The organism is Streptomyces sp. DSM 15324 (genome assembly GCF_001514285.1).
Taxonomy (GTDB): domain Bacteria; phylum Actinomycetota; class Actinomycetes; order Streptomycetales; family Streptomycetaceae; genus Streptomyces.
On the sequence record NZ_KQ949037.1, the window covers coordinates 113769 to 169502 of the forward strand.

The 55734-nt window shown below is 73.4% G+C and carries 56 protein-coding genes and 1 pseudogene (2 of these 57 running past the window's edge); 36 read left to right on the plus strand and 21 right to left on the minus strand.

All coding sequences use genetic code 11. From position 1 onward, the window contains the following. Positions 1–228 carry the 3' end of an acyl-CoA synthetase gene (locus tag AQJ58_RS35690; RefSeq protein WP_067257941.1) on the plus strand. Its footprint begins 1269 nt before the window's first position, so the window shows 228 of its 1497 coding nt (coding positions 1270–1497); its start codon lies off the left edge, out of view; the stop codon is at positions 226–228. A gap of 51 nt (positions 229–279) precedes the next feature. Here AQJ58_RS35690 and paaK read toward each other — a convergent pair whose 3' ends face one another. Further along, on the minus strand, positions 280–1578 hold the full coding sequence (gene paaK / locus AQJ58_RS35695) for a phenylacetate--CoA ligase PaaK (RefSeq protein ID WP_067257943.1): 1299 nt from the start codon (positions 1576–1578) through the stop codon (positions 280–282). Between the two features lie 158 nt (positions 1579–1736). Beyond that, positions 1737–3341 carry an acyl-CoA synthetase gene (locus AQJ58_RS35700; RefSeq protein WP_067257945.1) on the minus strand — a complete coding sequence of 535 codons (1605 nt, stop codon included), beginning with the start codon at positions 3339–3341 and terminating at the stop codon, positions 1737–1739. Between the two features lie 176 nt (positions 3342–3517). Here AQJ58_RS35700 and AQJ58_RS35705 point away from each other — a divergent pair, with 176 nt between their 5' ends. The 8 genes from AQJ58_RS35705 (at position 3518) to AQJ58_RS35735 (ending at position 9936) form a co-directional block, all read left to right on the plus strand. Further along, positions 3518–4318 (plus strand): crotonase/enoyl-CoA hydratase family protein, encoded by an 801-nt coding sequence (locus AQJ58_RS35705; RefSeq protein ID WP_067257948.1) that lies wholly within the window; start codon positions 3518–3520, stop codon positions 4316–4318. 10 nt (positions 4319–4328) lie between these two features. Further along, the gene (locus AQJ58_RS35710; RefSeq protein WP_067257951.1) at positions 4329–5270 is read left to right on the plus strand and encodes a Zn-ribbon domain-containing OB-fold protein; all 942 of its coding nucleotides are present in this window, start codon (positions 4329–4331) and stop codon (positions 5268–5270) included. A 187-nt stretch (positions 5271–5457) separates the two neighbouring features. Continuing rightward, a complete protein-coding gene (locus AQJ58_RS35715) occupies positions 5458–6501 on the plus strand; it encodes a thiolase domain-containing protein (RefSeq protein WP_067257953.1) in 1044 nt (347 codons plus the stop codon). Then, positions 6498–7664 carry a thiolase domain-containing protein gene (locus tag AQJ58_RS35720; protein WP_067257955.1) on the plus strand — a complete coding sequence of 389 codons (1167 nt, stop codon included), beginning with the start codon at positions 6498–6500 and terminating at the stop codon, positions 7662–7664. Before AQJ58_RS35715 ends, AQJ58_RS35720 begins: the two co-directional genes overlap by 4 nt. Positions 7665–7747: 83 nt before the next feature. After that, positions 7748–7990, plus strand: a complete 243-nt coding sequence (locus AQJ58_RS35725; protein ID WP_067257958.1) for a DUF397 domain-containing protein — start codon at positions 7748–7750, stop codon at positions 7988–7990. A gap of 114 nt (positions 7991–8104) precedes the next feature. Then, positions 8105–9013: a universal stress protein gene (locus AQJ58_RS35730; RefSeq protein WP_067257961.1), complete on the plus strand. Its 909-nt coding sequence runs from the start codon at positions 8105–8107 to the stop codon at positions 9011–9013. 24 nt (positions 9014–9037) lie between these two features. Then, positions 9038–9328, plus strand: coding sequence for a hypothetical protein (locus tag AQJ58_RS43590; RefSeq protein ID WP_159056371.1), 291 nt, complete (start codon positions 9038–9040; stop codon positions 9326–9328). Between the two features lie 110 nt (positions 9329–9438). After that, positions 9439–9936 carry a hypothetical protein gene (locus tag AQJ58_RS35735; protein ID WP_067257963.1) on the plus strand — a complete coding sequence of 166 codons (498 nt, stop codon included), beginning with the start codon at positions 9439–9441 and terminating at the stop codon, positions 9934–9936. A gap of 4 nt (positions 9937–9940) precedes the next feature. On the opposite strand, the gene AQJ58_RS35740 is transcribed toward AQJ58_RS35735, so the two are convergent. Together AQJ58_RS35740 and AQJ58_RS35745 are read right to left on the minus strand one after the other, a co-directional pair. Then, positions 9941–11875 carry an N-acetylmuramoyl-L-alanine amidase gene (locus AQJ58_RS35740; RefSeq protein WP_067257966.1) on the minus strand — a complete coding sequence of 645 codons (1935 nt, stop codon included), beginning with the start codon at positions 11873–11875 and terminating at the stop codon, positions 9941–9943. A 196-nt stretch (positions 11876–12071) separates the two neighbouring features. Next, complete coding sequence (locus AQJ58_RS35745) at positions 12072–13208, minus strand: aminoglycoside phosphotransferase family protein (protein WP_067257967.1); 1137 nt, start codon at positions 13206–13208, stop codon at positions 12072–12074. 231 nt (positions 13209–13439) lie between these two features. Here AQJ58_RS35745 and AQJ58_RS35750 point away from each other — a divergent pair, with 231 nt between their 5' ends. Continuing rightward, positions 13440–14942 (plus strand): DNA-binding protein NsdB, encoded by a 1503-nt coding sequence (locus AQJ58_RS35750; protein ID WP_067257970.1) that lies wholly within the window; start codon positions 13440–13442, stop codon positions 14940–14942. 33 nt (positions 14943–14975) lie between these two features. Here AQJ58_RS35750 and AQJ58_RS35755 read toward each other — a convergent pair whose 3' ends face one another. Then, the gene (locus AQJ58_RS35755; RefSeq protein WP_067257973.1) at positions 14976–16358 is read right to left on the minus strand and encodes a PP2C family protein-serine/threonine phosphatase; all 1383 of its coding nucleotides are present in this window, start codon (positions 16356–16358) and stop codon (positions 14976–14978) included. Between the two features lie 349 nt (positions 16359–16707). On the opposite strand from AQJ58_RS35755, the gene AQJ58_RS35760 reads away from it, so the two are divergent. After that, positions 16708–17121 carry an SsgA family sporulation/cell division regulator gene (locus tag AQJ58_RS35760; RefSeq protein ID WP_067257976.1) on the plus strand — a complete coding sequence of 138 codons (414 nt, stop codon included), beginning with the start codon at positions 16708–16710 and terminating at the stop codon, positions 17119–17121. A 12-nt stretch (positions 17122–17133) separates the two neighbouring features. Here the strand turns inward: AQJ58_RS35760 and AQJ58_RS35765 are convergent, their stop codons facing one another. Beyond that, entirely contained in the window at positions 17134–18159 is a 1026-nt protein-coding gene (locus AQJ58_RS35765; protein WP_067257980.1) for a Gfo/Idh/MocA family protein, read from the minus strand. 128 nt (positions 18160–18287) lie between these two features. Then, positions 18288–19382, minus strand: coding sequence for a baeRF3 domain-containing protein (locus AQJ58_RS35770; RefSeq protein ID WP_067257983.1), 1095 nt, complete (start codon positions 19380–19382; stop codon positions 18288–18290). Between the two features lie 211 nt (positions 19383–19593). On the opposite strand from AQJ58_RS35770, the gene AQJ58_RS35775 reads away from it, so the two are divergent. Next, positions 19594–20364: an alpha/beta fold hydrolase gene (locus tag AQJ58_RS35775; protein WP_067257986.1), complete on the plus strand. Its 771-nt coding sequence runs from the start codon at positions 19594–19596 to the stop codon at positions 20362–20364. A gap of 35 nt (positions 20365–20399) precedes the next feature. On the opposite strand, the gene AQJ58_RS35780 is transcribed toward AQJ58_RS35775, so the two are convergent. After that, entirely contained in the window at positions 20400–21863 is a 1464-nt protein-coding gene (locus AQJ58_RS35780) for an FMN-binding glutamate synthase family protein (RefSeq protein ID WP_067257989.1), read from the minus strand. Beyond that, entirely contained in the window at positions 21864–23531 is a 1668-nt protein-coding gene (locus AQJ58_RS35785; RefSeq protein ID WP_067257994.1) for an alpha/beta hydrolase, read from the minus strand. Positions 23532–23797: 266 nt separating this feature from the next. Here AQJ58_RS35785 and AQJ58_RS45755 point away from each other — a divergent pair, with 266 nt between their 5' ends. After that, positions 23798–24508 carry a chaplin family protein gene (locus AQJ58_RS45755; protein ID WP_199844762.1) on the plus strand — a complete coding sequence of 237 codons (711 nt, stop codon included), beginning with the start codon at positions 23798–23800 and terminating at the stop codon, positions 24506–24508. 551 nt (positions 24509–25059) lie between these two features. On the opposite strand, the pseudogene AQJ58_RS35795 reads toward AQJ58_RS45755, so the two are convergent. Beyond that, a pseudogene (locus tag AQJ58_RS35795) lies at positions 25060–25566 on the minus strand (nucleoside deaminase). A gap of 120 nt (positions 25567–25686) precedes the next feature. Here AQJ58_RS35795 and AQJ58_RS35800 point away from each other — a divergent pair. Further along, positions 25687–26463, plus strand: coding sequence for a GNAT family N-acetyltransferase (locus tag AQJ58_RS35800; protein ID WP_067257999.1), 777 nt, complete (start codon positions 25687–25689; stop codon positions 26461–26463). A gap of 114 nt (positions 26464–26577) precedes the next feature. Here AQJ58_RS35800 and AQJ58_RS35805 read toward each other — a convergent pair whose 3' ends face one another. Next, positions 26578–26841 (minus strand): GlsB/YeaQ/YmgE family stress response membrane protein, encoded by a 264-nt coding sequence (locus AQJ58_RS35805; RefSeq protein ID WP_067258003.1) that lies wholly within the window; start codon positions 26839–26841, stop codon positions 26578–26580. A 250-nt stretch (positions 26842–27091) separates the two neighbouring features. On the opposite strand from AQJ58_RS35805, the gene AQJ58_RS35810 reads away from it, so the two are divergent. Further along, positions 27092–28534 carry a M6 family metallopeptidase gene (locus AQJ58_RS35810; protein ID WP_067258006.1) on the plus strand — a complete coding sequence of 481 codons (1443 nt, stop codon included), beginning with the start codon at positions 27092–27094 and terminating at the stop codon, positions 28532–28534. A gap of 83 nt (positions 28535–28617) precedes the next feature. Here AQJ58_RS35810 and AQJ58_RS35815 read toward each other — a convergent pair whose 3' ends face one another. Together AQJ58_RS35815 and AQJ58_RS35820 are read right to left on the minus strand one after the other, a co-directional pair. Next, complete coding sequence (locus AQJ58_RS35815; RefSeq protein WP_067258008.1) at positions 28618–29061, minus strand: SPW repeat protein; 444 nt, start codon at positions 29059–29061, stop codon at positions 28618–28620. Between the two features lie 368 nt (positions 29062–29429). After that, positions 29430–30029 carry a sigma-70 family RNA polymerase sigma factor gene (locus AQJ58_RS35820; RefSeq protein ID WP_067258011.1) on the minus strand — a complete coding sequence of 200 codons (600 nt, stop codon included), beginning with the start codon at positions 30027–30029 and terminating at the stop codon, positions 29430–29432. Between the two features lie 145 nt (positions 30030–30174). Here AQJ58_RS35820 and AQJ58_RS35825 point away from each other — a divergent pair, with 145 nt between their 5' ends. Then, the gene (locus AQJ58_RS35825; protein ID WP_067258014.1) at positions 30175–31137 is read left to right on the plus strand and encodes a MerR family transcriptional regulator; all 963 of its coding nucleotides are present in this window, start codon (positions 30175–30177) and stop codon (positions 31135–31137) included. A 179-nt stretch (positions 31138–31316) separates the two neighbouring features. Here AQJ58_RS35825 and AQJ58_RS35830 read toward each other — a convergent pair whose 3' ends face one another. The 3 genes from AQJ58_RS35830 to AQJ58_RS35840 form a co-directional block, all read right to left on the minus strand. Next, positions 31317–32012 (minus strand): type 1 glutamine amidotransferase domain-containing protein, encoded by a 696-nt coding sequence (locus AQJ58_RS35830; protein ID WP_067258018.1) that lies wholly within the window; start codon positions 32010–32012, stop codon positions 31317–31319. Positions 32013–32099: 87 nt separating this feature from the next. Beyond that, positions 32100–33473, minus strand: a complete 1374-nt coding sequence (locus tag AQJ58_RS35835) for a cryptochrome/photolyase family protein (protein ID WP_067258020.1) — start codon at positions 33471–33473, stop codon at positions 32100–32102. 144 nt (positions 33474–33617) lie between these two features. Further along, on the minus strand, positions 33618–35153 hold the full coding sequence (locus AQJ58_RS35840; RefSeq protein ID WP_067258024.1) for an SDR family oxidoreductase: 1536 nt from the start codon (positions 35151–35153) through the stop codon (positions 33618–33620). A gap of 223 nt (positions 35154–35376) precedes the next feature. Between AQJ58_RS35840 and AQJ58_RS44045 the strand changes: the two genes are divergently transcribed. From AQJ58_RS44045 to AQJ58_RS35850, 4 genes are all read left to right on the plus strand, one after another. Further along, positions 35377–35544 carry a hypothetical protein gene (locus AQJ58_RS44045; RefSeq protein ID WP_199844763.1) on the plus strand — a complete coding sequence of 56 codons (168 nt, stop codon included), beginning with the start codon at positions 35377–35379 and terminating at the stop codon, positions 35542–35544. 151 nt (positions 35545–35695) lie between these two features. Then, positions 35696–35773: a putative leader peptide gene (locus tag AQJ58_RS46065; protein ID WP_350786652.1), complete on the plus strand. Its 78-nt coding sequence runs from the start codon at positions 35696–35698 to the stop codon at positions 35771–35773. Between the two features lie 295 nt (positions 35774–36068). Further along, complete coding sequence (gene ssuE, locus AQJ58_RS35845; RefSeq protein ID WP_067258027.1) at positions 36069–36623, plus strand: NADPH-dependent FMN reductase; 555 nt, start codon at positions 36069–36071, stop codon at positions 36621–36623. 132 nt (positions 36624–36755) lie between these two features. After that, entirely contained in the window at positions 36756–37892 is a 1137-nt protein-coding gene (locus AQJ58_RS35850; protein ID WP_067258030.1) for an LLM class flavin-dependent oxidoreductase, read from the plus strand. Positions 37893–37956: 64 nt separating this feature from the next. Here the strand turns inward: AQJ58_RS35850 and AQJ58_RS35855 are convergent, their stop codons facing one another. Continuing rightward, on the minus strand, positions 37957–39009 hold the full coding sequence (locus AQJ58_RS35855) for an acyl-CoA dehydrogenase family protein (RefSeq protein ID WP_067258032.1): 1053 nt from the start codon (positions 39007–39009) through the stop codon (positions 37957–37959). Between the two features lie 101 nt (positions 39010–39110). Between AQJ58_RS35855 and AQJ58_RS35860 the strand changes: the two genes are divergently transcribed. Together AQJ58_RS35860 and AQJ58_RS35865 are read left to right on the plus strand one after the other, a co-directional pair. Next, positions 39111–39461 carry a YciI family protein gene (locus AQJ58_RS35860; protein WP_067258035.1) on the plus strand — a complete coding sequence of 117 codons (351 nt, stop codon included), beginning with the start codon at positions 39111–39113 and terminating at the stop codon, positions 39459–39461. 9 nt (positions 39462–39470) lie between these two features. Continuing rightward, positions 39471–40667, plus strand: coding sequence for an RNA polymerase sigma factor (locus tag AQJ58_RS35865; protein ID WP_067258037.1), 1197 nt, complete (start codon positions 39471–39473; stop codon positions 40665–40667). A gap of 285 nt (positions 40668–40952) precedes the next feature. On the opposite strand, the gene AQJ58_RS35870 is transcribed toward AQJ58_RS35865, so the two are convergent. After that, complete coding sequence (locus tag AQJ58_RS35870) at positions 40953–41564, minus strand: TetR/AcrR family transcriptional regulator (RefSeq protein WP_067258039.1); 612 nt, start codon at positions 41562–41564, stop codon at positions 40953–40955. A gap of 101 nt (positions 41565–41665) precedes the next feature. Between AQJ58_RS35870 and AQJ58_RS35875 the strand changes: the two genes are divergently transcribed. The 7 genes from AQJ58_RS35875 (at position 41666) to AQJ58_RS35895 (ending at position 46683) form a co-directional block, all read left to right on the plus strand. Beyond that, positions 41666–42481 (plus strand): oxidoreductase, encoded by an 816-nt coding sequence (locus AQJ58_RS35875; protein ID WP_067258042.1) that lies wholly within the window; start codon positions 41666–41668, stop codon positions 42479–42481. Between the two features lie 364 nt (positions 42482–42845). Beyond that, positions 42846–42980, plus strand: a complete 135-nt coding sequence (locus AQJ58_RS41965) for an RICIN domain-containing protein (protein ID WP_234360398.1) — start codon at positions 42846–42848, stop codon at positions 42978–42980. Between the two features lie 254 nt (positions 42981–43234). Continuing rightward, positions 43235–43399 carry a hypothetical protein gene (locus AQJ58_RS43595; RefSeq protein ID WP_159056372.1) on the plus strand — a complete coding sequence of 55 codons (165 nt, stop codon included), beginning with the start codon at positions 43235–43237 and terminating at the stop codon, positions 43397–43399. Next, positions 43396–43962 carry an RNA polymerase sigma factor gene (locus tag AQJ58_RS35880; RefSeq protein WP_234360399.1) on the plus strand — a complete coding sequence of 189 codons (567 nt, stop codon included), beginning with the start codon at positions 43396–43398 and terminating at the stop codon, positions 43960–43962. Before AQJ58_RS43595 ends, AQJ58_RS35880 begins: the two co-directional genes overlap by 4 nt. After that, a complete protein-coding gene (locus AQJ58_RS35885; RefSeq protein WP_067258045.1) occupies positions 43959–44825 on the plus strand; it encodes a hypothetical protein in 867 nt (288 codons plus the stop codon). The genes AQJ58_RS35880 and AQJ58_RS35885 overlap by 4 nt, the downstream gene beginning before the upstream one ends. Positions 44826–45173: 348 nt before the next feature. Further along, positions 45174–45566: a VOC family protein gene (locus AQJ58_RS35890; protein WP_067258048.1), complete on the plus strand. Its 393-nt coding sequence runs from the start codon at positions 45174–45176 to the stop codon at positions 45564–45566. Positions 45567–45612: 46 nt separating this feature from the next. Then, entirely contained in the window at positions 45613–46683 is a 1071-nt protein-coding gene (locus AQJ58_RS35895) for an adenosine deaminase (protein ID WP_067258050.1), read from the plus strand. Here AQJ58_RS35895 and AQJ58_RS35900 read toward each other — a convergent pair. Beyond that, positions 46665–47186, minus strand: coding sequence for a mycothiol transferase (locus AQJ58_RS35900; protein ID WP_067258052.1), 522 nt, complete (start codon positions 47184–47186; stop codon positions 46665–46667). The genes AQJ58_RS35895 and AQJ58_RS35900 overlap by 19 nt on opposite strands. 208 nt (positions 47187–47394) lie before the next feature. On the opposite strand from AQJ58_RS35900, the gene AQJ58_RS35905 reads away from it, so the two are divergent. Continuing rightward, positions 47395–47679: a hypothetical protein gene (locus AQJ58_RS35905; protein WP_067258056.1), complete on the plus strand. Its 285-nt coding sequence runs from the start codon at positions 47395–47397 to the stop codon at positions 47677–47679. 5 nt (positions 47680–47684) lie between these two features. On the opposite strand, the gene AQJ58_RS35910 is transcribed toward AQJ58_RS35905, so the two are convergent. Then, a complete protein-coding gene (locus AQJ58_RS35910) occupies positions 47685–48569 on the minus strand; it encodes a LysR family transcriptional regulator (RefSeq protein WP_067258059.1) in 885 nt (294 codons plus the stop codon). 111 nt (positions 48570–48680) lie between these two features. Between AQJ58_RS35910 and mgrA the strand changes: the two genes are divergently transcribed. The 5 genes from mgrA to AQJ58_RS35935 all read left to right on the plus strand — a co-directional run bounded on the left by mgrA (position 48681) and on the right by AQJ58_RS35935 (position 54255). Further along, the gene (mgrA, locus tag AQJ58_RS35915) at positions 48681–49673 is read left to right on the plus strand and encodes an L-glyceraldehyde 3-phosphate reductase (RefSeq protein ID WP_067258062.1); all 993 of its coding nucleotides are present in this window, start codon (positions 48681–48683) and stop codon (positions 49671–49673) included. 276 nt (positions 49674–49949) lie between these two features. Beyond that, positions 49950–50360 carry a hypothetical protein gene (locus AQJ58_RS35920; protein ID WP_067258064.1) on the plus strand — a complete coding sequence of 137 codons (411 nt, stop codon included), beginning with the start codon at positions 49950–49952 and terminating at the stop codon, positions 50358–50360. A gap of 61 nt (positions 50361–50421) precedes the next feature. Beyond that, on the plus strand, positions 50422–52761 hold the full coding sequence (locus tag AQJ58_RS35925; RefSeq protein WP_067258066.1) for an ABC transporter ATP-binding protein/permease: 2340 nt from the start codon (positions 50422–50424) through the stop codon (positions 52759–52761). 7 nt (positions 52762–52768) lie between these two features. Then, positions 52769–53281: a hypothetical protein gene (locus tag AQJ58_RS35930; RefSeq protein ID WP_067258069.1), complete on the plus strand. Its 513-nt coding sequence runs from the start codon at positions 52769–52771 to the stop codon at positions 53279–53281. Further along, positions 53281–54255 (plus strand): serine/threonine-protein kinase, encoded by a 975-nt coding sequence (locus AQJ58_RS35935; RefSeq protein WP_067258071.1) that lies wholly within the window; start codon positions 53281–53283, stop codon positions 54253–54255. The genes AQJ58_RS35930 and AQJ58_RS35935 overlap by 1 nt, the downstream gene beginning before the upstream one ends. On the opposite strand, the gene AQJ58_RS35940 is transcribed toward AQJ58_RS35935, so the two are convergent. Continuing rightward, the gene (locus AQJ58_RS35940; protein WP_067258074.1) at positions 54246–55550 is read right to left on the minus strand and encodes a streptophobe family protein; all 1305 of its coding nucleotides are present in this window, start codon (positions 55548–55550) and stop codon (positions 54246–54248) included. The genes AQJ58_RS35935 and AQJ58_RS35940 overlap by 10 nt on opposite strands. A gap of 169 nt (positions 55551–55719) precedes the next feature. Here AQJ58_RS35940 and AQJ58_RS35945 point away from each other — a divergent pair, with 169 nt between their 5' ends. Beyond that, positions 55720–55734, plus strand: partial view of a DUF6777 domain-containing protein gene (locus AQJ58_RS35945; protein ID WP_067258077.1) — the 5' portion only. It continues 1380 nt past the right edge of the window; only the first 15 of its 1395 coding nucleotides appear in the window; it begins with the start codon at positions 55720–55722; its stop codon lies beyond the right edge, outside the window.

Consider the following 55734-nt stretch of genomic DNA (forward strand, 5'->3'; position numbering starts at 1 on the left):
GTCGCCGAGGTCGCGGTGATCGGCCTGCCCCACGAGCAGTGGATCGAGGCGGTCACCGCGGTGGTCGTCCCGCGCGGCGAGGTCACTGAGGACGAACTCCTCGCGCACGCCCGTGAGAAGCTCGCCTCCTTCAAGGCCCCGAAGCGGGTGGTGTTCGTGGACGAACTGCCGCGCAACGCCAGCGGGAAGATCCTCAAGCGGGAGCTGCGGGACCGGTTCGGAGCGTGACCCCGGCGGGCTGTCCGGTGGGGGCCGGCGAGCGGCCCCGGTGGGCGGGAGCTACTCCTTGGGGCGCTCGTCCACGATCCGCCGGATCTTGCCCACCGACCGTTCCAGCGACTCCGGTTCGACGATCTCCACGGTCACCGACACCCCGATGCCGTCCTTCACGGCCGCCGCGATGGCGTGCGCGGCGCGGTCGCGGTCCGCGGGCCCGGCGCCCGGCCGGGCCTCCGCACGGACCGTCAGCGCGTCGAGACGGCCCTCACGCGTCAGCCGGAGCTGGAAGTGGGGCGCGACCCCCGGAGTGCGCAGCACGATCTCCTCGATCTGCGTCGGGAACAGGTTCACCCCGCGCAGGATGACCATGTCGTCGCTGCGGCCGGTGACCTTCTCCATCCGCCGGAACACCCGGGCCGTGCCCGGCAGCAGCCGGGACAGGTCCCGGGTCCGATAGCGGATCACCGGCATCGCCTCCTTGGTGAGGGAGGTGAACACCAGCTCGCCCTCCTCGCCCTCCGGCAGGACCTCACCCGTGATCGGGTCGACGATCTCCGGGAAGAAGTGGTCCTCCCAGACGTGCAGCCCGTCCTTGGTCTCCAGGCACTCCTGCGCCACCCCCGGACCGATCACCTCCGACAGTCCGTAGAGGTCGACGGCGTCGATCGCGAACCGCTCCTCGATCTCCCGCCGCATCCCCTCCGTCCAGGGCTCGGCGCCGAAGATCCCCACCCGCAGCGAGGTGGACCGCGGGTCGACGCCCTGCCGCTCGAACTCGTCCAGCAGGGTCAGCATGTACGACGGGGTCACCATGATGATCCGGGGCTCCAGGTCCTGGATGAGCCGGACCTGACGGGAGGTCATCCCGCCGGACGCGGGGATCACCGTACAGCCGAGGCGTTCGGCGCCGTAGTGCGCGCCGAGTCCGCCGGTGAACAGGCCGTAGCCGTACGCCACATGCACCGTGTCGCCCGGACGGCCGCCCGCGGCGCGGATCGAACGGGCCACCAGGTCCGACCAGAGGGACAGGTCGCCGTCGGTGTACCCGACCACCGTGGGACGGCCCGTCGTGCCGCTGGAGGCGTGGATGCGGCGGACGCGCTCGCGCGGGACGGCGAACATCCCGTACGGGTACTGGGCCCGCAGGTCCGCCTTCACGGTGAACGGGAAGCGGGCCAGATCGGCGAGGCTCCGGCAGTCGTCGGGGTGGACGCCCGCCTTGTCGAAGGACTCCCGGTAGAAGGGCACCCGCGTGTAGGCGTGCCGCAGGGTGGCCCGCAGGCGCTCCAGCTGCACCGCCCGCAGGCCGGCCTCGTCGAGACGCTCGCCCTCGTCCAGCAGGTCCCTCGTGTCCGTCATGGGAGCCCTCCCTCGCCCAACCGCCTCAACCCTACCAATTCGGGCGACCGATCATTCGGTCGAGCCGCTGTGGATCAGTAATCCAGGTCGAGGCGCGTCAGGCAAGGGGGCGAGGGGGGATTTCCGCCGGGTACGGCGGGTTCACCGTGCCGGAGTGCTCAGGGGCTCTCCGCCACCGCGACCTCCCGGGCCCAGCGGTAGTCCGCCTTTCCGCTCGGGGAGCGCCGGATGGTGTCGGCGATCACCAGCTGGCGGGGGATCTTGTAGCCCGCGAGGCGGGTCCGGCAGTGGGTCTGGATCTCCTCCAGGGAGGGGTACGGCGCCCCGGCGCGCACCTGCACCACCGCCGCCACATGGTTGCCCCAGGTCGCGTCCGGCACCCCGGCCACCAGGGCGTCGTACACGTCCGGGTGGGCCTTCAGCGCCTGCTCGACCTCCTCGGGGTACACCTTCTCGCCGCCGGTGTTGATGCACTGCGAGCCGCGGCCCAGGACGACGACCACGCCGTTGTCGTCGACGGTGGCCATGTCGCCCAGCAGCACCCAGCGTTCGCCGTCCTTCTCGAAGAACGTCTCGGCGGTCTTCACCGGGTCGTTGTAGTAGCCGAGCGGGACGTGACCGCGCTGGGCGACCCGGCCGACCTCGCCGGGGGCGATCGGCCCGAGCGTCACCGGATCAACCACCTGGGTACGGGAGTTGACCCGGATGCGGAAGCCGCGCTCCGGACCTGAGTCCTCGGTCGCGGTGCCGTTGAAGCCGGACTCCGAGGATCCGAAGTTGTTCAGGAGCATCGCGTTCGGCAGGAGCGCCCGGAACTGGGCGCGGACGGTGTCCGACATGATCGCGCCGGAGGAGGAGACGCTGAACACCGAGGAGCAGTCGGTGCCCTTCATCGGCCCCTCCAGAGCGTCGATCAGCGGCCGCAGCATGGCGTCCCCGACCAGGGAGATCGCGTTGACCCGCTCCTTGGCGACGGTCCGCAGCACCTCCTCGGGCGCGAACTTGCGGTGCAGGACCACCCGTTGGCCGAAGTTGAAGCCGATGAAGGCGGTGAGGGTGGAGGTGCCGTGCATCAGCGGGGGAGTGGGGAAGAAGGTGATCCCCGAGCCGCCCGCGGCGACCCGCTCGGCGAGCTCCTCCGGCTTCTTCACCGCCTCCCCGGTCGGCGCCCCGCCGCCCAACCCCGAGAAGAACAGGTCCTCCTGACGCCACATCACGCCCTTCGGCATGCCCGTGGTGCCGCCGGTGTAGATGATGAACTGGTCGTCGCCCGAGCGGTCCGGGAAGCCGCGCTCCGGTGATCCGGCCGCCTCGGCGTCCGTGAAGGCGGTGACCCCCTCGCCCGCCGGGCCGACGCGGATCAGGTGCCGCAGCGCCGGGGCCTGCGGCAGCGCGGCCGCCACCCGCTCCGTGAACTCCGCGTCGAAGACCAGCCCGACCAGGTCGGCGTCCCGGTAGAGATACACCAACTCATCTTCGACGTAACGGTAGTTGACGTTCACCGGGACGATCCGGGCTTTCAGGCAACCCAGCGCCGTCTGGAGGTACTCGACCCCGTTGTACAGGTGCAGGCCCACGTGTTCCCCGGGGCGGATCCCGCTGTCCAGGAGGTGGTGGCCGATCCGGTTGGCCGCCGCGTCCAGCTCCGCGTACGTCAGCCGGCGCTCGGCGCCGGTGCCCGGATGGTCGACGTACACGAGCGCCTCGCGGTCCGCCGCCACGTCGACCACCGACTCGAACAGGTCGGCAAGGTTGTACTCCACCGCTCCTCCTGACCCCGGACGCCCGGCTCCTGCAACGGTTCGCCGGTCATCAGAGCAAAGGGCGCCACAAGTGGGAAGGGCCCTCACCAAGAAATCTGACTGAGTGTCAGAAAACTCTTGAAGTGCCTTCCCGCCTCCTGCAACCTGTTCTCGTTCTTTCCGAGGGGAGATGTGCGATGGGCGGAACCGAACACCTCACCGTGCGACGCGAAGGCGCCACACTCGTGCTCACGCTCAACCGGCCGGAAGCCAGGAACGCGCTCTCGATCGGCATGCTCGTCGGTCTGTACGACGGCTGGCTCGAGGCCGACGAGGACGACTCGGTCCGCTCGGTCGTCCTCACCGGGGCGGGCGGCAGCTTCTGCGCCGGCATGGACCTCAAGGCCCTGGCCGGGCAGGGCATGGCGGGGGAACAGCACCGCGACCGGCTCAAGGCCGACCCCGACCTGCACTGGAAGGCCATGCTGCGCCACCACCGGCCGCGCAAACCGGTGATCGCCGCCGTCGAGGGGTACTGCGTGGCGGGCGGCACCGAGATGCTCCAGGGCACCGACATCCGCGTCGCGGGCGCGTCCGCCACCTTCGGTCTCTTCGAGGTCAGACGCGGTCTGTTCCCCATCGGCGGCTCCACCGTCCGCCTGCCGCGGCAGATCCCGCGCACCCACGCCCTGGAGATGCTGCTCACGGGCCGGCCGTACACCGCCCGGGAGGCGGCGAACGTGGGCCTGATCGGCCATGTGGTCCCGGACGGCCAAGCCCTCGGCAAGGCCCTGGAGATCGCCGAACGGGTCAACGCCTGCGGGCCGCTCGCCGTGGAGGCCGTGAAGGCGTCCGTGTACGAGTCCGCCGAGCTGACGGAGACCGACGGTCTCGCCGCCGAACTCAAGCGCGGCTGGCCGGTGTTCGACACCGCCGACGCCAAGGAAGGCGCCCGCGCCTTCGCGCAGAAGCGACCGCCCGTCTACAAGCGCGCCTGAGGAGCCCCCCGTGCCCGAAGTCCTCCAAGCCCCCCTCGTCGTCGAGTTCCCCTTCACCCGCTCCCTGGGGCCCGTGCAGAGCGCCTTCCTCACCGGGCTGCGCGAACGGGTCGTCCTCGGGATCGCCACCACCGACGGGCGCACCCTCGTGCCCCCCGTCGAGTACGACCCCGTCACCGCCGAGGAGCTCCGGGACCTCGTCGAGGTCGCGCCCACCGGTACCGTCACCACCTGGGCCTTCAACCACGAGCCGCGCCGCGGACAGCCCCTCGCCACCCCGTTCGCCTGGGTCCTGGTCCGGCTCGACGGCGCCGACACCGCCCTGCTGCACGCCCTCGACGTCCCCGGCCCCGACGCGGTCCGCACCGGCATGCGGGTGCGGATCCGCTGGGCGCAGGAGCGCACCGGCGCCATCACCGACATCGCCTGCTTCGAGCCGTACGACGGGGAACCGGTCTCCCCGGGCGGCGCCGACGGCACGTTCGAGGACCGGGTCACCGGGATCGTCGCCCACGCCCGTCTCGACTACACGTACTCGCCCGGCCGGGCCCAGTCCGCCTACATCGCCGCCCTCTCCGGCCGGCGGACCGTCGGCGAGCGCTGCCCCTCCTGCCGCAAGGTCTACGTCCCCCCGCGCGGCGCCTGCCCCACCTGCGGCGTCGCCACCGCCGAACAGGTCGAGGTCGGCCCGGCCGGCACCGTCACCACCTTCTGCATCGTCAACATCAAGGCGAAGAACCTCGACATCGAGGTCCCCTACGTCTACGCCCACATCGCCCTCGACGGCGCCGACCTCGCACTGCACGGGCGCATCGGCGGCATCCCGTACGACCAGGTGCGGATGGGCCTGCGGGTGAAGCCGGTGTGGACGGAAGGGGGCCGGTATCCCGACCATTACCGTCCCACCGGCGAACCCGATGCTCAGTACGAGACGTACAAGGAGCTGCTTTGAATCCTCCCCCTCGCGAACGACGGGGATTCCTGGCTCACGCTGCTCGATCGCTCAGCGAACGATCGAGTCTCACGCGGTCAGCACCAGCCGGGTTGAAACCAGCCCGGGGCTACGAAGCTTTGGAAGGAACTGCCATGCGGGCTTGGTTCTCGCTCCGCAGTCGACGAATCTACCGCCTGGAGCCCCAGTGACGCGTGAGATTGCAGTAATCGCCTTCGCCCAGTCCGACACCCTGCGCACCAGCGAGGAGATGTCCGAGGTCGAGATGCTCATGCCGGTGCTGCACGATGTCCTCGCGCGGACCGGCCTCAAGACTGCCGACATCGGCTTCACCTGCTCCGGCTCCAGCGACTACCTCGCCGGCCGCGCCTTCTCCTTCACCCTCGCCCTCGACGGCGTCGGCGCCTGGCCGCCGATCTCCGAGTCCCACGTGGAGATGGACGGCGCCTGGGCGCTCTACGAGGCGTGGACCAAGCTGCTGACCGGGGACGCCGACACCGCGCTGGTGTACGCCTACGGCAAGTCCTCGCCCGGCCCGGTGCGGGACGTCCTCACCCGGCAGCTCGACCCCTACTACCTCGCCCCCCTGTGGCCCGACTCCGTCGCCCTCGCCGCCCTCCAGGCACAGGCGCTGATCGACGCGGGCGACACCGACGAGCCCGCCCTCGCCGGGATCGCCGCCCGCAGCCGCGCCACCGGCAACCCGCACGCCCAGCTGCGCGGACCGGTCCCGCACGGCGACTACCTCGTCCGGCCGCTGCGCACCGGCGACTGCCCGCCGATCGGCGACGGCGCCGCCGCCGTGGTCCTCGCCGCCGGCGAACGCGCCCGTGAGCTGTGCCAACGCCCCGCCTGGATCCGCGGCATCGACCATCGCATCGAGGCCCACGCGCTCGGTGTACGCGACCTGACCGACTCGCCCTCCACCCGGCTGGCCGCCGAGAAGGCCGGCGCCTTCGCACGGCCCGTCGACACCGCCGAACTGCACGCGCCCTTCACCTCGCAGGAGGTGGTCCTGCGCAAGGCGCTCCGGCTCGGCGACGACGTCCGCGTCAACCCGTCCGGGGGCGCCCTCGCCGCCAACCCGATCATGGCCGCCGGACTCGTCCGCATTGGCGAGGCCGCCGCCGCCGTCCACCGCGGCGCGTCCGACCGGGCCCTCGCCCACGCCACCTCCGGCCCGTGTCTGCAACAGAACCTGGTCGCCGTACTCGAAGGGGATCCGCGATGAGCAAGGAACCCGTGGCCGTCGTCGGCGTCGGCCAGACCAAGCACGTGGCGGCCCGCCGGGACGTCTCCATCGCCGGACTGGTCCGCGAGGCCGCCCGGCGCGCCCTCGACGACGCCGAGCTGACCTGGGCGGACATCGACGCCGTGGTCATCGGCAAGGCGCCCGACTTCTTCGAGGGCGTGATGATGCCCGAGCTGTACCTCGCCGACGCGCTCGGCGCGGTGGGCAAACCCATGCTGCGGGTCCACACGGCCGGCAGCGTCGGCGGCTCCACGGCACTGGTCGCCGCGGGCCTGGTCGCGGCCCGGGTCCACGGCACCGTCCTCACCCTCGCCTTCGAGAAACAGTCCGAGTCCAACGCCATGTGGGGCCTGTCCCTGCCGATCCCCTTCCAGCAGCCCCTGCTGGCCGGGGCCGGCGGCTTCTTCGCCCCGCACGTCCGCGCCTACATGCGGCGCAGCGGCGCGCCCGACACGGTCGGCTCGCTGGTGGCGTACAAGGACCGGCGCAACGCGCTGAAGAACCCGTACGCGCATCTGCACGAGCACGACATCACCCTGGAGAAGGTCCAGGCCTCGCCGATGCTGTGGGACCCGATCCGCTACTCCGAGACCTGCCCCTCCTCCGACGGCGCCTGCGCGATGGTCCTCACCGACCGTGCGGGCGCGGCCCGTTCGCCCCGGCCGCCCGCGTGGATGCTGGGCGGCGCGATGCGCAGCGAACCGACCCTCTTCGCGGGCAAGGACGCCGTCTCCCCACGGGCGGGCAGGGACTGCGCAGCCGACGTCTACCGACAGGCCGGCATCGGTGACCCGCGCCGGGACATCGACGCCGTCGAGATGTACGTGCCGTTCTCCTGGTACGAGCCGATGTGGCTGGAGAACCTCGGCTTCGCCGCCGAGGGCGAGGGCTGGAAGCTCACCGAGTCCGGGGTCACCGAACTCGACGGTGACCTGCCCGTCAACATGTCGGGCGGGGTCCTGTCCACCAACCCGATCGGCGCCTCCGGCATGATCCGCTTCGCCGAGGCCGCGCTCCAGGTGCGGGGCCAGGCCGGGGAACACCAGCTGGAGCGGGCCCGCAAGGTGCTGGGACACGCCTACGGCGGCGGTTCGCAGTTCTTCTCGATGTGGCTCGTGGGAGCGCGGCCACCGGAGTCCTGAAAGGCACCCTTCACGTGCTCTGTCGGCACCCGGGACCGATCGCTAGGCTGGCCCGCGGACGACGAACCGGGAGGAGCACGGACGTGGCCGAGAGCACCATCCAGCAGCCGCCGCTCAAGGGCTGGGACAAGCCTGAGCTGGACCTCAGCAACGCCGAGTGGCAGTCCAGCAGCCGGGGGCGGGGGGATGTCCAGATCGCCTTCGTCGAGGGGTTCATCGCGATGCGCAACAGCGACCGTCCCGAGAGTCCCTCGCTGATCTTCACGCCCGCGGAGTGGGGCGCGTTCGTCTCAGGCGCCCGGGAGGGGGAGTTCGACCTGACCTGACCGGGGGCGTTCGGTCCGTTTTTCCGGACACGCGACCCGATACGTCCCGCCCGGGCCCCGGCTGAGCGAGGCTGGCCCCAGCAGGACGAAGGTCGTCCTCCGGAGGTGAGGACCATGAGCACCCTGCCGGTCGTCGCGGCGGTCGACGGCTCCGACGACAGCCTGCGCGCCCTCGACTGGGCCGCCGACGCCGCCCGCCGCCGGGGGGCGCCGCTGCGCGTGGCGCACGTCCGGCACCACTCCGCCTGGACGCCGCCCGGCGCCCAGGTTCCCGCGCCCCCGCCGCCGGAGGGCGACCCCGTCCTCGCCGACGCCCGGGCCCGGCTCTCGGGGGAGGGCGCGTCCGGGGTCGTGGACGTGGAGTACGCCGGCCTCGACGGCGCCCCCGGCGCCCTGCTGCCCGCGCTCGGTGCCGAGGCCGGGCTGCTGGTGCTCGGCTCCCGCGGCCGCGGCGGCTTCGCCAGCCTGCTGCTCGGCTCCAACGGACTGAGCGCGGCCCGGGACGCCGAATGCCCCGTCGTGATCGTGCCCCGTCCGGACCGCACGGTCGACATCACCCTGCCCGTGGAGCCCGGCCCCCGCGTGGTGGTCGGCCTCAAGACCGACGGGCCCGACGACGCCGCCCTCGCCCTCGCCTTCACCGAGGCGGCCCTGCGCGAGGCACGCGTGCACGTGGTCGCCGCCTACCCGTGGCCGATCCAGAGCTGGGTCGCCCCCGGCGACCTGCCCGTCACGGTCTACGACCAGGATGCCGTCGAGCACGAGACCCGCACCCTCGCCGACGGCTTCCTCGCCCCGCACCGGGCCCGGCACCCCGGCGTACGGGTGGACACCGTCCCCACCCCCGGCGACGCGGCCGGGCTCCTCGTCGCCGCCTCCCGCGACGCCGAACTGGTCGTGGTCGGCCGCCACCGCCGCAGACTGCTCGCCCCCGCCCGCATGCTCGGTTCCGTCACCCACGCGGTCCTGCTCCACGCGGCAAGCCCGATCGCCGTGGTGCCACCGGCCCCGACGGAGGAGTGACGAGCGGCGCGGGGCCGTCACCGCTTGCGTCTGCCGCTGTGCTGGTGGTCTCAGCGGCAGACCGGGCGCGCCCAGCGGCAGGGTGCGCCGGACGGCCGCAATCGCGCCCGCAGACTGCGCACCCCCGCTCGTCACGACGCCCCCTCCCGGCGGCCCGCACCGCTCATGGTGGCGGTCGGCCGCGGTGCCCGTGCTGTCTGGCTCGTCGCGGCTGTGCCGCTCATGCTGCCGGGCCTGCTGACGGGGCCGGGCGGCCGGGCGGGCTCGGCGCGGTCGGCCCGGCACGCGGAACGCCACAAGAAGATCGCGAACTGATAACCAACGGGACGCTGTCCGACTCCAGGGCCGTGGGGAACCGCGCGATCAGCCCCAAACCACCCGCCCACGGAACCCGGCCGGCACCGACGGGGCCGTACGATGGCGGCATGTCGTTCCTCCGCCGCCGCAGCGCCACCCCCGCCGGCCCCGATTTCGACGTGCTGGCCATGGACCCGGGCGACTGGCCCGGCAACCTCGGTGCCGGCCTGCTGCCCGCCCCCGACGGCAGCTGCCAGGGCGTCTTCCTGCGTTACGACCTGTTCGGCGGCCGCGGCCCCGCGATGATCATCGGTAACCTCCCCGAGGGCTCCCCGGCCCGCGAGGTCGCCGACGGCGAGGTCCCCTTCGAGGTCGCCCAGCTGCTCCTCGCGCTGGAGAACGACGAGGAGGTGACCGTCGTCGGCACCGAGGACATGCCGGTGATGCAGGGCGACAACCTGCTCATCGTGCGGCGGCTGAAGCTCTCCGAGGGTCGGATCTCCTGCGTCCAGTTCGACCGCAGCGACAACGTCCTGGTGACGATCGCCGCCTGGGACCGCCCCATCACCGACGACCTGTACGCCCTGCTGAAGCCGCTCCCGGCGGAGCTGTTCCAGCAGGGCTGAGGCGTCAGGACGCCGGCACGACCGTCACGTCCGCCGCGCGGACGAACGCCACCCGGTGGCCGTACTGGATCTCGTAGTACAGGTCCTTGCCCTCGACCACCCGGTGCGTGCTGGGGTCGAAGGAGCCCGCGTAGAGGTACTCGCCCGGCACCCTGTCCCCGGCCACGTACCGCTGGCCCTTCGGCAGGGTGTACGGCAGCGCCGAGACCGGCTGCACCGGGATCCCCGCGGGGTAGGCCGAGGCCTCCGGGTAGGCACGCCCGTACACCGGAACACTGTCAAGGCCCGCCCTGGGTGTGATCAGCACCCCCTGGGAGGGCACCGCCGTCGGCTTGGACGACGGGTTCCGGAACCAGGCCTTGCGGCCCAGGTACCAGACGGCGGTCCAGTCGCCCCAGGTGGCCGCGACCGCGAACTGCTGGCCGGTGGAGACCCGTGACGACAGGTCGTTCACCCCGGTCGTCGGGGTGCCCAGACCGGGGTCGGAGATCAGCGCCGACTTCTCGTCGTGGTCGGCGTACAGCCGCACCGCACTGGAGCCGTGCGCCGCGCACGCCTTGCCCTTGCCGCCGCAGTCCACGTACGCGGGCCGGTTGGTCGCGTAGTCCGGCCGGATCGTCACCACCGCGCTGCCCGCGCGCGCCGTGGGCTCCAGCGGCCGGCCCAGCAGCTCGAAGTAGTGCCGCCAGTCCCAGTACGGGCCCGGGTCGGTGTGCATACCGCCCACGTTCGCCGCGGTCGGGCCGGGCACGGTGTCATGGCCGAGGATGTGCTGCCGGTCCAGCGGAATGCCGTAGCGCGCGGCGAGGAACGCCACCAGCCGCGCCGAGGACTTGTACATCGCCTCCGTGTACCAGGAGTCCGGCTGGGCGAGGAAGCCCTCGTGCTCCAGGCCGATCGAGTTGGCGTTGACGTACCAGTTGCCCGCGTGCCAGGCCACGTCCTTCACCCGTACGTGCTGGGCGATATGACCGTCGGTGGAGCGCAGCGAGTAGTGCCAGGACACGTAGGTGGGGTCCTGGACGAGGTTGATGACCCCCTCCCAGCCGCCCTCGGTGTCATGGAGGACGATGTACCGGATCGGCGAGGACGCGGGCCGGTCGGCCTCGTCGTGATTGCCGTAGTCGTCGGTGCCGAACGCCTCGTACGGTGCCGGGATCCGTTCGCAGGACACCCCCGGCGGGCACTCGGTGCCCTCGGCCGAGCCCTGGCGCAGACCGGCCCGGTCGAGCTGGGTGATGCGGGGGTCCAGGTTCGGTTGGGCGGTCAGCGCGACCAGGTCGCCGCTGTCGGTGACGCGCCGCTCGCCGGTGCGCATCACCTCGTACACGTCGTTGGCGTAGGCGGCGGCGGTCTCGCTGTCGTCCGCGCCCGAGAACCGGGCCACCGCGCCGTACCAGTCCGCGGGGTCCTCGCTCAGCGGTTCGCCCAGGTACTCCTGGGCGTCGGCGAGCAGCGCGGCGCCGCCCGCCACATTGGCCGCCGGGTCCTTGCGCAGCTTCGCCGCGCTCAGCCCGGTCAGCTTCGCGGCCCGGGGCAGGGTGCGCAGCCGGGCCGGGATCTCGTCGCCCTCGGGGAGCCGCACCTGCGGGTGCCGGGCCCGGCGGGCGTCGTCGCCCCGGGCGTCCTCCGTGGCCTCGCTGTGGTGCGGGGTTCCGGCCAGCGCGGTACGGGCGTCCGTGAGGTGCATCGGGCCGTAGCCGCCGGTCACGCTGGGGGCCCCGGCGTGGGTGTCCCAGCGGGACTGGAGGTAGGAGACGCCCAGCAGCACGCTCTGCGGCACGTGGTAGCGGGCGGACGCCGAGGCGAACGCCCGCTGGAGACCGGACGGCCCGGTCCCGGCGGCCGACGGAGCCGCGCCGAGCAGGGGCAGCAGCAGAGCCGCCGAGGCGAGGGCCCCGGCGGCTCTTCGGGCGTGGACGGATGGTCGGGCGAGCACGGGTGGTCGGGCGTGGACGGATGGCCGGGGGTGGGTGACGGGTCCTGGCAAAGCGGCCTCCTCGATCTGCCGATAGCCCGTCAATCATGACCGCATAAGGGACATTTACGGCGGTAGCCACGCACGGTCAGCGACGCACGGAGGGCCGCGGTGCGTCCCCCTTCCGGCGCACCGCGGCCCTCCGCCCTCGGTCCCCTCAGCGCGTGCCGACCGCCGCGCGCACGGCCCGGCGGGCCAGCTGGCAGTCGTCGTGCAGCCGCCGCAGCAGCAGCCGCTGTTCCTCGCCGGACGGCACGGCACCCGCGGGGGCCGTCCCCGCGGCCGTCGGGGCCGTGTCCTGCATCGAACGCTGCACGGCCGTCTCGTAGGTGCGGATCTCCCGGGTCAGCACCAGCATCAGGTTCACCAGGAAGGCGTCCCGGGAGGCCGGCCCCGCCGACTGGGCGATCTGGCTGATCTGACGGCGCGCCACCGGCGCGTCACCGAGGACCGACCACAGCGTCGCCAGGTCGTAGCCCGGCAGGTACCAGCCCGCGTGCTCCCAGTCCACCAGCACTGGACCGGCCGGTGAGACGAGGATGTTCGACAGGAGGGCGTCGCCGTGGCAGAACTGGCCCATGCCCTGCCGGCCCGCGGAGGCCGCGATGCCGTGCAGCAGCTTCTGCAGGTCGCCCAGGTCCCGGTCGGTGAGCAGCCCCAGCTCGTGGTAGCGGGAGATCCGGGCCGCGTAGTCCAGGGGCGCGTCGAAGGTGCCCGCCGGTGGCCGCCAGGCGTTCAGCCGGCAGATCGCGCCGAGTGCCGCCCTGATGTCCGCCCGCGGCGGAGCCTCGGTGGGGTGCCGCTGGAGGGCCGCCACCCGCCCCGGCATCCGCTCGATCACCAGGGTGCAGTTGTCCGGGTCCGCCGCGATCAGTCTCGGCACCCGCACCGGGGGGCGCTGCCGGACGAACGTGCGGTACGACGCTATTTCGTGCCGGATCCGATCGGCCCAGCCGGGCGAGTGGTCCAGTAAACACTTCGCGACGGCCGTACTGCGGCCCGTCGTGCCGACCAGCAGTACCGAGCGTCCGCTCCGGCGCAGCACCTGCACCGGGGCGAACTCCGGACAGATCCGGTGCACCGAGGCGATCGCGGTGCGCAACTGGGTGCCCTGCGGGCCGGACAGGTCGAGCCTGCCGCTGAGCGGCTGGGTGCCGAGCCCCGCTGGACGGCGGACGCCGCCCGCGCCGAGCGCGGGGGCCACCGTCCGCGCGGGGGCGAGATAGGGGCCGCCGCCCGGGCGGGGGTGCAGCGGCCGGGGCGGGGCGGACACGGAGGACGATGCTGCGTACATGGGCGGAACAGATCCCTTCGTGTGCCTGCGAGTCAAAGCGCTGCCCCGACCGACCACCCGGGTGCACCCTGGGGAATGTCCCTAGGCGACCGGGTCGGGGTGGCGCGTTCCTACCTGACACCCGTCGCCCAGTGGCACACCATCTGGCGGACCATGGCGAACCCTGGCGAATAGTCGCTCGGCAACTTTCACCGGGCTACTGTCAACTCAGCCGAGAACCTGGGGGCTTACGTGAGCGGACAACCCAACACCCGCCTGGCGGACCTGTTCGGCCTGGCCGGCTGGTCCAAGGGTGAACTCGCGAGGCTGGTCAACCGGCAGGCGGCGGCCATGGGCCACCCCCAGCTGTCGACCGACACCTCCCGGGTGCGGCGGTGGATCGACACGGGAGAGATCCCGCGCGATCCCGTGCCGCGGGTGCTGGCGGCCCTGTTCACCGAGCGTCTCGGCCGTGTCGTGACCATTGAGGACCTCGGTCTGGTCCGGCACGGGCGTACGGGGAAACGGCCGGGCGGCGGGAGCGCAGAACATCCCGACGGCTTGCCGTGGGCGCCCGAACGGACTGCCGCGGTCCTCACCGAATTCACGGGAATGGACCTCATGCTCAACCGACGCGGCTTGGTGGGCGCGGGTGCCGCGCTCGCCGCGGGATCAGCACTCAGCAGCGCCATGTACGAATGGCTGCACACCGACCCCACTCTCTCCGCCGACGCTCCCGTCCTCGACAACCCGCTCCTCCCGCAGGCCGACCCCGCCGGGTTCGACCGCTACGAGGCCGCTCCCATCGGGACGGAGGAGATCGAGGAACTGGAGCGCTCGGTCGAGGTGTTCCGAGCCTGGGACGCGGCCCGCGGAGGCGGGCTGCAACGCAAGGCCGTCGTGGGACAGCTCAACGAGGTGGGCGGCATGCTCGCCTACCACCATCCTGCCCATCTCCAGCGGCGCCTGTGGGGCGTCGCCGCCAACCTCGCCGTCCTCGCCGGCTGGATGTCGCACGACGTCGGCCTCGAACCCACCGCCCAGAAGTACTTCGTCATCGCCGCCCATGCCGCACGGGAGGGCGGCGACCGGCCGCGGGCGGGGGAGGCGCTCTCCCGCGCGGCCCGCCAGATGGTCCATCTCGGGCGGCCCGACGAGGCCCTGGACCTGATGAAGCTGGCCCAGTCCGGCTCCGGCAGCCAGGTGCTGCCCCGGACCCGGGCGATGTTCCACACCATCGAGGCCTGGGCGCAGGCGTCGATGGGCAAGGGCCAGGCCATGCGCCGCACCCTGGGCCAGGCGGAGGACCTCTTCGTCTCCGACCGGGCCGACGTGGAACCGCCGTCCTGGATGCAGACCTTCAGGGACGAGGATCTGTACGGCATGCAGGCCCTGGCCTACCGCACCCTGGCCGAGTTCGAGCCGCAGGCGGCCGTCCACGCCCAGTACTACGCGGAGAAGGCCCTGGCGCTCCGGGTCGACGGACGGGAGCGGTCGAAGATCTTCGACCATCTGTCCATGGCCTCGGCCTGCTTCATCGCCGACGACCCGGAACAGGCGGACCGTTACGCACGGCTGGCCCTGATGTCGATGGGCTCGAACTCCTCCCGTCGCACGTGGGACCGGCTGCGCGAGATGTACCGGCTCACCGCGGAGTACGCCGGCTATCCGAGCATCAGTGAACTGCGGGAGCAGATCAGGCAGGCGCTGCCCAGGCCGAGGGGAGGTCGGGGCGGCAACACCGCCCAGGCGTGAGGACGTCGTCGGTAAGCATTGATGATCAGTTGATCACCGGGTGACCCGGGCGACGAGCACGCAGGCCTCGTCGTCGCGCCCGCTCTCGCCGCACACCTCCATCACCGTCCGCAGGCAGTCCTCGGCGGTGCGCGCCTCGTGGAAGCGGGGGGCGAGATCGAGCAGTCGGTGCGTCCGGTCGCCGGGCACCAGTGCGGCGGTGTGCAGCACCAGCAGGTCGCCCGTCGCGAGGGTCGCTTCGGCCTGTCCGTAGACGGCGCCCGTGGTGGCGCCCAGGAGAACACCTTCGGGTGTGTCGAGCCGGCACCCCGTTCCGTCGCGGAACAGCAGCGGGGCGGGGTGTCCGGCCTGCGCCCAGGTGAGGGTGCGGTCGTCGGGCCGGTAGCGGCAGCACAGGGCGCCGGCCAGCACCGGTTGCGCGGTGGCGTCGAGTAACTGGTTGAGCCAGCCCATCAGTTGGGCGGGTGCCGTACCGGCCATGCCCATGCCGCGCAGGGCGCCCAGCAGCATCGCCGTGTCGGTGGCGACGGACGGGCCGTGGCCGGTGAGGTCGCCGACACTCAGCAGGGTGCGGCCGTCGGGCAGTTCGAGGGCGTCGTACCAGTCCCCGCCGAGGCGTGAGCCGGTCGCGGCGGGCAGCCGGGCGGCGGCGAGGTCCAGGGTGCCGGTGCTCGGCTGCGGCAGCCGCTGGGCACCGGGTCCGAACGGGGGCACGGCCTCGTGCGGTTCGACCGCCGGCCGGCGCTCGCTCTGGGCGCGCTGCCGGTGGCGTCGCAGCGAGTCCCGGGTCCTGCGCACCTCGCTCTGGCTGCGGCGCAGTTCGCTGACGTCCCGCAGCACGGCCCACATCGAGGCGGTGCCGCCGTCGGAGTCGAGCACGGGCTCGCCCATCATGTGCACGGTCCGCACCCCGCCGTCGGGGCGTACGACGCGGAACTCGCCGTCGATGGGCCGGGCGTCCACCAGACAGTCCGTGACCATCGCGGTGAGCTTCGGGCGGTCCTCCTCCAGGACGAGGGAGGGCAGTTCGTCGAGGGTGAGTGCGGGGGTGGCCGGGTCGCGGCCGAGGATGCCGTAGAGCTCGGCGGACCAGAGCGCGTCGTCCGCCAGCAAGTTCCACTCCGCGCTGCCGACCCGGCTGAGCAGTGAGTCCCGGGGGGCGGCGGCGGGAGCCGGCGGCGGACCGTCCCGGAGCTGGGCCAGGTGGGCGTCGAGGTCCTCCAGCTGATGCAGCGCCAGGTCGTACAGCGCGCGCTGCCAGCGGCCCTGCGGGTCCCCGGTGTCGATGTCCCGGGCGTCCCTGCGTACGGCGTCGACGTCGACCTTGAGCCGTCGCGTCTGCGAGATCAGCGCGTCGACCGAGCCGCGTCCCGGCGGCTGGGCGGCGGGATGGTCCGCAGGCAGATGGGACGGCATGACGTACTCCGATGCGGGGACGGTGCGACGAACGGGGACGGAAGGGCCGTTACGACTGTTGCACAGCCCGCGACGGCGTGTAAGGGATTTGGCAACACACGATTCGGTGGTGCCTCTGGCATATGCCTCCGTCCCCGAGGCGGGCTCGCGGCGGTGCTGGTCATATGCCCGGAGGCAGGTCAAGTCGTAGGTGAACTACGTGACTTGAGGGACCGGAGGGGGCTACGGGAAGACCGTCGGCCGCCTGTTCGGCGGCCGTATGTTCAGGTCATCGATGCCGTGACGCAGATCACACCAAGTGGCACCCGCTTTCCCGTAATGCGAGCGGCGCCCGCGGGGTCCTACAAGCATGGACATCACCCTCGAACAGCCCGTCCGCGCGCGCCTGATCACCGCCGAGGACCAGGAACTGCCCGTCGCCGCGACGCTCCGCTACGCCGCCGCCGACCCGTTCGCCGTGCACCTCGACTTCCCGGCGGAGATCTCCCTCGCCGAGGAGGCCGCGACCTGGACCTTCGGCCGCACCCTGCTGCAGGAGGGCCTGAGCGGCCCCGCCGGCACCGGTGACGTGCACATCTGGCCCTGCGGACCGTCCCGGACGGTGGTGGAGCTGCACTCGCCGTTCGGCATGGCCCTGCTCCGGTTCGACACCTTCGCCCTGCGCCGCTTCCTGCTGCGCAGCTACGCCGTGGTCCCCGCGGGACGCGAGGACGTGGGGGCAGCCGTCGACGAGGGGCTGCAATCCCTGTTCGGCAATGTCTGAGGCGGGGCGGCGTCAGTCGTCGTGCCCGGCGTACAACGCGGGACGCCCGGCGAGGGCGATGCCGACGCGCCCGCCGCTCTCCAGTGCCCGTACGCCGGCCTCCGCGACGGCGGAGGCCGCGTAACCGTCCCAGGCCGTCGGGCCGGTGACCCGCCCCCGCCGGGCGGCGTCGACCCAGGCCTGCACCTCGCGGTCGTAGGCCGCCGCGAAGCGGACCAGGTAGTCCTGCGGCACCTCGGTCGCCGCGTCGCCGCGCGAGGTCACCAGCATCCCGTGGTCGTCGCCGATGCGCGCGCTGCCCGCCTCGCACACGGCCTCGCAGCGCACCTGGTACCCGAAGCCGCAGTTGACGAAGACCTCCACGTCCACCAGGACGCCCCCGTCGGTCTCGAACACCACGAACTGCGGGTCGAGCAGCCCGTGCGGAGCGCCGAAGGAGGGGCGCGGCCGCAGCACGGAGACCGCCGTCAGTTCCTGGCCGAGCAGCCAGCGGGCCGCGTCGATCTCGTGCGAGACCGAACTGTCGATCAGCATGGCGCTGGTGAAGTCCGGCGGCGAGGAGACGTTGCGGTGCACGCAGTGCAGCATCAGGGGCCGCCCGAGCCGTCCGCCGTCCAGCAGCGCCTTGAGCCGCCGGTACTCGCCGTCGTGACGGCGCATGAACCCGACCTGGGTCAGCCGCCGGCCGAGCCGCGCCTCCGCCTCGACGACGCGCAGGGCCCCGGCCGGGTCCGGCACCATCGGCTTCTCGCACAGCACGGGAAGCCCCCGGGCGAGCGCCGCGAGCAGGGCCTCCTCGTGCGCGGGGCCGGGCGAGGCGATCAGCACGGCCTCCACCCCGGGGGCGTCCAGCGCGGCCTCGGTCTCGGTGTGCACCAGGACCCCGTCGATCCCGGCGACGGCCTCCTTCGCCCGCGCCCGGTCGGGATCGGCCACGGCGGCGACCCTGGCCCCGCTCACCACCCGGTCGAGGCGCCGTACGTGGTCCGCCCCCATGTGCCCGGCCCCCAGCACCGCCACACCCAGCAGGTCACCCACGCGCGCTCCCTCTCCCCGCCGACGATCGTCCCGTAGCGTACGCGGGGCGGGTGGCGGGGCGGCAGGGGCGGCGCCGCCCACGGGAAGCGGGAGCGGCCGGTACCGCAGGGCTCAGAACCGCAGGGCGGTCAGTACCGCAGGACTCCCGCGATCCCGGCCTCGTTCCCCAGTGTGCCGTCCGGGACGAAGCGCACGTCGGCGCCCGTCTCCAGGCACTGCTCCACGATCTCGTCCACGATGTCCTCGCGGGCGTCGAGGTCGCCGCTCGCGGCGGGGATCAGATGGTCTCCGTCGTCGCGCACGGTCACCCGGTAGTTCTCCTCGACGGCGAGCAGCCGGACCCGGCCCTCGCGGGCGTTCTGCCACACCTCGTCCACCCCGGCCGCGAACTCCTTGCGGCCGAGGGCCGACTCGAGCGCACGGCTGACCGTGTCCACGCTGCGGCGGGCCTCGGCGGCGACCATCGGCCGCACCGCCTGCCACACCGACTCCGGGGTGCCGTGCGACAGCCCGCCGTGCGGGACGTGCACCGCGGCGCGGGTGACCGTGCCGAGCTCGTCCAGGGCCGAGAGGGCCGCCTGCGCACCGGTGACGTACAGCGGCCGCGCGGCCAGCCGCAGCAGCCGGTTCATCGCGAGGTCGGCCTCGCGCAGGAAGTGACGGGTGTCCTCGTCGCGGAAGGTGCTCGGTGTGTCGCCGATCTGCTCCCGGCGCTCGGCGTCGAAGTTCTCCTGGCGGCGGACCATCGGAAAACCGCCCAGGTGCTCCTCCGTGACCCGCTCGGGCCCGCCGTTCCACAGGGTGACCCGGTCGGCGGAGACCGACAGCACCCAGTACGGCCGCTCGGCCGCCTGCGCGGAGACCAGGTTGCGGGTCAGGAAGGTGTCCGAGAGCACGACCCGCTCCGGCACCGGACGGCCCAGCGACCACACCTGGTGCTCCCCGGGCGCGGCGAAGATCACCAGCCCGTCCTCGGTGTACGTCAGGTCGACCTCGGCCAGCGCCCGGTCGAGCTGGTGGGCGACGTCGGCGCGCCGCTCGCGGGTGACGCCCGGGTCGGATTCGAGCTGTTTCTTCGCCTCGGCCACGACATTGCGCAGCCGGACCCGGTCCTGGGCGTTGTCCGGCTCCCGGCGATGTGTGGGGGTCAGCACGGAGACCGCGGGATAGGGGCGCGGGCGGCGCAGTTCGGAGAGGGTCGCGGGGCTGAGTGCGTGCTCCATATGAGCACCATAGGACCGATTCACCCATGGGGCATTCGGGGTAATGCGCGCACAACCGGTCGACGGGCGGCCGCGTTGGCCGAGGCCGACCGGGGTGCCGACCGGGGTGCTCGCGGAAGTCCCGGAATTCCTCGGCGTACGACCGTGACGACGCCCCCGGCCGCCGGTTACCGTACGCGTCAGTAACCGGGACGCACCGCAGGAGGCACCCATGCCGCAGCTCGAAGTCGACGGCGCACCGCTGGCGTACGACGACGAGGGACCGCGCGACGGCGGCGGGACGCCGCTGGTCTTCGTGCACGGCTGGACGGCGAACCGGCACCGCTGGGACCACCAGGTCGCCCACTTCGCCGCGACCCGCCGGGTGGTCCGCCTCGACCTGCGCGGGCACGGCGAGAGCGGCGGCGCAGGGGTGAGGACGGTGGCCGAGCTGGCGAAGGACCTCCTCGCCCTCCTCGACCACCTCGGCATCGAGCGCTGCGTCCTGGTCGGCCACTCGATGGGCGGCATGATCTCCCAGACCGTCGCCCTCTCCCACCCGGGCCGGGTGGAGCGCATGGTCCTGGTGAACTCCATCGCCCGGATGACGTACAGCCGCGGCCGGGGCCTGCTGATGGCGGCCTCCACCCTGCTCCCCTTCAAGCTGTTCGTGGCCGCCAACATCCAGCGGGCCTTCGCGCCGGGCTTCCCCCGGGAAGAGATCCGCCGGTACGTGGGCTCCTCCGCCGGCACCCCGCGCGAGGTGGTCATGACGCTGTACGGAGCCATGCGGGCCTTCGACGTCCTGGACCGGGTCGGGGAGATCAAGGCCCCCACTCTCATGATCCACGGGTACCACGACATCCAGCTGCCGGTGCGGCAGATGCTCCGGATGGCCAAGGCGTACCCGGACGCCACTGTCCGCATCCTGGACGCCGGCCATGAACTCCCCGTGGAGAAGCCGGCCGAGCTGACGGCGGCGATCGCCGCGTTCGTGGGCTGAACCGGCGCCCGGGCGCCCCGGCGCGTTCCGGCGGGTCAGCCGAAGGCGTCCGGGTCCGCGGCCGCCCAGTCGGCCGCCCAGCCTGCGGGCGGTCCGGCGGTGAGGGCTCCCGGCTCCAGCCACTCGTACAGCTCGGCGTAGGAACGGACCGTCCCCGCGTCCGTACGGCGCAGCAGATGTGCGGGGGTGAGCCCGCCCGGATCGCGTACGCCCAGCGCCGCCATGATCCGGACGGCGCCGCGGACCGTCGCCCGCTGGTAGTGCCGCACCCGCCGGGCCTTGTCGCCGACGTGCAGCGCCCACACCCGCCACGGGTCCTGGGTGGCGACGCCGACCGGACAGGCGCCGGTGGGGCAGCGGCCGGCGCCGACACAGCCGACGGCGGTCATCATCGCGCGGGCCGCGTTGGTGTAGTCGGCGCCCTGGGCGAGCCGCCGGACGATGTCCGCGCCGGTGGTGATCCCGCCGCTCGCGCCGATCCGGATCCGGTCCCTGAGACCGGTGCCCACCAGCGCGTTGTGCACGGTCATCAGCCCCTCGGTGAGCGGCATCCCCGGCCGTTCGGCGGGGTCCGGCGGCCCGGCGCCCGTCCCGCCCTCCGCCCCGTCCACCACGACGAAGTCGGGTGTGACGCCTTCCGCGAGCATCGCCTTGCACACCGCGAGGAACTGCCGCCGCGACCGCACGCACAGTTTGAACCCGGTCGGCTTGCCGCCCGCCAGCTCCCGCATCCGGGCCACGAAGAGCACCAGTTCACGCGGCGTCGAGAACACCCGGTGACCCGGCGGCGAGACCACCGTCACGCCCTGGACCACGCGCCGCTCCCGTGCGATCTCCGCGCTCACCTTGGCCGCCGGCAGCACCCCGCCGCCGCCCGGAGCGGCCCCCTGCGACAGCTTCAGCGACACGCACTTCACCTCGGGCAGCGCCGCACGGTCCGCGAACTCCCGCTCCTCGAAGCCCCCGTCGGGCGTACGGCAGCCGAAGTAGCCCGACCCGATCTCCCAGACGAGGTCGCCGCCCCCGCGCAGATGATGGTCCGACAGCCCGCCCTCGCCGGTGTCCTGCGCGAAACGGCCCAGCGCCGCGCCCCGGCCGAGGGCCAGGACCGCGCGGCCGGACAGCGCCCCGAAGCTCAGCGCCGACACGTTCAGCAGGGCCATGTCGTACGGCAGCGCGCAGTCGGGCCCGCCCACGCGCACCCTCGGCTCCTCCTCGGGCGGGGGGACCGGGCCCGCCGAGGCCGCGAAGAACTCCCGCCCGCCGTGCGGGACGGGAGCGGGGGGCGCGACGTCCCGCACCGGGTAACCGAGACGGCCCACCAGGGGATGGTTGCGCAGCAGCGCGCGGCGGCGCTGGAGCAGGTCCCAGGTGCCGAGCAGGGCCAGGACGAGCAGGGGGCCGGCCGCCGACCACCACCTGGCCGACACCGTCCAGGACGCGGTCAGCGCCCCGGCCGCGCACAGGACGACGAGCAGCCACGGCGCGAACCGGCGCACTCAGCCGCCGTCCTCGTCGGGCAGGCAGGAACTGCCGGTGGGGGGCAGGGAGCCGTACAGCAGGAAGTCGTCGACCTTGCGGTGCACGCACTTGGACGAGCCGTACCCGGTGTGGCCCTCACCGCGGTTGTCGAGCACCACGGCCGCGTCGCCCAGCCGCTCGGCCGTCTCCACGGTCCAGCGGTACGGCGTCGCCGGGTCCCCGCGGGTGCCGACGAGAAGCATCTTCGGCGTGTCGAGGTCCTTCACCTTCTCCCGGATGACGTCGGTGCCGCGGGGCCGGCCGTAGCAGAGCAGGACCTCGGACAGGCGGTACCGGCCGAACACCGGTGACGCCTTGTCGTAGTCGGCGCGCAGCCGTCGCAGGTCGGCGGTGATCCGCTCGGCGGTGGGGCGGTCGGGGTCGTCGGCGCAGTTGATCGCCATCAGCGCGGCCGGGAGGTTGTCGAGCGGGACGTCCTCGGCGTCGACGAGCGGGCTGGGGGAGGGGGCGGGGCCCGCGGCGGGGGCACGGGCGCCGAAGGACCGGGCCGGGAGGGCGACGCCGCGAGTTCCGAAGGACGGGGCGGACCGGGCGGACCGGGCCGGGAAGGCGACGCCGCCGGTGGTGAAGGTCAGCACGCCGGAGGTGTCGCCCTCCTCGACGAGCCGGGCCAGCGCGCGTTCCAGCGAGGGCCACAGTTCCTCGCTGTAGAGGCCCTGGCCGAGGGCGGCCACCAGGTCCTGTCCGGTGAAGTCGTCACCGGAGTCCGTCGGCACGGGATCCTCGTCGAGGGAGCGGACCGTGCGGAGCACCTCCTCGCGGGCCGTCCGGGCGTCGGTGCCGAACGGGCAGGCGATGTCCTTCACACACCAGTCGACGAAGTCGTCCAGCGCCACCTGCTGGCCCCGGGCGCCCGCGAGCCCTTGCTCGGTGAGCGGCTCGGTGAGGGTGTCGACGCCGTCGAGGACCATCCGGCCGACCTGGCCCGGGAACCGGGCCGCGTAGACGGCGCCCAGCCGGGTGCCGTAGGAGAAGCCGAGGTAGTTGAGCTTCCGGTCGCCCAGCGCCCGGCGTATGACGTCCATGTCCTGCGCCGCGTCGACCGTGCCCATGTGGGTGAGGACGGGCCCGGAATGCCGTACGCAGTCGGCGGCGGTCCGCCGCAGCCGCGTCAGCAGCGCGCGGGGATCGTCGAGGGCCGCGTCGTCCTCCAGGGCGCTCAGTCCCTCGTCCTCCTCCTCGGTGTCCCCGCAGCTGACGGGGGAGGAGCGGCCGACGCCCCGCGGGTCGAAGGTCACCACGTCGTAGCCGTCGGTCAGCTCCAGGAAGTCCTTGCCGCCGTAGGCGAGTCCGGGGACCCCCGCGCCCCCGGGGCCGCCGAAGTTCAGCAGCACCGAGCCCTGTCTGTCGCCGGTGGCCCGGTAGCGGGCGAGCGCCAGGTCGAGGGAGCCGGCGGCGGGGTGCGCGTAGTCGAGCGGCACGGTCACCTTGCCGCACTGGAGGTCCTCGGGCACGCCGTCGAGGTCGCAGGCCGACCAGGAGATCTTCTGGTCGTAGAACCGGTCGAGGCCCGACCGGTCGTCCCCGGCCGCCGCGGCGGCCGTCGGCAGTCCCGTCCCCAGCAGGGTGAGCGCGGCGCCCGTGGCGAGGGCGCGGCGGCGCCGCGTCGACAGCATGGCCAGCATCAATGCCTCCAGGGACGCCCCGCAGCGGACCGGGGACCGGCGTCCCGGATCACGATAGGCGGCCTCCACAAGGCGCGCCTCCGGACGGACGGCGGGCCGCCCGGAGACCTCGCGGGGACCGGTGCCACGGGGCGCGAGGCCGTTCGACCGGGGGCGCCCGATGGGGTGAATGACGGTTTGGGCATAACTCGTTCGGTTCGCCCGCGTTTTACCTGGTGCGGGCGAGTGCCCGCGACCTGTATGGCATGTATGGAAGGCAGGGACCCATGAGACGGGCTACCCGAAACGGTGTGCTCGCCGTAGCAGCAGCCTCCGGCGCGATGGCCGCCGTGACGATGCCGGCGTTCGCCGACTCCTCCGCCGCCGGTACGGCGGTCGGCTCGCCCGGCGTGGCCTCCGGCAACGGCGTGCAGCTTCCGGTGCACCTCCCGGTCAACCTCTGCGGCAACACCGTGAACCTGGTGGGCCTGCTGAACCCCGCGTTCGGCAACAGCTGTGCCAACAAGGGGGCCGCGCCGAAGCACGCCCCGGCGTCGGGGGCGGGCGCGACGAGCACCACGGCCGGTTCGCCCGGAGCCGTCTCGGGCAACGGGCTCCAGACGCCGGTCGACCTGCCCCTGAACGCCAGCGGCAACAGCGTGGACGTCGTCGGGGTCCTCAACCCGGTGTTCGGCAACCAGTCGGTGAACGGCCCGGTCGACAAGCCACGGCACCCGGCGCAGCCCAGCCGTCCGAGCACGCCGGTGCCGCCCACGCGCCAGCCCTCGGCCCCCGAGCCCGAGCCGCAGCGTCCCGCCCCGGGCCCGAAGACCGTCCCGCACTCCCGGGCGCCGCAGACCCCGGCCTCCCACCGGACCGTGTCCTCGCTCGCCCACACCGGCGCCGACGCGACCGTGCCCGCCCTCGCCGGGAGCGCGGCCCTGGTCCTGGCCGGCGCGGTCCTCTACCGCCGCTTCCGCCCGGGCGCCCAGGGCTGACCGCGCGAGGCCGCGCCTGCCGTCGGTCGACGGCTGAGGGTGGCCCCTCGCCGCCGCCTGCCGGCTGACCAGCCTCCTCCGGAAGGTTCGCCGCGCCGACCCGCAGGCCCCCGCCATCGGGGACCTGCGGTGCGCACCGAGCGTGACCGGGGGACGCGCGGCATGTCACCCGCACGCGGGAATCTTCGTGGTGCCGCGCTGGCGTCGCGCCGGGCTGGCGTCGCGCCGGGCTGCCGTCGTGCCGTCGTGCCGTCCTGCGGGGCAGCCTTGCCGCCGCGCTACCGGGGCTGTCGCGCTGCCGTGCTGTCGCGCTGCCGGGGCTGCCGGGCTGCCGGGGCTGCCGGGGCTGTCGTGCTGTCGCGCTGCCGTGCCGCCGCGCTGCCGGGGCTGTCGCGCTGCCTGGGCTGCCGTGCCGTCGCGCTGCCGGGGCTGCCGCGTCTGCCGCGCGTGAGGCGTCGGTGGGACCCGTCGTCAGCCGGGCCGCGGGGCCGGGCGGCCCCGCGGCCGACCGCGGCGGCGCCGGTGGGCGACGTGCCGGCCGGGCGCCGGTCTCAGGCGCCGGGGAATCGCCGGTGCCGTGCGCGCACCTCGTCGGTCAGGTCCGGTACCGGGCCCTCCACGGCCACCTCGGCGGCCACCTCGCGCACCGGCAGGGGCCTGACCGGCGCTGCCGCCGCTCCCCACTCCTCCAGCCAGGTGACGAGCTGGGCTGGGCGGACGAGGCGACGTGGACGACCCGGCCGAGGCCGACCCAGGCATGCGTCGGCCGAGGCCGAACCAGGCATGCGCGGCCGCGCACATCGGGCAGTGCTCGCCGGAGGTGTGGACCGTGGCCGCCGCCCGCTCCTCGGGGGTCGGCCGGGCCGCCGACCAGCGGGCCGGCTCGAACTCCGGGTGCCGGGTGCGGTCGCCGCCCGTCACCCGGTCGTGGTCCCCGGTGAGCCTCGGCCCGTCCCGCCGGCCGGCACCGACCCGAGCGGCTCGTCCCCGGCCCCGAGCGCCTCGGCGGCCGGCTCGGCACAGCGGCGCAGACACCGCAGCCCGCTCTCCACGGGCATGCCGCACGGCCCTCCTCGCGCGCTTGACGATCTTCGGCTCCGCACAGCCCAGGCGGTACGGCGCGGCAGGACGCCGTAATTCCGTTGTGGGCCCGGCACCGGCATGCTGGAGTGGGCCGTATGGATCATGCCGCGGTACTCGCCCTGTACGACCGGGACATGCGCGAAGGCGCCCGCCCGGAAAGCTCCGACGCCCGGATCGAACGGACCGGGGGCGTGGTGCGCCACGTCGGCGGCGAGGGCGGCTGGAACGGCGTCCTCTGGTCGGACCTGGACGACGCGGACGCGGATGCCGCGATCGCCGCCCAGGTCGCCTTCTTCGCGGCGCGGGGGGCGGAGTTCGAGTGGAAGCACTACGGCCACGACCGCCCCGCCGACCTGGGGCGACGGCTCAGCGAGGCCGGGTTCACCGCCGAACCCGAGGAGACGCTCATGATCGGTGAGACGAGCGACCAGCTCATCGACGTGCCGCAGCCGCAGGGCGTGCGGATCGAGCGGGTGACCGACGGGGCGGGCGTCGAGCTCATGGTCGCGGCCAACGAGAGGGCCTTCGGCCACGACGGCTCCTTCCTGCGGGACCTCGTGCTCGCCCGGCTCGCCGCGGACCCGGACACGATCGTCGCCCTGGTCGCCCTGGCCGGCGACGAACCGGTCAGCTCGGCGCGCCTGGAATTCGTGCCCGGCACCCGGTTCGCGGGCCTGTGGGGCGGGGGCACCGCACCGGAGTGGCGCGGCCGCGGCGTCTACCGCGCTCTGATCGCCCACCGCGCCCGTATCGCCGCCGAGCGCGGCTACCGCTATCTCCAGGTGGACGCCTCCGACGAGAGCCGCCCCATCCTCGAACGCCTGGGCTTCGCCGCGCTGACCACGACGACGCCGTACATCTACACGCCGTAGCCGCGCTCGCTCCCCGGTCCCGGGGTCACGCCATGAGCGGCGGTCGGCGGGCCGGGACGGGCGGTGAGTCGCACGCGAGGGCGCGGACCGGCGCCCGCCCCGGCCCCGGCGCGCTCACCGGCGGGTCTTCGCCCGGTCCAGCGCCGTCACCCCGAACGCCGCGAGGCCGATCTGGATCAGCCACTCGATCCAGTCGACGCCCTTGGTGTCGGCCACGCCCAGGACCGAGGCGAGGGCCGACCCGATCAGCGCGGCCACGATGCCGACCGCGATCGTCCACAGCACGCCGATCCGCTGGCGGCCCGGGACGACCAGTCGTCCGAGCACACCGATGATGATGCCGATGAAGATGGCACTGATGATGCCGTCTATCTCCATCTCCGCCCCTCCTTGGTCTTGGTGAGAGCCCGTCGACTGGCTTGTGCCCGCTCCGCCGTGGGGCAGTCGGTTCCGGTCCCGTCGCCGGCGTTTTCGCGCACGTTATTGCCCGCGCTTGATGTTCACGGCGCCGCCCTGTCATGTACCTTTCCAGCAGTCCACGCGTGTAGAACCCTTCCTTGCGACGTCTACGCGCGCAGATCGCCGCCGCACCCGCCCCTCTCCCCACCCCCTCACGGAGGTTCGCCGGATGCCCCGATCACCGAGACGCCCCCGCAAGGTCACCACGCTGCTGGCCGGCCTCGGCCTGCTCGCGACCGGAGCCGCGCTCCTGGTCACCACGACCGCCACCCCCGCCCACGCCGCCACCCCCCACCGCATCCTCTTCGACGACGGCCACGCCGAGGAGGCGGGCAACGCGGACTGGATCATCTCCACCAGCAAGCCCGACCCGCTCTCCCAGGACTCCTCTCCCTCCTCGGAGACGGACTGGACCGGAGCGCTGTCGTCGTGGGGCGTCGCCCTGCAGAAGACCGGCGACTACAGCCTCAAGACCGCCACCGGCGCCCTCACCTACGGCGGCTCCTCCACGACCGACCTCTCGCACTTCGACACGCTGGTCCTGCCCGAGCCCAACACGCTGTTCACCACCGCCGAGAAGACGGCGATCATGAACTTCGTGAAGAACGGCGGCGGTCTGTTCATGATCTCCGACCACACCGGCGCCGACCGCAACAACGACGGCGAGGACGCGGTCGAAATCCTCAACGACCTGATGACGAACAACAGCGTCGACTCCACCGACCCGTTCGGTTTCTCGATCGACTCCCTCAGTATCAGCTCGGACCACCCCTCGGCCATCAGCGACAGCACCGATCCGGTGCTGCACGGCTCCTTCGGCACCGTGAGCAAGAGCCTGATCGCGAGCGGCACGACAGCGACCCTCAAGCCCGCCGACAACTCCGGCGTCAAGGGCCTGCTCTACCGCACCGGCTACTCCGGCAACACCGGCGCTTTCTTCGTCACGAGCACCTTCGGCAGCGGCCGGGTCGCCTTCTGGGGCGACAGCTCGCCCATCGACGACGGCACCGGTCAGTCCGGCAACACGCTCTACGACGGCTGGAACGACTCCGGCGCCACCAACGCCGCCCTCGCCCTGAACGCCACCGCGTGGCTCGCCGGCGGGAGCGGCAGCGGCGGTGGCGGCGGTTCCGGCACCTGCACCCCGGCCCAGCTCCTCGGCAACAACGGCTTCGAGTCCGGTGCCGGCACCTGGAGCGCGACCAGCGGGGTCGTCACGAACTCGGCCAGCCAGTCGGCCCGTACCGGCTCGTACTACGCCTGGCTCGACGGATACGGCTCCACCACCACCGACACGCTCTCCCAGTCCGTGACCATTCCGTCGGGCTGCACCACCGCCGCGCTCAGCTTCTACCTCCACGTCGACACGGCGGAGACCACCACCAGCACCGCGTACGACACGCTGAAGGTCCAGGTGCTCAACAGCTCCGGAACGGTCCTCGGCACGCTCGCGACCTACTCCAACCTCAACGCCGCGAGCGGCTACACCCAGCGCGGCTTCAGCCTGGCGGGCTACGCCGGCCAGACCGTGACGCTCAAGTTCACCGGCACCGAGGGCTCCGCGCTCCAGACGTCCTTCGTCATCGACGACACGGCGCTCAACGTGAGCTGACGGCCTCCCGTGCGGGACCCGGCCCGGCCGATCCGCCTGTGCGGGCCGGCCGGGCCGCCTTTCCGGTTCCGGTGGGGGCGGGGCTACGCCCGCGGGGCGCTCCTGGCCGCCGTGAAGGCGCACATCATCCCGAGGACCACGGCCAGCGCGCCGATGATGATGTTGTTGACCACGACGCCGGCGTCCGGGCTGGTCCCGACGACCCACGGCGCGATGATCATCCACACGCCGAGTGCGCACATGGCCCAGCTCAGGCCGTACATCCTGGCCGGAGCGGCGGTGAATCCGAGGCCCAGCAGACCGATCGCGATGCCCACGAGCAGGTTGTGGGTCATGAGGTCGGGCTGGCTGGTGGTGTAGTGGAGCACCCACGGCGACACGGCGCAGTACAGACCGAGCAGGAACACCGGTCCGTCCACGAGCGCCACGTCGCGGCCGCCGCCGAGCACGGCCTCGTAGCGTGCGCGCATCTCGGATACGTCGGGGTGGGTCGATATGTCGCTTCTGTCTGGCGAGACGTTGGCCATCACTCGTCTCCTTGGGGTGGCAGGCCTGACCGCGTCTGGTGCGGTGTGCGGTAAGCGCCGCGCACAGACATTCTGCGCTTATTCGCCCTTTATGTGTAGAGGTCGGAACAGTCGCGTGCGCCGGGCGTGGAGCGCCCCCGGAGAGCGCCGACGCTCCCCGGGGGCGGCGGGAGGGGCCGCTCTCCCGCCGGCCGCACTCGAGGGGACGTGGAGGTGCGGCCGAACGGTACTTCCGGGCGAGGGCGGGATCCGGATGCGGCGCGGTGCGGGGGAGAGGGATCCGACGGCTACGACGGGGGTCACGGCACGTGCAGCGTTTGTGCGTCGAAAAGAGTTTCGGTCTCCCGCTGCGGCGGGGGCCGGCCGGGTCAGGACTCGCCCGTCGGCTCCAGTCGGACCCGCAACCGCTGCATACCGCGCCGCGCGTGGCTCTTGACCGTGCCGAGCGGCCAGCCGGTGCGCTCGGCGATCTGGGTCTGGGTGAGGTCCTCGTAGAACGTCAGCCGCAGCACCCGCTGCTGCGGCGCGGGGAGCCGGGCGAGTTCGCCGCGCACCAGCACACGGTCGAGCGCGGCCTCGGGCCGGTCCCGGTCGGGGTCGGTGAGGGCGAGCTGTGAGCCGGCGGCGGCGACGAGGCGGAGCCGGCGGGTCCGCGCGGCCAGGGTGTCGGCGATCCGGCGGCGGGTGATCCCCACGATCCAGCCGCCGAGGGTGCCGCGCTCGGGACGGTAGCCCGCCCGGCCCCGCCACACGCCCAGGAACACCTGCTGGCTGACGTCCTCGGCCTCCCTCGCGTCCCCCAGGGACCGCCAGGCCAGCGTCTGCACGAGCGCGGACCAGCGCCGGTAGGCGGCGGCCAGACAGGCCTCGTCGCCCGCCATCAGCCCGCGGGCGATCTCCGCGTCGTCGAGCGGCTCCGCGCCGGTCGCGGGCGCGTCGGGGAGGGCGGTGGACGGCAGCGGGCTCATGACGACGGCTCCTCACCTCGGGCGACCGTCCCGGACCGTGCGGGACGTCCTGCGGGGCGTGGCCCCGTGAGGTCATCGTCCGAGGGGCACCGGGTGCCCCTCAACACGCGTCGTTTCTGCGTCGTATCGGCCGTAAAGTCGGCACATGAGCGAGTCCACCGCCTCCGACGACACCGCACTGACCACCGGCGCCCTGGCCCGCCGCCTGGGCGTGGCACCCACCACCCTGCGCTCCTGGGACCGGCGCTACGGCATCGGTCCCGCCGTGCGCGGCGACGGCCGGCACCGCCGCTGGCGCCCGGACGACGTGGCCGTGCTGGAGACGATGTGCCGGCTCACCTCGGCCGGGGTCTCGCCCGCCGAGGCGGCCCGCGTCGCGAAGGGAGGTGCCGGCCCGCTCCCGGTCCGGTCGGCCGAGGAGGTGGGCGAACGGTCCCGGGAGACCCGTGAGCTCCCGCTGGACGGTGACGTCCGGCAGGAGTGCAGGGGCCTCGCCCGCGCCGCCGTACGGCTCGACGCGCCGGCCGTCGCCGAGCAGTTGGCGCAGGCCGTCGACCGGCACGGACTGACCGCCGCCTGGCAGGAGGTGATGGTGCCGACCCTGCACGCCGTGGGACGCAAGTGGGCCTCGTCCGGGGACCGGTACGTCGAGGTCGAACACCTGCTGTCCTGGCACGTCTCCACGGCCCTGCGCCGCGCCACCCGGCCCGCCGTGCCCGGCGACACGGGCGGGCCGGGGCCGGTGCTCCTCGCCTGCGTGCCGGGGGAGGAGCACACCCTGCCGCTGGAGGCACTCAACGCCGGACTCAGCCGGCTCGACGTGCCCACCCGGATGTTCGGCGCCGCCGTGCCCGCGGAGGCGCTGTCCGCGGCCGTACAGCGGCTGGGCCCGGTGGCCGTCGTGCTGTGGGCCCAGGCCCGCTCCACGGCGAGCCTCGCCCTCGCCCGTCATCTCGCGGCGACCCGCTGGGGCGTGCGCGGGGCCCGCCGCACACCGTCCGTGGTGCTCGGCGGCCCCGGCTGGGCGGGCCGCTCCCCCGGCCTGCCCCGCCCCACCGCGCTGGGCGACGCCCTGGAGACGCTGGCGGCCGTGTACGACGCCGGGTGAGGCGCCGCTCGGCCGGTCAACGGCTCAGTCGGTCACGCGTACGGCCGTCACGCGTACGGCCCTCAGCCGGTCACGTGTACGGCCGTCACGCGTACGGCCCTCAGCCGGTCACGTGTACGGCCGTCACGCGTACGGCCCTCAGCCGGTCACGTGTACGGCCGTCAGCCGGCCGCACGCGCTCAGCCGAGCAGCTTCAGCAGCTCCTGGGCGAGCGGGGCCGACGAGGCCGGGTTCTGGCCCGTCACCAGGTTGCGGTCGACGACCACGTGCGGCGCCCACGGCTCGCCCACCCGCACGTCCACACCGGCCTCGGTGAGCCGGTCCTCCAGCAGCCACTTGGCCCGCTCGGCCAGTCCGGCCTGCCGTTCCTCGGCGTTGGTGAAGGCCGCGACCCGGTAGCCCGAGAACGCGTTCGAACCGTCCTCCCGCACCGCCGCCAGCAGCGCGGCCGGACCGTGGCAGACGACCCCGAGGGGCCTGCCGGAGTCGAGTGCCGCGATCAGCACACGGCCGGAGACGGGATCGACGGCCAGGTCCTCCATCGGGCCGTGCCCGCCCGGATAGAACACCACCGCGTAGTCGGCGGGATCCACGTCCTCCAGCCGCACCGGCCGCTCCAGCTCGTCCATCCCGGCGAGCGCCGCGGCGACCCGGTCGGCCGCCTCCTGCCCGCCGTTGGCCTCGGCGGCCAGGCTGCCCTTGTCCACGGGCGGCACCACACCGCCCGGCGTGGCGACCACCACCTCGTGGCCCGCCGCGCGGAAGACGCCGTACGGGGCGACGGCCTCCTCCGCCCAGAATCCGGTCGGGTGGGGTGTGCCGTCGGCGAGCGTCCAGCGGTCGCTGCCGGTCATCACGAAGAGGATCTTGGCCATGGGGGGTGCCTCCGGAATGTCGCGGGCGTCGTGCCCCTCGAATCTAGTCCGGCGGGGCGGGCGCGCGCCGCCCGGACGGTGAACGGCTCAGTCGCGGCCGCGCGCCCGCTTGAAGCGGGCCAGGCCGTCCGCGAGGTCCACGATCGGATCGGGGTAGTCGACGCCCGCCCGGTCCAGCCCCCGCAGCCGCCACGGCTCGTGCACCGCCGCACCCTCCAGGCCCGCCAGTTCGGGCACCCAGCGCCGGACGTACGCCCCGTCGGGGTCGTAGCGCTTGGCCTGGGTGACCGGGTTGAGCACCCGGTTGGGCCGGGAGTCGGTGCCGGTCCCGGCCATCCACTGCCAGTTGAGCTGGTTGTTCGCCACGTCCCCGTCCACCAGGAGGTCCAGGAAGTGCCGGGCGCCGATCCGCCAGTCGACGTACAGCGTCTTCGTGAGGAAACTCGCCGTCAGCAGCCGCCCCCGGTTGTGCATCCAGCCCTCGTGGAGCAGCTGCCGCATCGCCGCGTCCACCACCGGATAGCCGGTACGGCCCGCACGCCACGCCTCGACGTCCCGGCCCGCCGTGCGCTCCGTACGCCAGCGGTCGTGCTTGGTGCGGTAGTCCGCGAGCGCCGCCGCCGGCCGCGCGGCCAGCACCTGACGGTGGAAGTCGCGCCAGGCGACCTGCCGTACGAACGCCTCGGCGCCCGGCCCGCCCGCGGCGCGCGCCCGGTGCACCAGCTCGACGGGGGAGAGGGTGCCGAAGTGCAGATGCGGCGAGAGCCGTGAGGTGGCGTCGCCGGCCAGGTCGTCGTGGCGGTCCTCGTACGCCGGGACGTCCGAGCGCAGCCACGCCGTCAGGCGCGCACGCGCCTCCGTCTCGCCGCCCTCGGCCAGGGCCGGCGACAGACCCGACAGGCTCTTGCGGTCCGGCAGCTCCTCCGAGCCGACGCCCTCCGGCACCCGCACCGCCCGCGGCGCGCCGAGCACGTCCCGCGGCCGCTGCCGCGACCAGTGTCCGAAGTACGGCGTGAAGACCGCGAAGTGGTCCGAGGAGCCCGGGGCCAGCACACCGGGATCCACCACGGTCGTCACCGTGCCGTGCACGTGCAGCCGCACCCCCTCCCCCTCCAGCGCACGCCGCAGCCGCTCCTCACGGCGCCGGGCGAACGCGCTCCCGTCCGCCGCCAGGTGCACCTCGTCGGCCTCCGCCTCGGCGGCCACCCGGCACACCTCCTCCACCAGGTCCCCGGACCGCAGCACCAGCCGGCCGCCGCGCTGCCGCAGCCCCGCGTCCAGATCGCGCAGACAGTCGGCGAGGAACGCCAGCCGGTTCGGCGCGGCGAACCCCGCGCCGTCCACCGCGCGGTCGCGCACGAACAGCGGGACCACCTCGCGCGAGCCGTCGAGGGCCGCGCGCAGCGGAGGGTGGTCGTGCAGCCGCAGATCCGAGGTGAACAGGACGACCGAGACGTTCATGGCGGGCTCCGGGACGAGAGGATGTCGGACTGCCAGGCGCTTCCGCGCGACGGGGCCCGGCGGATGCGCCCGCCGTCAGCCGGTGGGCGTGGGTTCGGCGTCAGCCGGTGGGCGTGGGTTCGCCCTCGGCCGGTGGGCGTGCCTTCACCCTCGGCCGACGGGCGTGTGTTCGCCCGTCCTCGCCGCCGCGTCCGCGAGGGCCGCCCGCGCGATGTTGCGGGCCATGCCGCCGAACACCACCGAGTGGAAGGGCGACACGCTCCACCAGTAGGCGTGGCCGAGCAGCCCGCGCGGATGGAACAGGGCGCGCTGCCGGAACCGGGTGCGCCCGGAGCCGTCCGTCTCCGCGTACATCTCCAGCCAGGCCAGACCCGGCAGCCGCATCTCGGCCCGCAGCCGCAGCAGGCGCCCCGGCTCGATCTCCTCGACCCGCCAGAAGTCCAGCGAGTCGCCCACCCGCAGCCGGGCGGAGTCCCGGCGTCCCCGGCGCAGCCCCACCCCGCCCGCGAGCCGGTCCAGCCAGCCCCGCACCGCCCAGGCGAGCGGGAAGGAGTACCAGCCGTTGTCGCCGCCGATGCCCTCGATCACCCGCCACAGCGAGGCGCGCGGGGCGTCCACCCCCAGCTCGCGATGGTCGCAGTAGAGGCTCCCGCCGGCCCAGTCGGGGTCGGTGGGCAGCGGATCGCTGGGCACTCCCGGCAGCGAGGCCGACGACCAGCGGGTGCTCACCCGGGCCTCGCGCACCCGCCGCAGGGCGAGCCGGAGCGCCTCGTCGAAGCCCATCGGATGACCCGGCGGATCCGGCACGTACCGGGCGATGTCGTGCTCACGGCACACCACCTCGTGGCGCAGCGACTCGGTGAGCGGCCGGGCGATCGACGCCGGAACCGGGGTGACCAGTCCGACCCAGTGGCTGGACAGACCGGGGGAGAGCATCGGCACGGGCAGGATCAGCCGGTGCCGCAGCCCCGCGACGGCGGCGTAGCGCTCCATCATCTCGCGATACGTCAGGATGTCGGGGCCGCCGATGTCGAAGGCCCGGCTGACCTCGGGCGGCATGCGCGCGGCGCCGACCAGCGCGCGCAGCACGTCCCGCACGGCGACCGGCTGGATCCGGGTGTGCACCCAGCTCGGAGTGACCATCACCGGCAGGCGCTCGGTCAGATAGCGCAGCATCTCGAAGGACGCCGACCCCGAGCCGATGACGACCGCCGCCCGCAGCACGGCCGTGGGCACACCGGAGCCGAGCAGGATGCGCCCCACCTCGGCGCGCGAGCGCAGGTGCGGCGACAGCCGCTCCTCCGGGACGCCGTACGGGGTGAGTCCGCCCAGGTAGACGAGCCGGCCCAGGCCGGCGTCGTGCGCGGCCCGCCCGAAGATCCGCGCGGCCCGCCGGTCCGTCTCCTCGAAGTCCTCGCCGGTGCCCAGGGCGTGCACCAGGTAGTACGCGACGCCGACGCCCCGCATCGCCGCCGCGACGGACTCCGCGTCCGTGACGTCCCCACGGACCACCTCCACCCGGCCCGCCCACGGATGGTCGCGCAGCCGGCCGGGCGAACGGACGAGACAGCGCACCCGCAGGCCCGCCGCCAGCAGCTCCGGGACGAGCCGTCCGCCGATGTACCCCGTGGCTCCGGTCACCAGACACAGGGGCCCGGCGCCGGCGTCGTCTGCCGTCATGTGCTCTCGGTCCTTCTCGTGCGGCCCCCTGATGACTCCTTCCCGCCCGAACGCCGTCCCGGATGCGCGGCTCCCGCCGGTGCCGCTCGATCGGCCGAACGGCAGGGGCGGCGAGGGGGTGTCGTGAGAGGACCCGTGGCCTTGGGGTGAACATGCCCGCAGCGATCCGGGGCAGACGCGGCGTAGTCGTCCCGACGGACCCCGAACCGGAGGTGTCTGCCCCATGCCCGCGACGGTGCTGGAACGCTTTCCCGCGGGAGCGCCCCGCGGCTCCTGGCCGGCCGAGGAGTGCGCGGCGAGGCTGCGCGCCGAGGGCCGCCCGGCGAGCGTGGTCATGGACCTGAAGTCCGACGCGTTCCTCGTGGTCGTCCCGGGGCACGACGAGGAGTGAGCGCCGGAGCCGGTGTCACCACCCGTTCCGGCGGCCTCCTCCCGCGCTTCCCCGACCCACCTCCCTGACATTCCCCGGTCCGCGATGCGAGACCGGTCGGGTTCTCCATTGACCGCCCTCACCGGCGACTGCCACGATCGACATCATGACGATGCGACTGGACCTCACGCGGCGACGCCATGTCGACCTCGCGCGCGTCTCCAGCGCCTCGTGTTGCGCCGCGGCCTGATCCCTCCGTTCTTCCTCCTTTCCGGAGATCCGCCGCCCCTCTCCTTGCCTGCCTGATTCTCCTTTTCTGCCTGATTCGTCCGGCCCGAATTCGCCGCGCCCGCGCCGCGTGCCGACACAAGTCGACCGCGACGCGTCGGTCGCGCCGCCGTCCACCAGGCGGGCGGGACCAGGACTCCGCCTTCGAGGACCCCGTCCCGTACGACGACGGCTTCCGCACCGGCGTCACCGGCACCCCCGAGCAGAAGCGCCGCACGGATCGTCGCCTGCAAGAACCCACGCCTGAAAGAGGACCCATGGCCACCGTCCTGTCCGTCTCCGGCAGCCCGTCCGCCTCCTCCCGCACCGGCCGTCTGCTGCGCCACCTCGACCAGCGGCTCACCGCCCAGGGGCACGAGGTGATCCCGCTCGACGTCCGGACGATCCCCGCCGAGGCACTGCTCGGCGCGGACTTCCGCCACCCGGCGATCGTCGAGGCCACCGAACTGTTCGCCGGCGCCGACGGAGTGGTCGTCGGCACCCCGGTCTACAAGGCGTCGTACTCCGGAGTCCTCAAGGCGCTCCTCGACCTGCTCCCGCAGTACGCGCTGATCGGGAAGACCGTCCTGCCGCTGGCCACCGGCGGCTCCACCGCCCATGTCCTGGCCCTCGACTACGCGCTGCGGCCCGTCCTGAACTCCATGGGCGCCGCGCACATCGTGCAGGGCTGGTTCACCCTCGACAAGGACATCGCCGCCCACGAGGACGGCACGGTCACCGTCGCCCCGGCCACCGCCGAGGCGCTCGCCCAGGTGGTCGACCAGTTCTCCGTGGCCCTCGGCCGCACCCCGTACCTGGCCGCGGCGAGCTGAGGCACCGCACCGGCGCCCGCTTCGCCCACGGTCCCCGTCCTGGCCCGTGGCGAGGACGGCAGACGGCCCCCACCGGTACGGGCGCGACGCCCGCACCCACGACTCGGCGGCACTCTCGATCGGAGACCCCACGTGTCCCTCACCTTCCACTGGTTCCTGCCCACCAACGGCGACAGCCGGCATGTCGTCGGCGGCGGCCACGGCACCCCGGCCACCGCCTCCGGACGCGACCGGCCGCCGACGGTCGGCTATCTGAGCCAGATCGCGCGGGCCGCCGAGGACCTGGGCTTCGTGGGTGTGCTGACCCCCACCGGAGCCTGGTGCGAGGACGCGTGGCTGACCACGGCGATGGTCAGCCGGCACACCGAGCGGCTGAAGTTCCTGGTCGCCTTCCGGCCCGGGTTCGTCTCCCCGACGCTCGCCGCGCAGATGGCGTCCACCTTCCAGCGCCACAGCGGCGGACGGCTGCTGCTGAACGTGGTCACCGGCGGCGAGAGCCATGAACAGCGGGCCTACGGCGACTTCCTCGACAAGGACGACCGGTACCGCCGTACCGGCGAATTCCTGGAGATCGTCCGGGGGTTGTGGGACGGCGAGACCGTCGACCTGGACGGCGAGCACCTCCGGGTGGCGGACGCCCGGCTGGCCCGGGTGCCCGACCCGGTCCCCGAGGTGTACTTCGGGGGCTCCTCCCCCCTCGCCGGGGAGGTCGCCGCGCGGCACGCGGACGTGTACCTCACCTGGGGCGAGCCGCCCGCCCAGGTCGCCGGGAAGATCGCCTGGATCAGGGGGCTCGCGGCGAAGGAAGGGCGTGCTCCGCGGTTCGGCATCCGGCTGCACGTCATCACCCGGGACACCGCCGAGGAGGCCTGGGCGGAGGCGAACCGGCTGCTCGACGGGTTCGATCCGGAGACCGTGAGGTCCGTCCAGGCCGGACTCGGGCGCAGCGAGTCCGAGGGCCAGCGGCGGATGCTCGCACTGCACGGTGGCAGCCGGGACGGACTGGAGATCCATCCCAACCTGTGGGCCGGGATCGGGTTGGTGCGGGGCGGGGCCGGGACCGCGCTGGTGGGCAGCCATGCGGAGGTGGCCGAGCGGATCAAGGAGTACGCGGCGCTGGGGATCTCGGAGTTCGTGCTCTCGGGGTATCCGCATCTGGAGGAGGCCTACTGGTTCGGGGAGGGGGTGCTGCCGCGGCTGGCCGGAGAAGGGGTGTGGCGGCACCCCGACGGGAATCGGGGGGCCTCGGTGCCGGTGCCCGTGCTATAGCCGGTGCCGTTCGCCGGATGAGAGGGGTGTGAGGGGTGCGCCGGCGGCCGCGGGGGCGTGCCGGCTATGCGCGCGGTTCCCCGCGCCCCTGACGGCCCAGGGCGTTCAGATGCGCGCGGCGGGACTCTCCCGTCTGGCCCTGGACCAGGAGGAACAGGCCCTCTCGCGCGAGGCGTTGGGCCCGCTGCGTCAGGAGCATCGCGCGGCCCCCTCCCGTCACCACGGCCGCCGTGGTCGCCGTCTGCATCAGTGCGTAGGCCTGGGAACGCAGGGCCAGCCGGTCTTCGAGGTGCTCGTGGGGCTTCGCCTCGTCGGCCAGGGTGTAGGCCTCCGCGCGCACCCGGGCGAGGCGGCGGCCCAGCCGGCCGGCCGTCTCCTCGTCCGCCAACCGGAGTGCCGCCTCCGCGATGCCGAAGACCGCGGGGTTGGCGTTCACCGTCTTCAGACGGTCGCTCGCCGCCCAGTCCCGGTACGGCGTGCGCAGCGCCACCGCCTCGTCGGGCAGCCACAGGCCGTCCAGGTCGAGGGAGACCGTGCGGGCCGCGGTGAGGGCGGCCAGGCGCATCGGCGCGGAGGCGCGCAGGCCTGGCTGGTCGCGGGCCTCGGCGAAGGCGAAGAGGGCCTCGTCGGCGTCGGTGACGCCCGCGAGGAGCACGACGTCGTTCAGGCCCCAGCCCGTGTACCAGGGGACTTTCCCGTCGAAGCGCCAGCCGCCCCGCTCACGGCCGGCCCGGACGGGGATGCGGGGGTGCGCCCGCAGATGGGCGTACGCGACCCCGGACAGCAGCTCGCCGGTGGCCAGCCGGCCCAGGAGGCGCTCGCGCACCGGGCCCTCGCTCCTGGCCAGGGTCAGCACCGGGGTGTGGTGCTGGGTCTGCACGAACCAGGTCGAGCAGCAGGCCCCGGCCAGGATCTCCGCCGTCTCCCGCACCACCGCGCCGGGCGCCTCGGCGCCGCCGTACTCCTTCGGCGCGTTGAGCCCGAGCAGACCCGAGCGTCTGATCTCCGTGAGGTGGCCCACCGGTACCTCGCCCTGGTCGACCTGTTCGGCGTGCGGGACGAGGAGGTCGTCGGCGAGACGGCGGGCGCGGGTGACGAGGGGGTGCGGTGCGGTCATGGACGGGATTCTTTCCCGTGTCGGGGTTCCGGGTGTCGATCCGGGGGAGTGCCGTTCGTGTAGGAGGTGAGAGAACGGCACACGACGCCAAGGAGGACGTCATGCAGCACTACCTGCTCAGCGTGGTCCAGCCGGTCGGCGGGACGCCGCCCGGGCCAGAGGAGATGGCCCGGATCATGCGCCGGGTGGAGGCCTACAACGACGAGCTGCGCGCCGCCGGGGCCTGGGTCTTCGCCGGTGGTCTGCACGGACCCGAGACAGCGACCGTGCTCCGGCCGAAGGACGGTGACGTGCTCGTCACCGACGGGCCCTACGCCGAGGGCAAGGAGTACCTCGGCGGTCTGTGCCTGATCCGCGCCGCCGACCTGGACGAGGCACTGGAGTGGGGCCGCAAGGCCGCCCTGGCCACCACGCTTCCCATCGAGGTGCGACCGTTCGTGGACCGTCACTGAGGCCGGGCCATGGGTGACCCCGTCGACGTCGAGGCCGTGTTCCGCGCGGAGTACGGCCGGGCCGTCGCGGTCCTGGTCCGCCGCCTCGGTGACATCGACCTCGCCGAGGAGGCGGTCCAGGAGGCCTTCGCCACGGCGCTGCGCAGCTGGCCGGTGACCGGCCGACCGCCCAGCCCGGCGGGATGGATCATCACCACCGCCCGCAACCGGGCCGTCGACCGGCTGCGCCGCGAGGCCGGCCGGGACGCCCGGCACGCCGAGGCGGCCCGGCTGTACGCCCCCGAGCCGCCCGCGGAGGAGGGCCCCGTGCGCGACGACCGGCTCCGGCTGATCTTCACCTGCTGTCACCCCGCGCTCGCCCCGCAGGCGCGGGTCGCCCTCACCCTGCGGCTCCTCGGCGGTCTGACCACCGCGCAGATCGCCCGCGCTTTCCTCGTCTCCGAACCCACGATGGCCCAGCGCCTGGTTCGCGCCAAGGCGAAGATCCGCGACGCCCGCATCCCGTACCGGGTGCCCCGCGACGCCGACCTCCCTGACCGGCTGAACGGGGTGCTCGCCGTCGTCTACCTGATCTTCAACCAGGGGTACGAGGGTGATCCGGGCCTCTGCGCGGAGGCCCTGCGCCTCGGGCGACTGCTCGCCGAGCTGATGCCGGACGAGCCCGAGGTCACCGGACTCCTCGCGCTGATGCTGCTCGTCGAGTCCCGCCGGGACGCCCGCCGGGACGCCCACGGCGCCCTCGTCCCGCTGCCCGGACAGGACCGGGGCCGCTGGGACCGGGCGCTGATCGCCGAGGGGCAGGACCTCGTGCGCCGCTGTCTGCGCCGCGGCCGGCCGGGGCCGTACCAGATCCAGGCCGCCGTCCAGGCCGTCCACAGCGACGCGCCGACCGCCGAGGCCACCGACTGGCGCCAGATCCTGCGGCTCTACGACCAGCTGACGGCCGTGGCCCCGAGCCCGGTGGTGGCGCTGAACCGGGCGGTGGCGGTCGCCGAGGTCGACGGTCCGGGGCCCGCCCTCGCCCTGGTGGACGCGCTCGGACTCGACGGCTACCACGTCTTCCACGCCGTCCGGGCCGACCTGCTGCGCCGTCTCGACCGCCCCGCCGAGGCGGCCCGGGCCTACGCGTCCGCCCTCAGCCTGGCCGAGAACCCGGCCGAGCGGGCCTACCTGGAGAAGCGCCTGCACAGCCTGCACGGAGGGTAGTGGCTGCCCGGGGAAAGTGTTGGGGGTCCGCGCAGGGCTGGCATGTGCACCGAGCTGACCGCTCACCGTCCCAACCCCGGGGTCGCGGGGCCCGAGCAAAAACCCAGCGAGGAGGAGCGGGAGCCGCCGGGCCGGCGTTCGGAGCGCAGGGCGTGGGCATGGTCGCGGTCACCCTGGTGGTGGTGAAGCGGGGCCCGCTGGGGCGGCCTGGTCCGATGGCGGCGAGCGCGCTGGTCCTGGCGGGTGTGGGCGTGCGCGCAATCACGATCGCCGGACGGCGCGCCCTCAGGAAGGCCGTCGGACGCGGCGCTGCCGGACAGGTCCGGCGTCCACCAGCGCGAGGGCGTTGTGGACACCCTGGTCGAGGACGTCGTCGGCGAGCTTGGGATCGGCCAGGGCGCGGGCGAGTTGGAGCGTCCCGACCATCAGGGTGAAGACGCCGAGCGCCTGTGCGCGCGCCGAGGACGGGTCGTCGGGTGCCAGGCGTGCGGCCATGTCGTCGATGACAGTCAGCAGGCCGTCGGTGAACGCCTGTTTGGTCGCGTCCGTGCATCGCCCGATCTCGTCGAGGAGAGCGGCCGTGGGGCAGCCGTTCTCGGGGTCGTCACGGTGCTCGGCGGACAGGTAGGCGCGGACGAACTGTTCGATCCCGGCACGGCCGGGCGCGAGTGCTTCAAGGCTCGCGTTCTGCGCCCCCAGCTGGTCGGCGACGGCGTTCGCGACGAGGTCCTCCTTGGAGGCGAAGTGGGCGTAGAAGGCGCCGTTGGTCAGCCCCGCGTCCGACATCAGGGTGGAGACTCCGGAGCCGTCGATGCCGTCCTTCTTGAACCGGCGGCCGGCGGCCTCGATGATCCGCTGCCGCGTCGCCTGCTTGTGTTCTTTCGCGTAGCGCGCCACGCGCTCCTCCTCGTCCGGCGGAGAGGCCGCTTGCCGCTCTCCGTCTCCCGCCCTAGAGTAATTGCATTACGGTCATAATCCAATCAATGAGGAGTCCCATCATGACCACGAACCGGCCGGTAGCACTCGTGACCGGAGCATCGTCAGGCATCGGCAAGGCGTCCGCCCTCGCGCTCGTCGATGCGGGATTCGAGGTCGTCGGCACGAGCCGCCGAGCCTCCAGGGATGCCCGCCGCGAGGGCGTGACGTTCCTCGACCTCGACGTGGCCAGCGACACCTCGGTCGCCAGCCTGGTCGACCGCGTGATCGAGACGTTCGGGCGGATCGACGTCCTGGTCAACAACGCCGGCATCGGCTCCGCCGGCGCCGGGGAGGAACGCTCCCTTGCCCAGGACCAGCAGCTGTTCGACGTCAATGTCTTCGGCCTGATCCGCATGAGCAAGGCCGTCCTGCCGCACATGCGCGCCCAGGGTGGCGGCCGGATCATCAACGTCTCGTCCGTCCTCGGGTTCGTCCCCGCGCCCTACATGGCCGCCTACGCCGCGTCCAAGCACGCCGTCGAGGGCTACTCCGAGTCCATGGACCACGAGGTCCGCCAGCGCGGCGTCCGCGTCCTGCTCGTCGAGCCCGCCGTGACCAGGACCGCGTTCGAGGCCAACTCCCCGAAACCCGCCACGCCTCTGCCGGTCTACGAGCAGCAGAGGCAGGTCTTCGAGTGTGTGATGGCCGCGGCGACGAAGGACGGTGACGATCCCGCCACCGTCGCCAAGGCGATCGTCGCCGCGGCGACCGACCCGAAGCCGAAGCTGCGCTACCCCGCCGGACCGACCGCCGGACGCGTCAGCACCCTGCGCCGCCTCGTCCCCACTCGTGCCTTCGACCGGCAGATCCGCAAGCTGAACCAGCTGCCCGCCTGACCGGCACCCCCCTCCCCCGCCGCCAGCGGGCGTTGATTCCGTTTCTGCTATTGGCCGCGTCCGGGTTGGTCGGGGAGTCCCTGGCGGACGAGTCGTCCCTAGCGGGAGCGGGTGACGTTGATCGAGGGCTCGTCGGCAGGCAGCATTGAGGAGTTCGTGTAGGTCGCGGATGCGGAAGACCCGCCCGGGGTGCTCGGTGAAGGCGGTCACGATGCGCTGGCAGACCGTGGCGGCCTCCGCGAGGGCCGGTTGTCGTCGGGCGGGGTCAGGGGGGCGGGCCTCGGTCTCGTTGCGTGCGGTGGGGTGATCACGGCGCCCTGGGGAAACCCCGCCGCCGCCCGGACGGCCTGGGTGTCGATGGTTCGTGGTGGTCAACCGCAACAGCGGCAAGGTGCTCGACGTCAGTGGGGGCGGTACGGCCGACGGCGCCGCACTGATCCAGTACCGCGACACCGGTGGCACCAGCCAACGGTGGAGCTTCCACCGCGTCACCGGCTGACAGTGCTGGGTACAGAAGGCGCGGGCGACGGAGACGGCGGCAAAACACGACAGAAGCGGGCACCGAGAGGACAGCAACGGCACCGCGATAGCCCGGAACGGCGCGGTCCGTAGTCCGAAGCGGCCAATTGCGCGCGACTTTCGCCTCCCGCATGCACGAAACGCCCGTCCCGAACGCCGTGGTGGCAGAAGGTGTAACCGTCGCCTTCCGGGGCCACTGAGCCCCGCACACCCAGCGGAAGGACCGAACGGTCCGTGAACGACCAGTTCGCACAGCTCGCCCGGGACGTGGCGCTGTCCCTGCTCGCCCTCCGGGTCTTCGGACCCGGAGCCGTCACGCTCGCGCGCCGGTTCGTCGCCGCCCTCGTGCGGGTGGGCGTCCGGGAGATGGACCACCGGCTCCCGGGAGGCGATCGGTGACCCAGGAAGAGCTGCGCCCCGCCGGGAACCCCCGGGCGCCGGAGAAACTGCCGCTGGACTTCAGCGCCTTCCACCAGCTGCACCGGCCGCGCTACATCCGTGAGGCCGAGCGCTGTCTGCGCTGCCGCGCGGACGCCGAGGAGGCCGTCGACGAGGCGTTCGTCCAACTCGCCCGCGAGTGGCCGCAGATACTGCGCGCCGAGAACCCCGCCGCGTACGCCTGGCGGGTCATGAAGAACCGCGTCGTCGACCACGCCCGGGCCCGGGGCCGGCGCGCCACGCTCATGGACACCGCTGTCTTCGAGACGGTGACCCTCCAGGGCGCCGAGGACGCCTTCGAGGTCATCGAGCAGAACCTGCGGCTGTTCCACGCGATCTCCGCCCTCCCCGAGCGCCAGCAGGACGTCATCCGGCTGCGCTACTGCGAGGGCTACGAGACCGCCGAGGTGGCGCACGAACTCGGCATCACCGAGGCAGGGGTGCGCTCCATAGAGCGGTACGCCCGGCACCGACTGCGGGAGATCTACACATCGTGCGCCGAGGAGGAGGCGGAGCGTTCATGACCTACGACACCGTGAGCGACATCGACACGCTGCTGGCCGGGGCGCGCCTGGTGCCCACGGCCCCCTACTGCCGCTGCGACATCGAGGCCGCCGAGGCCCGGATCGCCGCCCGGGTCGCGGTCCCGGCCGCCGACGGCACCGGGGCGCGCGCCCGCCCCCAGCAGGCCGCCGCCCGCCGCTCCCCGAGGGTCCATCCCTCGGCCCGGGACCTGCGGGCCCTGTGTGAGGCGCTGCTGAGCCGTCCCGGCGCCCTCAGCGGCCTCGGCGCCTTCCACGGCAGCGCGCTGCCCGAACCCCGCGGCGCGCGTGTCCTGGGCGCCCTCCTCCATCTCGCCGGCTGCGAGGACAGCGGCCGCTTCTGGTGGCAGTACGGCGCCGGCGCCGGCGACACGATCTCCTCGTACTGCCTCTACCTCCACCACCGCGCGCACGGTGAGGACGAGGAGGCGGACTGGTGGCTCAGCCACACGGAGATCACCCCCGCCACCCTGAGCCGGGAGGCCACCGAGGTGGAGATCGCCACGGCCCTGCACGTGCTCCGAGGGCTGCGCCGCGGCCGCCGGGGACTGACCAAGGCGCTGCGCGCCCTGGTGGAGTACGTCCCGGCCGTCGTCGGCTTCGTCGACGAGGACCTGGAGCTGCCCCTCCCGGACGGTGATCTCGCCGACATCGTGGAGGAGGCCGTCGCCCACGGCGGTACCCCGCCCGCCGGGGAGCGCCGGTGCGCCCGCTCCCGCCCGCTCCCCGAACGCCGTGGGCCGGCCGTGCACACCGTCTCCTCGGCCACCCCCAGGACCGCCCGGCACTGGAGCCGCGACGTCCAGGAGGCACTGCGCAAGTGCGAGGAGACCGTGGCTTGTTGATGGTTCGTCAGGAAGAGGGAGGCGGCGTCCGTGGCGCGTGCGGGAGTGTGCCGGCGATCAGCGCGGCGATCGTCGCGGACGGTCGCGGGCGCCTGGGCCGCTCGGTGCCCTGACCGTCGGCCCCGCCTGGCTTCGGAGCGACGGGGTCAAGCATCGGAGCGCCGCCTTCCCTCCAGGCGGTCACTGCCGGCCGTCGGCCGTGCCGGGCTTCGGCTCGACGCGGCCGAGCGCTGGAGCGCCGTCTCCCCCCGGCATCCCGGGCGGGACCCGCGAGCGACTGGCGTCCACGAGGTTTTACGTATAACCTCTCCCGTCAATCGCCTCTGCCGCGCCTCCCGAAAGGCCCCGATGTCCCGCATCGCCCTGGTCACCCTCGTCGTCGACGACTACGACGAGGCGATCCGCTTCTACACCGACGCGCTCGGCTTCCGGCTCGTCGAGGACGAGCCCCGGTCCGACGGTGCCCGCTGGGTCGTCGTCCGGCCGGGTGAGGGCCAGGACGGCACCGGGCTGCTGCTCGCCCGGGCCAAGGGCGACGCCCAGCGCGACCGGATCGGCGACCAGACCGGCGGTCGCGTCGGCTTCTTCCTGCACACCGACGACTTCGCCCGCGACCACGCCCGGATGCGGGCGGCCGGCGTCACCTTCCTGGAGGAGCCCCGCCACGAGCCGTACGGCTCCGTCGTCGTCTTCCAGGACCTGTACGGCAACCGCTGGGACCTGCTCCAGCCCGCCGGCTGATCCGCTTCCCGTCCCCCGAACCGCCCCGCCCGAGGAAAGACCCGCCATGACTGCTACGCGCGTAGAAGCCGATGTGATCCGCCGCCTCCCCAAGGCCGTCCTGCACGACCACCTCGACGGCGGTCTGCGCCCCGCCACGGTCGTCGAGCTCGCGGCCGCGATCGGCCACACCCTGCCCACCACCGACGCCGACGAACTGGCCGCCTGGTACTTCGAGGCCGCCAACTCCGGCGACCTGGTCCGCTACATAGCCACCTTCGAGCACACCCTCGCCGTGATGCAGTCCCGCGAGGGCCTGCTGCGCGTCGCCGAGGAGTACGTCCTCGACCTCGCCGCCGACGGCGTCGTCTACGCCGAGGTGCGCTACGCGCCCGAACTGAACGTCAAGGGCGGGCTGACCCTGAACGAGGTCGTCGAGACCGTGCAGGAGGGGCTCGCGGCCGGCATGGCGAAGGCCGCCGCGGCCGGGACCCCGGTCCGCGTCGGCACCCTGCTCTGCGGCATGCGGATGTTCGACCACGTCCGCGAGGCCGCGGACCTGGCCGTCGCCTACCGTGACGCCGGCGTCGTCGGCTTCGACATCGCCGGTGCCGAGGACGGCTTCCCGGCCGCCGACCACCTCGACGCCTTCGAGCACCTCCGCCGCGAGAGCGTGCCCTTCACCATCCACGCCGGTGAGGCCCACGGCCTGCCCAGCATCCACCAGGCGCTCCAGGTGTGCGGCGCGCAGCGCCTCGGGCACGGCGTGCGCATCACCGAGGACATCGTCGACGGCAAGCTCGGCCGGCTGGCCGGATGGGTCCGTGACCGGCGCATCGCGCTGGAGATGTGCCCCACCTCCAATCTCCAGACCGGCGCCGCCACCTCCATCGCCGAGCACCCGATCACCGCGCTGAAGGACCTCGGCTTCCGGGTCACCGTCAACACCGACAACCGTCTGGTGTCCGGCACCACCATGACCCGCGAGATGACGCTGCTCGTCGAGCAGGCCGGCTGGGGCGTCGAGGACCTGCGCACGGTCACGGTGAACGCCCTGAAGAGCGCGTTCATCCCGTTCGACGAGCGCAACGCCCTCATCGAGGACGTCGTGCTGCCGGGCTACGCCGCCGCGCTCTGAAGCAGCCCGCGCGCATAGGCTGCCTGTCCGACGTGCTGAAGGTCGTCGGACAGGACGCTGACCAGCCGTACGCCCAGCGTGACCGGCGGATCCCAGCGCACGTCCACGACCCGCTCGAGGTCCGCCGCCGTCAGCGCGCGCAGCGCCCTGTGGGTCTGCTCGTGCACGGCGTCGTGGTAGCCGGTCAGCAGCGCGGCGTCGGCGACCCGCACCTTCGCCACCTCCGCCGGACCGTGCCCGTACCCGGTGTCATGGCGCGGCAGGTCCAGCCCGAACCGTTTCTCCCAGTTGTCGGCATGGGCCCACCACACCTGCTCCAGGTCGAAGGCGTCGGCCAGGTGGTCGTCCTGGACCCGGGTGAGATGCCAGACGAGCCAGGCGACCGAGTTGGCCGCGGGGGTGGGCCGGGCGTTGAGCGTGTCGGGGTCCAGGCCCTCGACGGCGGCGTGGACCTCTTCCCGGATGCGGTTGTACCCGTCGATGAGGATGTCCTTCGCATGCATGACTCCACCATCGCGCAGCCCGCGCCCGCCCGCCGCTTCTTTGGCCGCCCCGGGAGAGGCCCCCGGCCGGTGGCCGCCGTTCGGATCACCCCGGGCGGCCCTTGAGGTGATTGCCGCACGCCGCGCGGGCCGGGCCCGCGCGGCCGGGGTACGGCACCCAGGACGTCCGGCAGCAGCCGGACCCCGACCCCAGGTGAGGAGCCCGGCGATGTACGCAGCGGTACGACGGTACGAAGGGGTGACCGATTCGGCGGAGGCGGGACGGCTCGTGCACGAGGGGTTCGTCCCGCTCATGCGCGAGGTCTCCGGCTTCGTGGCGTATTACTGGCTCGACGCCGGGGACGGGGTGATGGTCTCGACCAGCGTCTTCCAGGACCGGGCGGGCGCCGAGGAGTCGATCGCGCGGGCCGCGGAGTTCGTCCGGGAGCACCTCGCGGCCCTCCTGCCCAACCCTCCGCAGGTCATGGCCGGCGAAGTGGTCGCCTTCGCCTGACGGGATCAGGCCTCCCCGGCCTCCAGCAGCGCCATCAGGGCCCGTGCGGCCGGGCTCGTCGCGGCGGGGGCCGGCAGCAGGGCGACCGTCTCGTAGGCCGCCTCGCCGGTGTCCTTCAGGGGCAGCGCGGTGAGCGCCTCGCGCTTGTGCCGGAAGTGCCGCGGCACGACGGCCACCCCGAGGTTCTCGCCCACCAGGTCCAGCAGACTGTGCACGTCGTTGACCTCGAGCGCGACCGTCCGGCGTACGCCCGCCGCCGCGAAGGCGCCGTCGGTGGCCCGGCGCGGCCCCCAGTCCGGGTGGAAGTCGACGAACACCTCGCCCGCGAGGTCCTCCGGCACCGGGGCGGCCGCCGCCCGGGAGAGCCGGTGGTCCGGATGGCACAGCACGTACATCGGCTCGGTGGCCAGCGGTACGCAGCGCAGCTGGTCGGAGTCCACCTGGGTGCGGTAGGCGAAGGCCAGGTCGAGCCGGCCCGCCGCCACCTCCTCGCCCAGGGCGCCCGAGCCGCTCTGCCGCAGCCGGATCTCCACGTCCGGGTGCCGCCGCCGGAACGCGGCCAGCAGCCCGGCCACGTGCACTCCCGCGATGCACTGCTCCGTGCCCACGGAGAGCGTCCCGCGGACCACGCCCTGCACCGCGGCGACCGCCTCGTGCGCGGCCCGCACCTGCGCCAGGATCCGCTCCGCCTCCGCCAGCAGCGCCCGCCCCGCCTCGGTCAGCGTCACCCGCCGGGTGGTCCGCACGAACAGCGGCGCCCGCAGCTCCCGCTCCAGCGCCCTGATCGACGCCGACAGACCCGACTGGGACACCAGCAGGCGCTCGGCGGCCCGGGTGAAGTGCTGGTCCTCGGCGACCGCGACGAAGTGCTGGAGATGGCGCAGTTCCATGATTGAGAAGCGTAGTCGCACAATTCCATCGGATTCTTCTGTTGGACCGCTGCACGGCACTCGGGAACAGTGGAGGCGGAAGATCGTGGGCCGACCCCGGATGGAGTCCCGTTGTACACCGCACACCCCGACCGCTACGCGGACATGCCCTACCGGCGCACCGGACGCAGCGGCCTGATGCTCCCCGCGCTGTCGCTCGGACTGTGGCACAACTTCGGCCCGGACCGCCCGGCCGAGACCCAGCGGGCCATCCTGCGCCGCGCGTTCGACCTCGGCATCACCCACTTCGACCTGGCCAACAACTACGGCCCGCCGCCCGGCGCCGCCGAGTCCGCGCTCGGTCACTTCCTGAAGACGGACTTCGCGTCCTACCGGGACGAGCTGGTGATCTCCACCAAGGCCGGCTACCTGATGTGGCCCGGCCCGTACGGCGAGTGGGGTTCGCGCAAGTACCTGCTGTCGTCGCTGGACCAGAGCCTGAAGCGGATGGGTCTCGACTACGTCGACGTCTTCTACTCGCACCGCCCCGACCCGGAGACTCCCCTGGAGGAGACGATGGGCGCCCTGCACTCCGCCGTCCAGCAGGGCAAGGCGCTCTACGTCGGCGTCTCCAACTACTCCGCGGAGCAGACCCGCGAGGCCGCCCGCATCCTCGGCGAGCTGGGCACCCCGCTCCTCATCCACCAGCCCCGCTACTCGATGCTCGACCGCCGCCCGGAGAGCGAGGGCCTGCTCGACGCCCTCGACGAACTCCAGGTCGGCTCGATCGTCTTCTCCCCGCTGGAGCAGGGCCTGCTCACCTCCCGCTACCTGGACGGCATCCCCGAGGACTCGCGCGCGGCGAGCGACAGCCCGTTCCTGAACTCCGACGCGCTCACCGAGGACCTGGTCGGCAGGCTGCGTGCCCTGGACGACATCGCCACGTCCCGCGGGCAGTCCCTGGCCCAGCTCGCGCTGGCCTGGGTGCTGCGCGGCGGCCGGGTCACCTCCGCGCTGGTCGGCGCGAGCAGCGCCCGCCAGATCGAGGACAGTGTCGGCGCACTGGCCCACCTGGACTTCGGGGACGACGAGCTCGCCCGCATCGACGCGGTGATCAACGGCTGAGGTGTTCGGCCACGGCACTATCCGGCCACCGCAGCCGCATCCGCCGTGTCATCGGACGGTTACCAGGCGAAACGGTGCGCAGGTGGGCGGAGGGGCCGGGTCCGCTGCCCGATTTCGGCCATGAGTGGCGATGAATATGCCAAGAGACTGGCCGGAAAGTCATGGTGACAGTGATTTAGAAGTGAACATACTCGAAGGTCAGGGGCACTCCGCCCCACAGGAGCCGCACGGAAAGCGAGGCAGGGCCGGCACACGAGCACTCGGGGGAGTGGAGACATGCACGACGAATTCCTGTGCCATGTCACGGCGTACGGATACTGCGACGGCCGCCGCATCGGCGTACCGCTCGGGACGTACCGCGCGCCGACGCTGGCGCTCGCGCTGTGGTGGTTACGGGACCGCGCGTTGTGGATGGCCGAACGCCTCGATCCGCAACCCGACGGCCCGAACGTCCCGCCGGGCGCCCTGGTCCCCGTCGGCGACGGCGTCCCCGACGTACCCGCCCTGCTGCGCTCCTGGTGTGCGGACATCGACCAGCAGGAGCTGGTGGGCGACGAGTTGGCCGGGGGGCGGCTGGTGCGGGTCGCCGTCAGCGACGACACCACCGAGTACGAACTCCTCGCCGAGTCCGTGGACGCGCTGCGGATGCAGCGGACGCTCCCCGCGCTCGTCCTGCCCGTCGGCTGAACTCCATTCCGAGGGTGCACACCACTGGGCGTCCCCAGGTGCGAATCGATAGAATTCCGGCATGGTGGAGCGCCCCGTCGCCCCGACTGCGCCCGAACTCGTGCTGGAGACCGAGACGGGCTCCACGGTGATGATCCCCGGACGTGCCTACTACCTCGGCCGGGACCCGCTCAGCGACATCGTGATCGACGACGCCCGGGTCTCCTGGCACCACGCCGTGCTGCGGCCCGACGGCGACCACTGGACCCTCACCGACGAGGACAGCACCAACGGCACCTGGATCGAGGGCCGCCGGGTCCGGGTGCACGACGTGGGCCCCGGCAGTGTCATCCGCTTCGGCAGCCCGGCCGACGGACCCTGCGCCGTCCTCGCCGGCCGCCCGCCACCGGTCCCGGAACGGCCCGCGGCGGTGTCCATGCCCTCCCAGACGGGCACCTTCCGCCGGCCCACCTCCGTCCGGCCGCTGCCCACCCGGACCGTCCGCATCGGCCGCGCGGCCGACAACGACCTCGTCATCGACGACCTGGTCGTCTCCCGCCGCCACGCCGAACTGCGCGCCCTGCCCGAGGGCGGCTACGAGATCGCCGACCTCGACAGCCACAACGGCACCTACCTCAACGGTTTCCCCGTCACCCGCGCCCCGATCGGCGCCGGGGACATCGTCGGCATCGGCCACTCGGCCTTCTGCCTGGTCGGCGACGAACTCCAGGAGTACGTCGACACCGGCGAGGTCTCCCTCGACGTCCAGGACCTCACCGTCGCCGTCGACCGCGGCCGCAAGAACCTCCTCGACCACGTGTCGTTCCCGGTCGGGGAGAAGTGCCTGCTCGCCGTCGTCGGCCCCAGCGGCGCCGGGAAGTCCACCCTGCTCAACGCCCTCACCGGCCAGCGCCCCGCCGACCACGGAACCGTCGTCTACGACGGCCGCGACCTCTACCACGACTACGCCGAACTCCGCCAGCGCATCGGCCTCGTCCCCCAGGACGACATCCTGCACGCCCAGCTCACCGTCCGCGCCGCCCTCACCTACGCCGCCGAACTGCGCTTCCCGCAGGACACCGCCAAGGCCGAGCGCCGCGAGCGGGTCACCGAGGTCATCGGCGAACTCGGCCTCGAACAGCGGGCCGGACAACCGGTGCACAGCCTCTCCGGCGGCCAGCGCAAACGCGTCAGCGTCGCCCTGGAACTGCTCACCAAACCCTCGCTGCTCTTCCTCGACGAACCGACCTCCGGCCTCGACCCCGGCATGGACCGCTCGGTGATGCACATGCTGCGCGGCCTCGCCGACGACGGCCGCACCGTCATCGTCGTCACCCACAGCGTCCTGAGCCTCGACGTCTGCGACCGGCTCCTGGTCCTCGCCCCCGGCGGCCGGATCGCCTACTACGGGCCGCCCGGCGAGGCCCTGGACTTCTTCGGTTTCACCCAGTGGCCCGAGGCCTTCGAGGCCTTCGAACGCGACCGGGACCGCGACTGGGCCGGACAGTACCGCGACTCGGCGTTCCACCAACGCTACGTCGTCAACTCCAGCGCCCAGCCCCGGCTGCCCCGCGAGGGCCCCGTCATCCTGCTGCCACCGCCCCGGCCCCGCAGCCGCGCCGCCCAACTCGGCACCCTGGTCCGCCGCTACACCGCGGCGCTGGGCGCCGACCGCACCTTCCTGGCCATCATGATCGCCCTGCCGTTCGTGATGGGCGCCATGGCCCGCGCCCTCGCCGGCGGTGAACTCACCCGGGACACCGCCATGAACGCCCTGCTGATCCTGTGCGTCGGCGGGGTCCTCACCGGCGCGGCCAACGCCGTGCGCGAACTCGTCAAGGAACGCGTCATCTACCGGCGGGAGCGGGCCGTCGGCCTGTCCAGATCGGCGTACCTGATGTCCAAGGTCGTCGTCCTCGGCACGGTCACCGTGGTCCAGGCGGTCGTCCTCACCCTCGTGGCCCTGCTCGGCGTCGATCTCGACGCGCCCGGCGGCGACGGCGTGTTGCTGCCACCCCTGGTCGAGATCACCGTCGCCGTCGCCCTGTTGGCGTTCACCGCGATGATGCTCGGCCTGCTGGTCTCCGCGCTGGTGCGCAAGGAGGAGGTGACCATGCCGCTGCTCGTGCTGCTCGCCATCGTCCAAGTGGTCTTCTGCGGCGCCCTGCTGAAACTCGACGGGGTGCCGGGGCTGGCACAGCTGTCCTGGCTCGTGCCCTCGCGCTGGGCGCTCGGCGCGATGGCCGGCACCATCGGCCTGTCCAGGATCGTGCCCGGCGACATCACCGCGGACCCGCTGTTCGAGCACCGGGCGGCGGTGTGGCTGCTCGACGTCGGCATGCTCGTCGTGCTCTCGGCCGTCTTCGGGTTCGTCGTCTCCCGGCTGCTGCGCCGCCACGAACCCGCCGTGATGCGGAAGTAGGGCGGCCATGACGACCACCGCCTTCGGGCCCACACACGTCGTCCCTCCGCCGGGCCTGCCCGCCTGGGAGGCCCCCGACCCCGCCCGGCCCACCGTGCCGCTGGACCCGCTGCTGCCCGTCCGGCTCCTGGAGCGGCGCGGCGACTGGGGGCACGTGCTGTGCGCCAACGGCTGGCAGGCCTGGGTCGACGGCCGCCACCTCGTCGCCGTACCGCAGGACCCGCCCGTCGCCGACGCCCCGTCCACCTCGGTCGCCGATCCGCGGCCCCTGCTCGCCCGCGCCGAGGAGGCCCTCGCGCGCTACCGGGCCGCCGTCGAGGAACTGGCCGACGGCGCCCTGGACGGCGAGTCCTTCCGGCGGCGGACCCGGGACCTGCGGATCGGGGTGGTCGTCGACGGCGAGTCCGTGTGGCTGTACGACTCCGCCGAGGGGCGCTGGGCCTACGCCGACGGCACCCGGCTGAGCACCTACGCCACCGACCACCCGCCCGACGCGGCCCCCGCCCCCGGAGGTCCCTGATGGGGACGAGCGCGTTCTCCGGGCGCCCCTCCGACCTCGTCGGCCGGCAGATCGCGGGCTACCGCATCGAGGACGAGATCGGCCGGGGCGGCATGGCCGTCGTCTACCGCGCCCGCGACCTGCGCCTGGAACGCACCGTCGCCCTCAAGCTGCTCGCCCCGGAACTGGCCCGCAACGACACCTTCCGCAAGCGGTTCACCCATGAGTCCCTGGTCGCCGCCGCGATCGACCACCCGCACATCGTGCCGGTCTTCGGGGCCGGGGAGACCGAGGGCGTGCTCTACATCGCCATGCGGTACGTCGAGGGCAGCGACCTTCGCCACCTCCTCGACCGCCAGGGCCCGCTGCCCCTCGCCACGGCCGTACGCATCGCCGCTCAGGTCGCCTCCGCCCTCGACGCGGCCCACGACCACGGCCTGGTCCACCGGGACGTCAAGCCCGGGAACATCCTGGTCGCCCGGGGCACCGACGGCGACCACCCCGAGCACGTCTACCTCACCGACTTCGGGCTGACGAAGAAGTCGCTGTCGCTGACCGGCTTCACGACCGTCGGGCAGTTCGTCGGCACCCTCGACTACGTCGCCCCCGAACAGATCTCCGGCCGTCCGGTCGACGGCCGCTGCGACGTCTACAGCTTCGCCTGTGTGGTCTACGAGACCCTCGCCGGGCATCCCCCCTTCGTCCGCGAGGAGGACATGGCCCTGCTCTGGGCCCACCAGGAGGACGAACCGCCCCCGCTCACCGCGTCCCGGCCCGATCTGTCCCCGCAGGCCGACGCCGTCTTCGCGAAGGCCCTGGCCAAGGCGCCCGAGGCCCGGCACGGCACCTGCCGGGCCTTCGTCGCGGCCCTGCGGGCGGCGGGCCGGGGCGACGGCGCCGCCGTGCACCCGCCGACCGAACCGGCCGGCCTGCTCGCCGTACCCCCCTCACCCCCCGCCTGGGCCCGGCCCGTCCTGCGGGCCCGTCAGCCCTGAGCCGGCGGCGGGCCCGTCGCGCCGCGCCGGTGCACCGGTCGTGCCAGCAGCGCGCCCAGGAACCCGGTGACCAGCCCCCACAGCGCCGCGAGCCCCAGCGCGGACCACACCTCGGGGTGCAGGAACAGGTCCCCGGAGAGCCCGGCGAGATCGTTGATGCCGAGCACGGTCAGCCCGTAGTGCGCCGACACCCGGCCCACCAGACAGATCGCCAGCACCGTGAGCACCAGCGCGACCGCCATGTGCACCGCGTGCCGCCAGGCACGCGTCCGGGCCGGCGAGCGGGCCGCCATCACGAACGCGGCCCCCAGCAGCAGCACCGCGTCCACCACGACCAGCCACCACACCCGGCCGTCGTACTCGGCCATGCTGCGCAGGTTCAGCGCGGCGGTCTGTCTGCCGCGCAGCACCTCGTCCAGCACTTGGGGCATGGGCAGCCCGAACGGCCCCTGCACCCGCCCGTTCCAGGTGGCGCCCAGCCCCAGGGTGAACGCCATCCACACCAGGTTGGGCAGCCCGAGCAGGACCACCGCCAGGGTCTCCCGCGCGTGCCCGCGCGTCACCGCCACCACCAGCGCCACCACCAGACCGATGACGACACACGCGAGCAGCAGCGCGACCATGGCGTACGCCGCCGGCCGCACCGACTCCTGGAACCGGAGCAGCCGGGCCGGCAGCGGCGCCCCGCGCGCGACCAGCAGTGCCAGCAGCAGCACCCCGGCCAGCCACACCAGCCCGACCAGGAGCGTGATCGGCACACGGGTGGTGAAGCCGACCTCCGGGTGGACGCCGAACAGATCGCCCAGGTCGTTCAGCGTGTCGCTGCCCAGGTCGAGCGCGAAGGTCTGGCGCGCGGCGAGCGCCAGTGCCAGCAGCCCGAGCAGCCACAGCACGGCGATCCGGGCCGCCCAGCCGGCCAGCTCCCGGGCCCCGGCGACCGCCCGGTGCCGCAACGGCCGCAGGAATCCCGCGGCGGTGACCAGGGCGCCCACCAGGGTCACGGACAGCGGAACCACCGTCAGCCCGGCCCGGGTGCCGGCCAGCCCTCCGGCGTCCCCGGACAGCTCCACGGTGCCTCCGACGGCCGTGACCACGGTCGCCGCGACCACCCGGGGGAACGCGTCCTGCGGCAGATCCGTGGCCCCCGCCGCCCACAGGCCGAGCGCCGCGACCACCACCATCGAGGCGAGTCCCGTCAGCGCCACACCGAGCGCCGTGGGCCATCCGTGGCGGCCGGTCACCCGGCCGGTGCCGGGCCGGCCGGCGGCCTGGTCGGTGCGGGTGCGTGGGCTCACGCCGCCACGCTAAGCAGGGCCGGGAGCGCCCGCCCGTCGAGCGGGGCCGTCCGCGTCGGCTTGCGGGCGGCACCCCGGCGGGGCACACAATAAGTCCGTTGTGTCAGAAAGCGGTGCATGTTTGACGAAATCCGGGCATCGCAGGGCGTACACCACATCGGGAGACCATGTGAGCGTCGAACCT

Bases quoted from the DNA above. Each gene is read 5' to 3' on its own strand.
- paaK (WP_067257943.1), bottom strand. From the start codon at position 1,578: ATGACGGACACGAGGGACCTGCTGGACGAGGGCGAGCGTCTCGACGAG.
- AQJ58_RS35705 (WP_067257948.1), top strand. From the start codon at position 3,518: ATGGGCGGAACCGAACACCTCACCGTGCGACGCGAAGGCGCCACACTC.
- AQJ58_RS35720 (WP_067257955.1), top strand. From the start codon at position 6,498: ATGAGCAAGGAACCCGTGGCCGTCGTCGGCGTCGGCCAGACCAAGCAC.
- AQJ58_RS35730 (WP_067257961.1), top strand. From the start codon at position 8,105: ATGAGCACCCTGCCGGTCGTCGCGGCGGTCGACGGCTCCGACGACAGC.
- AQJ58_RS35735 (WP_067257963.1), top strand. From the start codon at position 9,439: ATGTCGTTCCTCCGCCGCCGCAGCGCCACCCCCGCCGGCCCCGATTTC.
- AQJ58_RS35745 (WP_067257967.1), bottom strand. From the start codon at position 13,208: ATGTACGCAGCATCGTCCTCCGTGTCCGCCCCGCCCCGGCCGCTGCAC.
- AQJ58_RS35755 (WP_067257973.1), bottom strand. From the start codon at position 16,358: ATGCCGTCCCATCTGCCTGCGGACCATCCCGCCGCCCAGCCGCCGGGA.
- AQJ58_RS35760 (WP_067257976.1), top strand. From the start codon at position 16,708: ATGGACATCACCCTCGAACAGCCCGTCCGCGCGCGCCTGATCACCGCC.
- AQJ58_RS35770 (WP_067257983.1), bottom strand. From the start codon at position 19,382: ATGGAGCACGCACTCAGCCCCGCGACCCTCTCCGAACTGCGCCGCCCG.
- AQJ58_RS35775 (WP_067257986.1), top strand. From the start codon at position 19,594: ATGCCGCAGCTCGAAGTCGACGGCGCACCGCTGGCGTACGACGACGAG.
- AQJ58_RS35785 (WP_067257994.1), bottom strand. From the start codon at position 23,531: ATGCTGGCCATGCTGTCGACGCGGCGCCGCCGCGCCCTCGCCACGGGC.
- AQJ58_RS45755 (WP_199844762.1), top strand. From the start codon at position 23,798: ATGAGACGGGCTACCCGAAACGGTGTGCTCGCCGTAGCAGCAGCCTCC.
- AQJ58_RS35800 (WP_067257999.1), top strand. From the start codon at position 25,687: ATGGATCATGCCGCGGTACTCGCCCTGTACGACCGGGACATGCGCGAA.
- AQJ58_RS35805 (WP_067258003.1), bottom strand. From the start codon at position 26,841: ATGGAGATAGACGGCATCATCAGTGCCATCTTCATCGGCATCATCATC.
- AQJ58_RS35810 (WP_067258006.1), top strand. From the start codon at position 27,092: ATGCCCCGATCACCGAGACGCCCCCGCAAGGTCACCACGCTGCTGGCC.
- AQJ58_RS35815 (WP_067258008.1), bottom strand. From the start codon at position 29,061: ATGGCCAACGTCTCGCCAGACAGAAGCGACATATCGACCCACCCCGAC.
- AQJ58_RS35820 (WP_067258011.1), bottom strand. From the start codon at position 30,029: ATGAGCCCGCTGCCGTCCACCGCCCTCCCCGACGCGCCCGCGACCGGC.
- AQJ58_RS35825 (WP_067258014.1), top strand. From the start codon at position 30,175: ATGAGCGAGTCCACCGCCTCCGACGACACCGCACTGACCACCGGCGCC.
- AQJ58_RS35830 (WP_067258018.1), bottom strand. From the start codon at position 32,012: ATGGCCAAGATCCTCTTCGTGATGACCGGCAGCGACCGCTGGACGCTC.
- AQJ58_RS35835 (WP_067258020.1), bottom strand. From the start codon at position 33,473: ATGAACGTCTCGGTCGTCCTGTTCACCTCGGATCTGCGGCTGCACGAC.
- AQJ58_RS35840 (WP_067258024.1), bottom strand. From the start codon at position 35,153: ATGACGGCAGACGACGCCGGCGCCGGGCCCCTGTGTCTGGTGACCGGA.
- AQJ58_RS44045 (WP_199844763.1), top strand. From the start codon at position 35,377: ATGCCCGCGACGGTGCTGGAACGCTTTCCCGCGGGAGCGCCCCGCGGC.
- AQJ58_RS46065 (WP_350786652.1), top strand. From the start codon at position 35,696: ATGCGACTGGACCTCACGCGGCGACGCCATGTCGACCTCGCGCGCGTC.
- ssuE (WP_067258027.1), top strand. From the start codon at position 36,069: ATGGCCACCGTCCTGTCCGTCTCCGGCAGCCCGTCCGCCTCCTCCCGC.
- AQJ58_RS35855 (WP_067258032.1), bottom strand. From the start codon at position 39,009: ATGACCGCACCGCACCCCCTCGTCACCCGCGCCCGCCGTCTCGCCGAC.
- AQJ58_RS35860 (WP_067258035.1), top strand. From the start codon at position 39,111: ATGCAGCACTACCTGCTCAGCGTGGTCCAGCCGGTCGGCGGGACGCCG.
- AQJ58_RS35865 (WP_067258037.1), top strand. From the start codon at position 39,471: ATGGGTGACCCCGTCGACGTCGAGGCCGTGTTCCGCGCGGAGTACGGC.
- AQJ58_RS35875 (WP_067258042.1), top strand. From the start codon at position 41,666: ATGACCACGAACCGGCCGGTAGCACTCGTGACCGGAGCATCGTCAGGC.
- AQJ58_RS35885 (WP_067258045.1), top strand. From the start codon at position 43,959: ATGACCTACGACACCGTGAGCGACATCGACACGCTGCTGGCCGGGGCG.
- AQJ58_RS35890 (WP_067258048.1), top strand. From the start codon at position 45,174: ATGTCCCGCATCGCCCTGGTCACCCTCGTCGTCGACGACTACGACGAG.
- AQJ58_RS35895 (WP_067258050.1), top strand. From the start codon at position 45,613: ATGACTGCTACGCGCGTAGAAGCCGATGTGATCCGCCGCCTCCCCAAG.
- AQJ58_RS35900 (WP_067258052.1), bottom strand. From the start codon at position 47,186: ATGCATGCGAAGGACATCCTCATCGACGGGTACAACCGCATCCGGGAA.
- AQJ58_RS35905 (WP_067258056.1), top strand. From the start codon at position 47,395: ATGTACGCAGCGGTACGACGGTACGAAGGGGTGACCGATTCGGCGGAG.
- AQJ58_RS35910 (WP_067258059.1), bottom strand. From the start codon at position 48,569: ATGGAACTGCGCCATCTCCAGCACTTCGTCGCGGTCGCCGAGGACCAG.
- AQJ58_RS35920 (WP_067258064.1), top strand. From the start codon at position 49,950: ATGCACGACGAATTCCTGTGCCATGTCACGGCGTACGGATACTGCGAC.
- AQJ58_RS35925 (WP_067258066.1), top strand. From the start codon at position 50,422: ATGGTGGAGCGCCCCGTCGCCCCGACTGCGCCCGAACTCGTGCTGGAG.
- AQJ58_RS35930 (WP_067258069.1), top strand. From the start codon at position 52,769: ATGACGACCACCGCCTTCGGGCCCACACACGTCGTCCCTCCGCCGGGC.
- AQJ58_RS35935 (WP_067258071.1), top strand. From the start codon at position 53,281: ATGGGGACGAGCGCGTTCTCCGGGCGCCCCTCCGACCTCGTCGGCCGG.